Source organism: Comamonas koreensis (assembly GCF_021026195.1).
GTDB classification, from domain to species: Bacteria; Pseudomonadota; Gammaproteobacteria; order Burkholderiales; family Burkholderiaceae_C; genus Comamonas; species Comamonas koreensis.
The window spans coordinates 56,081-111,973 of sequence record NZ_JAJNCT010000021.1; the positions used below are offsets into that span (position 1 = coordinate 56,081).

The window sequence follows — 55,893 nt, forward strand, 5'->3', positions numbered from 1 at the left end:
CGTGCAATTATTTTGATGATGTGCCTATCACCTGCATCACTTTTAGGCGGGTCAGCAGTTGTCCGGTGCCGGCGTGGTAAAGCGCCTCACTGGCACGATCCAGGGTAAACACGAGGGTGGAAACAAAGGGGTAGAGCTACATTTCGATAACTAATCCACATTTGCGAACGAGGCAGCCATGCGCATCCATCTGAGCCGGATCCATTCTCGCGGGGTTCCGCTGCTGGCGGCATCGCTGGTGGCCCTTGCAGGCGCCATGGCGGCGCCTTCCGCCTTTGCCCAGGCCACGCGAACCTGGGTGTCCGGGGTCGGGGACGACGCCAATCCCTGCAGCAGAACGGCGCCCTGCAAGACTTTTGCCGGAGCCATCTCCAAAACTGCCACCGGGGGTCTGATCAACAGCCTCGATCCCGGTGGGTTTGGTGCAGTCACCATTACCAAACCTATCTCCCTGGATGGAGCCGCTTCTGGCACCGCAGGCGTGCTGGCCGCTGGAACGAACGCCATCATCATCAATATCGACCCGGCAGTCCACGCCAATGGCACTGTGGTTCTGAGAAATCTGAATGTCGAAGGCGCGGGCTCGGGCCAGTCCGGGGTTCAGGTCCGCCGCGCGTCCAAGGTGGTCATTGAGCACACCCAGATTCAAGGCTTTCAGACGGGCGTTGAAGTGCAGAGCGGCGCCAATGCGCAGTTGCTGGTGCAACGCGCTGACATCGTGAACAACAGCACCGCAGGCATTTCATTGAGCGATGCCAACAGCAAACTCTATCTCTCCGACTCCTCGTTGTTTGGCAACGCCACCGCGTTCAGCATCAGCGCAGGCAATGTGACGACCTATAACAATAATCGTCTGGAGGGCAATACCAGCCCCAGCACGCCCACCGCAACGCTGTACGAGCGCTGAGCAGCAGGGGATCGTCATGGCATGTCCTCGACACTACCGGCTTGGCAGCGGCACGGCGCTGGTCTTGCTGGCCGGCATCCTCACCCCTGCTGCGCACGCTGCAGAGCTGGTGGTCAATGGCGGCTTTGAGCAAAACGCCGGCGCAGGTTCCATGGGCTTTAGCGGCTGGCAGGCGATGTCACAGCTAGGATCGCAGGGCGGCTTCTATGCCCAGCAGGGCAGCCAAAGTGCGCTGACGCCTGTCGCCGTCGCCGCGCCGCCCCAAGGGGTGTTTGCGGCGATGTCCGATCAGCCCGGCCCTGGCGCGCATGCGCTGTACCAGGACATCGCCATTCCGTCAGGCAAGAGCGCAACGCTGAGCGTGCAGGTCTATCTGCAAAATGCCGCTGCTCCTTCGGCAGCACCCGCGACCCTCGACTTTCTGACGGTGCCCAACCAGCAGGCACGTATCGACATCATGGACCCGGCTGCGCCCTGGAACGATGTGGGAGCAGGTGTCCTGGCCAATGTCTTTCAATGGTCTGGCGGCGCAACCTCTGGCGGTTACCAGAGCATTCAGCGGGATGTGACCGCCTATGCAGGGCGCACGATTCGTCTGCGGCTTGCCGAGGTGGACAATCGCCAGAGCCTGTTCTTCGGGGTAGACGCGGTCAGTGTCATCTCCTCCGATGTCACGCCCCCGGCGAGTGTTGGCGCAGACAGGCAAGGCAATACCGTCACGCTGACTTTCCCTCCCGTCGCATCCACCCCCACCGAGACCGTCACGGGCTACCAAGCGCAGTGCGTGCCAGCGGGCGGAGGTGACACCATCACGGCCACCGGCACGCAGTCACCCATCGCAGTGTCGGGCTTGGTGCCAGGCGTGGCTTACACCTGCACGGTGGCAGCGCAGACCAGCGTGGGCAGCGGGCCAGGCAGCCCACCGGTCACGGTGCCCGGTTCGCCTGCGGCAGCAGCGGCCCCCATACCCGCCTGGAGCCTGCTCAGCACGCTGCTGGCGTCGTTTCTGGTGCTCGGCGGCGTGGGCTTGGGTGCCCGGCGCAGGGCCGTGCGGGTTCTGCGGCGCTGACAAGTCTTTGCATACCGCTTGCCCAACCGGGTGACGATGAACTGTCCATGGGCGCGTTCCGCATCAGGGCGCCATTCTGCAAGGGGCGCCAACGGAGCTGCCTCACAGCGTTAAAAGCCGTTGCAGCATCCACAGGTTCAGCGACACCACCAGGACTGCACCGCTCCACAACAGCATCGACATGGGCCGGCCAAAGGTCAGCGCGCCCAGTGCATTGCGGCGGGTCGTGAACATCAGCAGCGGCACGATCGCAAAGGGCAGCTGCATGCTGAGGACTACCTGGCTGAACACCAGCAGGGCGCTGGCGCCCTCGTTGCCGTACCAGGCGGTGGCGATGACGGCTGGCACGATGGCGATAAGCCGGGTCAGCAGCGCCCGCATCGCGGGCGACAGACGAATTTGCAGAAAGCCTTCCATCACGATCTGGCCCGCCAAGGTGCCCGTTACCGAAGCGCTGAGGCCCGAGGCGAGCAGGGCGGTGCCAAACACTGCGCTGGCGATGCCGACTCCCAGGATAGGCGACAGCAAATGGTAGGCATCCGAGAGCTCGGTGACGGGGGGTGTTCCCGGGCGGTTAAAGGCACCCGCTGCCACGACCAGGATCGCTGCATTGACGAACAGCGCCAAACCCAGCGCCACGGTGGAGTCGATCGTAGCGAAGCGGATCGCCTGGCGTGTGCCCTCCAGGGTCCGACTGTGTTCACGCGTCTGCACGATGGCCGAATGCAGATACAGGTTGTGCGGCATGACCGTCGCGCCAACGATGCCGACGGCCAGGTAGAGCATCTCCGGGTTGGCCACGATCTCCGAGCGCGGAATGAACCCGGACAGCATGGTGGCCAACGGTGGATGCAGCCACAGCAGCTGGGCGCCGAAGCAAATGCCGATCAAGGCCACCAGCGCGATGACGACTGCCTCCAGCGCGCGAAACCCTCTACTTTGCAGCGCAAGAATCAGCATCACATCGACCACCGTGATGCATACGCCCACGATCAGTGGCAGGCCAAACAGCAGGTTCAGGCCGATGGCCATGCCCAGCACCTCGGCCAGGTTGCAGGCCACAATGGCAATCTCGCAAAAGAACCAGAGCATCAGGTTGATGCGCGGCGGAAACTGTTCGCGGCAGGCCTGGGCCAGGTCGCGCCCGCTGGCCAGACCCAGCCGCACTGCAGCTGCCTGGAACAGCATCGCCATCAGGTTGGACGCAAAAATCACCGCCAGCAACGAATAACCAAACTGAGATCCGCCTGCAATCGAGGTGGCCCAGTTGCCGGGGTCCATGTACCCGACCGCCACCAGATAACCTGGCCCGGCAAATGCCAGCATGCGCCTTGCGTTGGCCGAGCGGCTGGTGCCGCCCGGCACCGCAATGCTGCGGTGAACCTGGGGCAGGCTGGGGATGCCTGACTTCACGCTGTCTGGATCCGCTTTGCCTGAGGCCTCTGGCTTTGGCATGCCCCCTTCGTTGTGGAGGGGGCTGCAGGTGGTGAAGGCAGGTGGCGGCATGGTCACTCTTTATCTGGAGGTTGGTGCCAGCTGCAGCGCAGCGGAGGGGGGTGTTGCAGCTGGCCCCGCAGTGATGGCGCCGCCGTTTAACAGTGCCAGCACATCCGAGGTGACAATGGCAAGCCCTGCCAGGACGATCAAGCTCCCTACACAACGGCGCAGCAACGTGGCGGGTTTCAGCCGCCGCGTCTTGCTGGGGGCCGTTGCTTGCGAGGATGGAGACAATATGGACTTCATCGCAACTCCTAGGCAGAGAAACACCGGTCTCAGATCCGTCTTGCGGCATTCCTGCCCCGGAACGGGGCAGGTTGAACTAACGCGTCAAGCGTAGGCCGTGCTCATGACCAGCGCACCATTGACACCTGCCGGAAAGAAGCCGCCCTTGGTGGCAGAGTCCTTGGTCAGGTAGACGATGTTGAGCACGTCGCCGGGTGAGCGGCTGTAGGCAATGCCGTCGGCATCCAGCGGCACGATGTTGGACGTGCTGTCGTCCCCGGTAATGCCCTGGTCGACATCGGAGGAGCCGTCCAGGCTGTCCCGCGCATCCGAGATGGCGCCAGCTGCCGAGCGCAGCGCAGGCGTGGCGAGGCCCTTGGCATAGAGCACCGTGCGCACCAGACCAGCGTGGTAGGCCTCGGCAGACAGAATGCCTGCTGCAGCTTCCAGGTAGGTCTTGTTGGTGATCAGCGGCGATGCGCCCTTGTAGGCCGTCACACCCACGTCCTCGAAGATAAACGCGCCGAGCAGGAAGTTCTCGTCACTGGCATAGGGATCGAAGGCTACGCCCGCACCTACCAGACCGGCTGCGCGTGCCGCCACCGAGAAGGCCCCGTTCGGGTCCGTGCCGCCGATATCGATCTGTGGCTGCGCGACCGCTGCAGAGCCCAGCGCCTTGCGCAAAAAGGCTACATGGGCCACCTCATCCTGGGCAATCTCCTTGGCGTACTGCGCGACCAGCGGATCCTTGAACGCCACGGCCCGCCCGCCGGTGATACCGCCCTGCGTGCCTGTGCCCGACTGCATATTGGCGGGCAGCCCGGTGCCAAACACCGCGTAGTGGTAGAACTGCGACTCCAGATATTCCAGGTTCAGCGCAAAGTTCAGAATCTCGACATCGGTCGGGCCGTTGTTCTGCGCATTGGCATCACCGCCCCCACCCCCGCAAGCCGTCAGGATGGCACCGCCTGCCATACCCGCTGCCACGCCCCCGGTCTTGCGGAAGAATTGACGCCGGTCTTCCAATTTTCTGGCCCGCTGTTGCAATACACCTATCAACACTGATTCGTCAGACATGTGATTTCCTTTCGAGTTGCGCATGAAGCGCCTACCTACACAGGAATGCGCCTTCACGCGGAGGGCACACGGTGCAGCAAGAAGCAGCTCAGCACCCCATCCTTGTCAGTGGAAACGGAGGATGTCGACTCTTGCTACTTGCGGTGTACGCAGCAGGTCGCAAGGTGGATTCAAAAATGTTGAAGTCTTTACAATTCGCCGCTTCTTTCCAGATCGGCGGGAGGAGCGGGGGATGAACAATTTTTTGGATTGCTGGGTCTAGAAGGCTGTGACACAGACGATGGCCTGGGCGGCATCACTGAGCCATGGGCTGCGCCTGCCTGTGCTGGAACTGACCAATGCCGGGCTGAACGACAAGTGCACACTGTTGCAGTTCTGGACGGGGTACCCAAAGAGCCGAGCGTTGACAGCTGTTAGGAGTCCCCAACCCGTCTTTGTACCTTTGTCCGCCTCAATGCTTGCCGAGATCGACCGTCTGGACCAGAAAATCAAGAAAAGCGCGCACGCGCAGCGGCAGATAGCCGCCTTGGCCGACATAGACGGCGTGTACCTCTTCGATATCGCCCGGATTGCAGTCTTCAAGAACCGGTAGCAGGCGGCCTGCAGCCACGTCCTCGCGTACCTGGAAAGCGGCCAGACGCGCCAAACCCAGCCCCGCCAGCGCCAGCTGCCGCAAGGCTTCGCCGTCACTGGCCTGCGCATTGCCATTGATGGGAAGGACGGCATCTTCACCAGCGTGCCGCAGCGGCCAGCCCGGTTGCGCCCGGGCGTAGTTTGCGCCCAGGCGGTTGTGGTGTTCCAGTTCCTGCGGCGTGGTGGGCATGCTATGGCGGGCCAGATAGCTGGGCGCCCCCACAATCAGCATGCGTGTGCCGCCCAACTTTCGCGCCACCAGGTTGGAATCCTTCATCGGCCCGGCACGCACGGCCACATCGGTACGCTGCTCCAGGATGTCGATCACCGCATCGGTCAATACGATATCCAAGGTCACGTCGGGATGGGATGCCAGAAAGGCCGGCGCGAGCGGCAGCAGAAAATGGTGGCCGAAGGGGACGTTGGCATTGACGCGCAGCCGGCCGCGCGGCGCAGTGTGCGTACTGGCGCAATGCTCTGCCTCTTCCAGATCGGCCAGGATACGCACCCCGCGCTCGTAGAAAACGCAGCCTTCGGGCGTGAGCTGGAGCTGCCGGGTCGACCGGTTCACCAGCCTGGTGCCCAGCCGCTGTTCCAGGCGCGCTACCAACTTGCTGACTGCAGAAGGCGTCATGCCAAAGGCGCGCGCAGCGGCGGAGAAGCCCCCCGATTCGATCACGCGCACAAATACCTCCAGTTCGCCGGAGCGATTGACTTCCAGACGCGCCATGCGGGCCTCCTTGATGAGATCAATTCACAAATGATGTTCTTGCGGCCAGTCTATGCTAATCTGGTCTTTGAATTCATCATCCGTTCTTCCAAGGACTTTGAATTCACTCATATGACAAGACTGACTGTGCCGCTCGCAAGCGCAGAAGCCGCCGCGATGCTGGCGTTGACCCTCGCGCTGGGCGCCGTGCCCCTCGTGCCTGCACGGGCAGCGGATGCTGCTCCCGGCAACCGCTGGGTGGCCACCTGGCAGGCCAGCCCGCAGCCCGTGTGGGGCACGGATTTTCTGTTTCCGACCCATCTTCCGGCCGCGTTGCATGCGCAAACCGTGCGCCAGGTGGCGCGCATCAGCCTGGGTGGCGAGCGCTTGCGCATCGTGCTGTCCAACACCTACGGCAAGCAACCGCTCTTCGTGGGCAAGGCGACGGTAGCCCGTTTTCGGGAGACCGGCGCCGCTGGCGCGGTCACCGAGGGCAGCCTGCGGGCCGTCAGTTTTGGTGGCCAGGAGGGCGTGACGATACCGCCGGGGGCCTCCTGGGTCAGCGATCCGGTGGCGCTCCCGGTGCCGGCGCTGTCTCAGGTGGTGGTGAGCCTGTACCTGCCCCAGCCCACGCCGATCAGCACGTTCCACTGGGATGGCCGCCAGACGGGCTGGATCGTGTCTGGCGATCAAACCCAGGCGGTCAGCCTGCAGATCACCGATCCCGACAGGCAAAGCACCACGGCCCGGCCGTTGCTGACGGGGATAGCGGTGGAGGCCGGGCCGGCCTCGCATGCTGTGGCGGTGCTGGGTGATTCCATCACCGATGGCGCCACAGCCAGCCTGGACAAGGACAGCCGCTGGCCGGACTTTCTGGCTGCCAGGCTGGCGCCGCATGGCGTGGCAGTGGTCAATGCTGGTATCTCAGGGGCAAGGTTGTTGTCCGATGGCATGGGCGCCAATGCGCTGGCGCGGCTGGAGCGTGATGTGCTGGCGCAACCGGGGGTGCGAAGCGTCATCGTGCTGCTGGGTATCAACGACATAGCCTGGCCCGGTACCGCATTTGCAAAGCATGCAGAGCCGCCCACCCTGGCATCCCTGACCGCGGGCTACCGCCAATTGATAGCACAAGCGCACAGCCGGGGCATCCGCGTTCTCGGTGCCACCCTGACGCCATTCGAGGGCGCATTGCCCGGCACACCGCTTGCCGATTACTACCAACCCGGCAAGGACGCGCTGCGTGCGCAGGTGAACGACTGGATCCGCCACAGCGGAGCCTTCGACGCCGTCATCGATTTTGACGCGGCGTTGCGCGATCCAGCCAATCCGGCACGCATCGCCGCGCGATTCGACTCGGGAGACCATTTGCACCCCGGCGATGCAGGCCATAGAGCCATGGCCGATGCCGTTGCGCTCGATGCCCTGCTACCGGGCCTGGAGTCAAACGCCGATGGTGCGTTGCCGCAGGCGCGCTAGCCATCGCTATGCGGTGTTGTCCGTTGCGGCTCGCACTTCTGCTGCTGCGCCTGGCCCTGCATGCGCTGCGGGCAGTCAGAGCAACAGCCGCACCAACAGGCCGGTAAAGCCCGCAGCCACAATCACATACACCACATTGACCCGGTAGCGGAGCAAGGCAATGGCCGCTGCCAGCCCGATGGCCATCGATGCCCCATCCAGGCTTCCCGCGAAGCCCTGGGGCCACAGCACATGGTAGGCAAAGAAGACAGCCAGATTCACGATGACACCGACAACGGCTGCAGTGATGCCCACCAATGGCGCGGTGAACTTCAGGTTGCCGTGGGTGGACTCGATGAACGGGCCGCCCATCAATATGAAAAGGAACGAAGGCAGAAAGGTGAAGAACGTGACCACCACGGCCGACACCACGCCCGCCAGCAGCAGCGAATCCGCGCCGAAGACGGCCTTGGTCCAACCCCCGACAAAAGCCACGAAGGACACCACCATGATGAGCGGGCCAGGGGTGGTCTCACCCAAAGCCAACCCGTCCATCATTTGGGGCGCTGTCAACCACTGGAAGTTCTCCACGGCCCCTTGGTAGACGTAAGGCAGCACCGCATAGGCGCCTCCAAAGGTCATCAGCGCTGCCTTGGTGAAGAACCAGCCCATTTGCACCAACACGGAATCCAGCCCAAACAGCGCCGCAAGCAGGGCCATGGCGCCGGCCCACAGTGCCAGGCATACCAGCGCCACGGACCAGAATCTCCGCCAGGAAAACCGGGCATGCGGCGGCGTGGGGGTGTCGTCGTCTATCAGTGCATGTTCCCCCTGCCGCACTGCGGTGCCTTGGCCGTGGCTGGCGCCACCAAAGGCGTCTGGCTGCAGCTTGCCGCCGAGGTAACCGACCGCAGCAGCCACCACCACAATGAGCGGAAACGGAACATTCAGCGCAAAGATGGCCATGAACGCAGCGGCCGCAATGCCCCAATGCCAGCGGTTCTTGAGCGACCGGGACCCCACGCGATAGGCGGCCTGTGCCACCAGCGCCGTGACAGCCGGCTTTATGCCATAGAAGAAACCTGCAATGACAGGCATGTCACCATGGGCCATGTACAGCCACGCCAGCGCAATGATGAGAAAGAGGGACGGCAGAACAAAAAGAACGCCAGCCAACACACCGCCCCAGGTCCGGTGCAGCAACCAGCCCAAATAGGTGGCCAGCTGCTGCGCCTCCGGCCCGGGCAGCAGCATGCAATAGTTGAGGGCGTGCAGAAAGCGCTTTTCGGAGATCCACCGGCGGCGGTCAACCAGCTCCTCATGCATGAGGGCGATTTGACCGGCAGGGCCGCCAAAGCTGATGAACCCCAGCTTCAGCCAAAAGCGTAAAGCTTCAGACAGTGACAGAGACGTAGGTGCAACGGGGTCCGTTGATCTGGGCAAACCGGTGTCCATAAAAAACTCCATAGAGGATACCCAGCACTTGGACGGGACACCGTCTACCCTTGCGGGCCGGGAGGCTGCTATCCCGGTCGCAGAATTCTAGCCTAGCCTGCTCCCGTTTCGAACCCGCGCAGCGCACTCTCCAGGTTCAAGCCCAAATCCTCACTCAGATACCCGCCTTCCTGCACGATCACCGTGGGCAGCCCCAGCTGCGCGATTTTTTCGGTGATGCGGGCGAAGCCGGGGGTGTCGATGGCGAGCGCCTGGTAGGGGTCGTGTTCGTGGGCGTCCAGGCCCAGCGCCAGCACCAAGGAGCCGGGCGCGTACTGGCGGATGGTGGTGAGGGCGGTTTCCAGCGCGCGCAGGTACTGGTCGGTGGTGGTGCCCTTGGGCTGGGGCAGGTTCAGGTTGTAGCCCAGGCCTTCGCCTTCGCCGCGCTCATGCGCATGGCCGGTGAAAAAGGGGGTGCAGAAATGCGGATCGGCATGGATCGATACGGTCAGCACATCGCTGCGGCGCCAAAAGATGCCCTGGGTGCCGTTGCCGTGGTGTACATCGATGTCGAGCACGGCGACGCGGGCATGTTTGCTGCGCAGGTGCTGGGCGGCAATGGCGGCGTTGTTCAGGTAGCAAAAACCGTTGGCGCGGTCCACATAGGCGTGGTGGCCGGGTGGGCGGCACAGCGCGTAGGCGGCTTGTTCGCCTTGCAGCACCAGCTCGGCGGCATGGGTGGCGCAGTGGGCGGAGTTGATCGCCGCGTGCCAGGTGTGTTCGCCAATGCTGCAGGCGCAGTCACCCATGTGGTAGCCGGCCTGGCCGACCAGGTGGTCGGGGTAGGTAAAGGGCTGGCCTGGGAAGGGGAAGACATTGGGCAGCACTTCGAGCGAGGCATCGGGCAGCGCCTGCCAGCGTTGCCAGGCGGTTTGCAGAAAGTGCAGGTACTCGGGGGTGTGGACGGCTGCGCGCGGGCCGGGGCCAAAGTCTTCGACCAGCATCGGCTGGTGGCCGGCCTTTTGCGCGGAGCGCAGCAGGATCTCGGCGCGTTCGGGTTGCTCGTTGCTGCGCTTGAGTTGGCCGCGCACCATGAATTGCTGCGGGTCGTGACTGCGGTGCTCGTGGCTGTAGATGAATTTCATGGTCTTGGCGGTTTTCGTCGGGAGGAAGAAACGGGAGATGCAGTGGCACCGGCCTTGGGCTTGGCCTTGGTGGCGGATACCGGTGCGGATATCGTTGCGGATGTGGGCGCGGCTCCGGTGCCAGCGTCCGGCGCCTGGTCGTCGTGCAGCACCTGGGCATGGGCCTTGTTCTGGGCGTCCACCAGGTGCACGCGCAGTGCTTTTTCTGCGGCATCGGCATCACGCTGCAAGATGGCATCGACCACCGGGAAGTGCGACTGCGCAATAAACACCGGATCGCGGTACTGGCGCTCGATAAAGCCCTGGCAGATGCGGATCTCGGCCTGCATATTGGCAAAGATGCGCTGCAGGTATTCATTGCCCGACAGGCGCGAGATGGCGGTGTGCATGCCCAGGTCCATCGTCACCCGCTCGATATTGCTCAGGGTCGGCGCGCGCTCCAGCATGTCATCGGCATAGGCTTTGAGCGATGCCAGCTGCGCATCGGTGGCCACCTCGCAGGCCAGGCGTGCGGCCATCACTTCCAGCCCCAGGCGCACCTGGAACAGATCCTGGATCTCCTTGGGGCTGAAGGTGCGCACGGTAAAACCTTTGCGCGGGGTGGAGACGATGACGCCCTGGCTCTCCAGCCGCCGGGCCGCTTCGCGCAGCGGCGCGCGGCTCACGCCCATCTGGCGCGACAGCTCGGCCTCGACGATGCGCGAGCCCGGTGGCAGCCGGCCTTCAAAAATGGCCTGCAGCAGCTGGCGCTCCACCAGCTCCACCAGATCGGGCACGCGGATCGATGAAAAGCCGGGGTTGTCTCTCTCCTCGCCCTGCAGGGCGATGTTTTTGCGAAGGGTCTCAGATGTCATGTCGGGGTGCCTGGTGAGCGGTGTGCTTTTGCCGCCGGGGCCATGCAAGGTAGACGCCGGCAGCGCTGATCATCAGCATGCCATAAAGGGCCAGGCTGTCTGGCGGTCGTTGGAACCAGAACGTGCTGATCAGCACCGCCAGCAACAGTTGTACATAATTCATCGGCGCCAGGGTCGAGGCCGAGGCGCGCTGGAAGGCCTGGAGCAGCAGCAACTGCGCGCCACCGCTGACAAAGCCTCCGGCCAGCAGCAAGGCCAGCTGCGGCGCATTGGGCCATGCGGTGATCGGGTGGAAGAGGGCCGGGAGGTTGGTGATGACCAGGCAAAACAGCGCCATATAGGCAAACTGCACCGCCGTCGGCACCACCCCCGAGAGCTTGCGCGTGAGCACCTGGAACAGCGCATAGCAGACCGCCGAGACGGCCATCAGCACGGTGCCGGCCAGTGGCAGGGCATTGCCCGGGCGCACGATGAGCAGCATGCCGGCAAAGCCCAGCAGCAGCGCCACCCATTGCACGCGGCCGACCCGCTCGCCCAGCAGCCAGGGCGAGAGCGCCACCATGATGAGCGGGGCGGTGAAGTAGATGGCGGTGGCCTCGGCCAGCGGCATGGTCGCCAGTGCCGTCATGAAGCAGGTGGCCACAATCGCCAGCATCAGGCTGCGCAGCAGCAGTAATTTGCCGCTGCGCAGGCGCTCCCAGCGCAGCGCCGACCAGTCGCCATGCCGGTGCATCACCCACAAGGCCAGCATGCCGACGGCCGTGTAGCGCGAGAGGTTCATCACCGTGGCCGGGTAGCGGGTCAGCATGTGCTTGGCAAAGGCGTCGTAGCACGCAAAACACAGCAGCGCTGCCAGAAAAAGGCCCAGCCCCTGGCGCAGCCGGCGCGCGGCATCGGCCTCGCGCTGTGCGGGCAACGGTGCCGGGCTGCCGATCTGGCGGCTGGGCTGCGCGGCCTGGTCAGCCATGGAGGCCCTCCAAAAAAGCCTGCAGGCCCGGTCCGATGGCTTCGACCAGGTAGCCGCCTTCCTGCACCACCACCAGGGGCAGGCCGAGCGCACGCAGCTTTTGGCCCACGGCGCGGTAGGCGTCGAAGTCCACCTTCAGCACGCTGATCGGGTCGTCCTTGAAGGTGTCAAAGCCCAGGGCCAGCACCACGGCCTGCGGGCCAAAGGCACGCACAGCCTCCAGGCCGGCGTCCACCGCAGCCAGAAACTCCGCATTGCCGCTGCCATGGGCCAGCGGCAGGTTCAGGTTGTAGCCTTCGCCCGCGCCGGCGCCGCGCTCATGGGCGTAGCCGGTGTAGAACGGAAAGTAGCTGCTGGTCTCTGCATGGGTAGAGACCGTCATGACATCGTCCTGGGCGTAGAAGATGCTCTGCGTGCCATCGCCATGGTGGGCATCGACATCGAGCACGGCCACCCGCCCAAAATGCCCGGCCAGGCGCGCGGTGGCGCAGGCGTTGTTGTTGACATAGCAAAAGCCGCTGGCCCGGTCCCAGTGCGCATGGTGGCCCGAGGGGCGGCACAGCGCATAGGCCATGCGATCGCCGGCAATCACCGCATCGGCAGCGGCCACGGCACTGTGGGCCGAGCGCAGGATGGACTGCCAGCTGTCCGGCCCCAGCGGGCAGGACAGATCGCCCAGGTAGTAACCGGTTTGCGGTATCAGCGCCGGCGATGGGCAGCGCGGGCGGCGCTGGCCGGCAGGCACGCCAGCGTAGGGTGAGAGGTTGGCCATCACCTCGGGGCCGGCATTGGCGCCGCTGGCCAGCATCGCTTGCCAGCGCGGCCAGGCGCTTTGCAGGTAGTCTAGGTAGTGCGGGGCGTGCACGGCCTCCAGCGGCGCGCGGCCCAGGTCGGGCGGGGCGCTGACGGCCAGGCCCGCTTGCTGCAAGGCATCGGCCAGGGTTTCGGCGCGGCTGGGCAGATCGGGCGCGGGCACCAGCTTGCCCAGGCGCATGAACTGGCTGGGGTGGTGCAGCGCTTGGTCAGGGCTGTAGAACGCTTGCATGGCGGCGCTCATGGCAGGGTGGCCTGCAGCTTGTCCAGCGCGCGGTCCAGGCGCGCAAACATCTCGGCCATCTCGGCTTCGGTGATGATCAGCGGCGGGCACAGTGCCACCGCGTCGCCCATGGCGCGCACGATCAGGCCTTCTTCCTGTGCGTACTGGGCCAGGCGGTAGCCCAGCTTCAGCGCCGGGTCAAAAGGCTGGCGCGTGGCCTTGTCGGCTACCAGCTCGATGGCGCCTATCATGCCCACGCCCCGCGCCTCGCCCACATGGGCGCGCTCCAGGTAGCCGCGCAGGCGGCCTTGGAAGATGGGGCTGAGCCGGTGGACATGGGCCAGGATCTGCTCGTCCTCGTAGACCTTGAGCGTCTCCAGCGCCACGGCCGCCGCCACCGGGTGGCCGGAATAGGTATAGCCATGGCCAAAGGTGCCGATCTTGCCGCTGTTGGCGGCCATGGCCTCGTAGACGGTGGGCGATACCATGACGGCCGAGATCGGCACATAGCCCGAAGACAGCGCCTTGGCGCAGGTGAGGATGTCCGGCTGGATGCCAAAGGTCTGCGAGCCGAACATCTGGCCGGTGCGGCCAAAGCCGCAGATGACCTCGTCGGCCACCATCAACACCTCGTACTTGCGCAGCACGGCCTGGATCTTTTCAAAATAGGTCTCGGGCGGCACAATGACGCCGCCAGCGCCCATCACCGGCTCGGCAATGAAGGCGGCCACAGTGTCCGGGCCCTCTTGCAGAATGCGCTGCTCCAGCGCATCGGCCAGGCGGGTCGCAAAGTCGGCCTCGCTCTCGCCCGGGTTGGCATAGCGGTAGTGGTGCGGGCACTCCACATGGCCGATGCGCGCAATCGGCAGGTCAAAATCCTGGTGGTTGGCGGGCAGGCCGGTCAGGCTGGCGGCCGCCACCGTCACGCCGTGGTAGCCGCGCTGGCGCGACAGGATCTTTTTCTTGGCGGGTTTGCCAATGGCGTTGTGGTAGTACCAGATGATCTTGATGGCCGTGTCATTGGCTTCCGAGCCCGAGTTGGCAAAGAAGACCTTGGCCATCGGTGCCGGGGCCAGCTGGATCAGCCGGTCCGCCAGCTGGGCAATCGCTGGGTTGGAGCGGTGGTTGAAGGTGTGGTAGTAGGGCAGCGTCTTGAGCGCATCGATGCCGGCCTGCACCAGGCGCGGGTGGCTGAAGCCCAGCGAGCTGCACCACAGCGCGGACATGCCCTCGATGTACTTGCGGCCTTGTTCGTCGATCACATGGATGCCATCGCCCCGCGTGATCATCAGCGGGCCCACATCCTCATGGGCGGCCAGGTTGGTGTAGGGGTGCAGGTGGGCGCCAATGTCCTGGGCGTCCAGCGCGCTGCGTTTGGGGGTGTTGTCTGCTGCGTTCATGTCCAAATCTCCTGGGGGCTGATGGTGCTTGCTGTTGCTAGGTATGGCGGGGTGTCAGTAACCGCGCCCCAGGTCCACGGCCACCTCGGCGGCCTGGCCTGCACGGATGCGGCTGAAGTTGTGGGCGGTTTGCCGGGCGATCACGCGCGGATCGGTGCGGGTGGCGATATGCGGGGTCACCAGAATGCGCGGGTCCTGCCAGAAGGGGTGGTCCGCTGGCAGCGGCTCGGTGCTGAAGGTATCCAGCGTGGCAGCGCCAATCTGGCCCTCGGCCAGCGCGGTCAGCAAATCGGCCTCGACCAGGTGCGCCCCCCGGCCCACATTGACCAGGTGCGCGCCGCGCGGCAGCTGGCGCATCAAGGCCAGGTCGAGAAAGCCCTGGGTCTCGTCGGTCAGCGGCAGCAGGCAGACGAGGGTGTCGCAGCCGCTCAAAAACTCTGCCTTCTGCGCCTGGCCGTGGAAGGTCTGCAATCCCTCCAGGCCGGCGGGCAGATCCTGCTTGGCGGATCGGCTCCAGCCGCGTACCTGGTAGCCCATGGCGAGCAGCGCTTTGGCACAGCCTTGGCCCAGGGTGCCCAAGCCGGCAATGCCCACCCGGTGCTGGCTGGGGGCGGCGATGGGCTCCTCGCGCCACTGGCGCTGCGCTGCATGGGCCACATAGCGGTCCATATGGCGCTGGCGGTGGATGACGGACCAGCTGACAAACGCCGTCATGCCGTAGCCCATGGTGCTGTCCATAATGCGGCACACAGGCATGCTCGCGGGCAGGGCCTGGGTGTCGATATGGTCAATGCCGGCGGCAATCGATTGCACCAGCTGCAGCCCTTCGGACTGGGTGAGCTGCGCGAGTTGGGCGGCGGGCGGGTGCCAGCATACCGCTACCTCGATATCGCTGTGCTGGCCGGCATCGAGCAGCGCCTGCAGCTCGGTGCCCAGCAGCAGCCGGCTGCCGGGGAACTGGGCCTGGTAGGCGGGCAGCAGAAAGTCCATCGCAATGCTCTTGCTCAAAAAGGCAATGCTGCGGGGTGCGGCCGTGTGGGCATCGGTGCTGGGCATGGCGGTCATGCGCGGCTCCGGTGTTCTGCGGCGGCCTCGTCTCTGCGGTGCTCCAGCGAGGGGATGGCGTCGATCAAGGTCTGGGTATAGGGGTGCTGGGGATTTCCCAGCACCTGGGCGGTGGGCCCGTATTCCACAATGCGGCCCCGCTGCATGACGGCCAGGTGGTCGCACATCTGGCCTGCCACGCGCAGGTCATGGGTGATGAAGACCATGCTGAGCTGAAAGCGCTCGCGCACCTCGGCAAACAGCTTGAGCACCTGGGCCTGCACGGACACATCGAGTGCGGAGACCGGCTCGTCGGCCACCAGCAACGAAGGCTCCATCGCCAGCGCGCGGGCAATGCCAATGCGCTGGCGCTGGCCGCCAGAGAACTCATGCGGGTAGCGCTCTGCCGCCTCTGGGCCCAGGCCGACCAGCTCCAGCAGCTCCATCGTGCGGCGCAGGGCTTCGGCCTTGGGGACACCCTGGGCAATGGGGCCGCTGGCAATGGCCGCGCCAATTTTGTGGCGCGGGTTGAGCGATGCATAAGGGTCCTGGAAGACCATCTGGATCTTGCCCTTGGCCTGCCGGCGCAGTGCGGCGCCGGAGCTCAGGCGCTGGCCGTTGAAGAGGATATCGCCGCTGTCAAACGGTGCCAGGCCCACAATGCAGCGGCCGAGAGATGACTTGCCCGAGCCCGACTCTCCCACTACACCCAGGGTCTGGGCGCGGCCCAGGTCAAAGCTGATGCGCTCGGCGGCCACCACCTCACGGGCGGGCCGCAAAAAGCCGCGGCCCGTGCGGTAGACCTTGCACAGGTCCTTGACCTGCAGCACCGGCTGCGCGGTGCTGGCCTGGGTCTCGCGCACATTGCCATGCGGAATGGCGGCCAGCAGCTTCTTGGTATAGGCGTGCTGGGGGTTGCGCAGCACCTGGCTGGCCGGGCCGGCTTCGACCACGACGCCGGTCTGCATCACCACCACATGGTCGGCAATCTCGGCCACCACGCCAAAGTCATGGGTGATAAAGAGCATGGCCATGCCGCGCTTTTTCTGCAGCGCACGCATCAGCTGCAGGATCTGGGCCTGCGTGGTCACATCCAGCGCGGTGGTGGGCTCGTCGGCGATCAGCAGGCTGGGCTCCAGCAGCATCGCAATGGCGATCATCACGCGCTGGCGCTGGCCGCCCGACAGGCGAAACGGGTAGGCATCGATGAGGCGCTCAGGCTCGGGCAGGCCCACATCGGTCAGCGCGGCGATGATGCGGCGGCGCTTGTCGGCAGCGGGCAGCTGCAGGTGGGCATCCAGCGCCTCGGCCATCTGGTCGCCAATGCGCATCACCGGGTTCAGCGCCGTCATCGGCTCCTGGAAGACCATGGCCATGCGGCTGCCACGCAGCTCGCGCAGCTGGTCTTCGCTCAGGCGCAGCAGGTCTTTGCCATCCAACAGGATCTCGCCAGCCACCGGTTCCACCTTGGGGCGGGGCAGCAGGCCCATGATGGCGTTGGCGATCATCGACTTGCCCGAGCCCGATTCACCGACCACGCAGAGGGTTTGGCCGGGGAGAATCTGCAGGTTGGCCTGGGTGACGGCCAACGCGCGGTCGGCGCCCAGCGGCAGGCGGATGTCCAGGCCGCGCACGGTCAGCACTGGCTCGGGGGCGGCGGGTGCGGCGGGGGTTTGGGCAAGCATATGCAGGGCTTCGTGTGAATAGGCGTTCATTTCGTCTTCCCGTCCTGGCGCGCATTGAGTCCGTCGTTCAGCCCTTCGCCCACCAGGTTGAAGGCCAGCACGGTGAGCAGGATGGCGACGCCGGGGAACACGGCCATCCACCAGGCCTGGCGCAGCACGGTGCGGGCCGAGCCAATCATGTAGCCCCAGCTCATCAGGTTGGGGTCACCCAGGCCCATGAAGCTCAGGCTCGATTCCAGCAGGATGGCGGTGGCCACCATCAGCGAGGCCATCACCACGATGGACGAGGCCGCATTGGGCAGGATCTGCGCCAGGATGATGCGGGGTGTGCTTTGGCCGGCCAGCTGGGCAGCGGCGACAAAATCACGCTGGCGCAAGGTCAAAAATTCGCCGCGCACCAGGCGCGCCACCGGCGGCCAGGAGACCAGCGCAATGGCCACGATGATGGAGTTGACCGAGGGCTCAAAAATGGCCACCAGCACCAGGGCCAGCGCAAAGCTGGGCACGGACTGGAACATTTCGGTAAAGCGCATCAGGCTGGCATCGACCCAGCCACCAAAGTAGCCCGAGATGGCACCAATGCCCACGCCGATCAGCAGCGACACCAGGGTGGAGATCACCGCAATCAGCAGCGAGATGCGGGCGCCTAGCACCAGGCCCGAGAGAATGTCGCGGCCCATGGTGTCGGTACCCATTGCAAAGCCTTCGCGCTCCATCGGCGGCAAAAACGGTTGCTCGACCATGTCCCAGGGGTTGTGCGCGGCCAGCAGCGGGCCAAAGCAGACCAGCAGCGCCACCAGCAGCAAGATGGCCAGGCCCAGCAGGGCGCCACGGTTGCGGCAAAAGCGGCTCCAGAAGGTGGATCGGTGCTTGTTCTTGGCGGGGGGCGTGTCGGCCGCCAGGGCCGGTTCAGAGATGGCAGTCATCGCAAGGCTCCGTTTCAGCCCAGCTCGATCCGGGGATCGACCAGGGTGTAGACAAAATCAGTGATCAGGTTGAACAGCACCGCCACGGCGGCTGCGACCAGGAAGCAGCCCAGCAGCAGGTTGTAGTCGCGCTGCAGCAGGGCATCGAACATCAGGCGGCCAATGCCGGGCCAGGCAAACACGGTCTCGGTCAGCACCGCGCCGCCAATGAGGCCGCCGGCTTGGATGCCCGCCAGGGTGACGATGGGCAGCAGGGCATTGCGCAGAATGTGCTGGCGCTGGATGCGGCCCATGCGCACGCCCTTGGCGCGGGCGGTTTTGACAAAGTCCATCTGCGCGACTTCGAGCATCGAGGCACGGGTCATGCGGGCATAGACCGCCATATAAAAGAGCGCCAGGGTGAGCGAGGGCAGCACCAGATGCTGGGCAATATCCCAGGCGCGGGCCAGGCCGGTGGCATCGCTGCCGACGGTGAAGTAGCCAAAACCGGGCAGCCAGCTCAGCTGCACCGAGAACACCAGCACCGCCATCATCGCCAGCCAGTACAGCGGCGTGGCATAGAACACCAGCGCCACAAAGGTGATGGCGCTGTCCACCCATTTGCCAGCATGGCGGCTGGCCGTGGCGCCCAAGGCCACGCCAAAGATCAGCGACATCACAAAGGCACTGCCGGTGAGCAGCAAGGTGGCGGGCAGGCGCTCGGTAATCAGCTCCAGCACCGGGCGCTGCTGCCGGTAGGAAAAGCCCAGGTCCAGCTGCGTGATGTGGCCCAGGTAGTTGGCCAGCTGGGTGGTGACGGGCTTGTCCAGGCCAAACTGCTCGCGCAGCTGGGCGACGAACTGCGGGTCCGAGGCCCCCGCTTCACCCGCTATCACCGCGACCGGGTCGCCGGGCGCTGCGCGGATCAGCATGAAGTTGACGGTTGCTATGCACATGAGTACCAGCAGACCCTGGAGCACCCGGACGGACATGTAGCGGAGGCGGTTCATAGCGGGGAGACCTTGGAGCGAGACAAAAGCGTAGCCATCCCGCACGCGCCAGTGGGGGCTGGCAGCGTGCAGAGTTCAGCAAGAAGAGATGCGCTGCGGCCAGGGGCCGCAAGCGGTGCTTAGCCTATCGAGGCACGGCTCAGGCTGTCATTCAGCCCCACGCCGGAGCTGATCGGGTTCTTGATCTTGGTACGGTAGAGCGTGGGGAAGTTGATCTCATGCAACCAGGCCACCGGCACCTCCTCGGTCAGGATCTTCTGCACCTCGGCATAAGCCTTGGCGCGGTCGGCATCGGTCAGCGCCTTGGCGCCGGCGTCAAACAGCGCATCCACCTTGGGGTTGACATAGCCTTCGATGTTGTTGAACGGCGAGCCCTTGGCGATCGTGTGGCTGGTGTAGGTACGGGCCACGCCCAGCGCTGGATCGGGGTACTGGTAGACATAGATGATGGCCATGTCGAAATCCCATTCGGCGGTGCGCTGGTTCCAGCCGGCCACATCAGTGCCGGTGGTCTCCACCTTGATGCCGGCCTGGATCAAGTTCTGGCGGATCATCTCGGCCAGGCGCTGCCAGGATTCGCCATAGGGCAGCGGCAGCAGGCGCACGGTCTCGCCCTTGTAGCCGGCCTCCTTGAGCAAGGCCTTGGCCTTGTTCAGATCACGCGGGTACTTGGTGACGTCGTCGGAGGCGAACTTCACATGCTGGTTGAAGGGGCCGGCCGCCGTCTTGGCAAAGCCCTGCCAGGCGACCTTGACCATGGCCTCGCGGTCCATCGCATACATGACGGCCTGGCGGAACTTGGGGTTGTCAAAGGGCGCCTTGCGGTTGTTGAGCACCAGCCAGGAATGGGGCGAGTAGAACTCCCAGCCCTTGGTGGTGACCGCCGCACCGGGCAGCTTGGCCAGGCGCGCCACGTCAAAGAACTCGACCGCGCCCCCTGGCACCACATCGACCTTGCCCGATTCAAACGCCGCAGCGCGCGAGGCTGCATCGGGAATGATGTGGAAGTAGAGGTTCTCCACCATCGGCTCGCCCTTGGTGTGGTAGAGCTCATTGGCCACCAGCTGGATGTAGGAGCCCCGCACCCATTCCTTGTACTTGAAGGGGCCCGTGCCGATGGGCTTGGCATTGGCCGGGTTGGTGGCGAAGTCGGTGTTGTCGTAGATGTGCTTGGGGATCATCGGCATCGAGCCGGTGTCGAACAGGCTGATGAAGGGGCCAAACGGGTACTTGAGCTTGAACTCCACCGTCTGCGCATCGATGGCGCGCACGCTCTCCAGCGGCTCCAGCGATGCGCGCAGGCGGGCATGGGTCTTGCGCAGAAACTTGTCGACCGAGAACACCACGTCATCAGCAGAGAAAGGCTTGCCGTCATGCCACTTGACGCCGGACTTGAGCTTGAAGGTGTAGGTCAGGCCGTCGTCGGAGCGGTTCCAGGCCGTGGCCAGCAGGCCATGGGGCTCCAGCTTTTCGTCGTAGCGCAGCAGGCCTTCGTAGATATAGCCGGAGACCAGCTGGGTGGGGCCGTTTTGCACGATGCCCAACATCAGGCCCGAGGGCTCGGGCTGCACCATCACATTGATCGTTCCCTTGGTCTGCTGCGCCAGGGCCGCCATGGGCACGCCCGCGATGCTGAGGCCGGCTCCCGCCAGGCTGTAGGAGATGAGTTCACGCCGATTGATCATGGTTGCTTCCTGTCTTGGTATCGAGGGGTGCCTGGGCCGGGCGGGCTTGCGGCGGTGGGGCCGCAAAGGCGGCGGCATGCAAGGGTCGGGGGCTTCAGTTGCGGGTCCGTCGCGCTGTTCAGTCGCGGTAGTGGCTGCGGCCCGGCGGCTGCAAAAAGCCCAGCAGGCCCTGCCATTCGCGCTCATGCGGGTCGGCGCGCTTGGGCTGGCCGGGCATCACATCGGTGTCGCCGCTTTCGTACTGGCGCGCGGTCAGCTCGCACACCTCGGGCGGCACGGGGTTGATGGCCTGGCCGCTGGACTGGATGGCCAGCTGCACACGGCAGGCGCGGTCCAGGTTGAGCATCAGGATGAAGGCCTCGGCCACGCTGTTGCCCAGGGTGAGCAGGCCGTGGTTGCGCAGCACCATGGCCTTGGCCGTGCTGCCCAGGTCGGCGACCAGGCGCTCGCGCTCATGCAGATCCAGCGCGATGCCTTCGAAGGTGTGGTAGACAACGCGGTTGTAGAACTGCAGTGCCCATTGGTTGCTGGGCTGCAGGCCGCATTGCAGCGACGACACCGCCACGCCCGCTTCTGTGTGGGAGTGCACGACGCAGGCGGCGTCGTGCCGCGCGGCATGCACGGCGCTGTGGATCACAAAGCCGGCCGGGTTCACCTGGTAGGGCGTGTCTTCCACGATGCGGCCCTCGGCATCGATCTTGACCAGCGAACTGGCCGTGATGTCCTTGAACAGGGTGCCAAAGGGGTTGATGAGGAACTGGTCAGTACGGCCCGGCACCCGCGCCGAAATGTGCGTGTAGATGCTGTCGTCCATCCCGAAATGGGCCATCAGGCGGTAGGCGGCGGCCAGGTCTTCGCGAACCCGCTGTTCGCTCTCGGTATGCGATTTGTCGTAGCCGGATTGGACGTCGGCATCAGCCATTGCAAGCATTGTTGTCCTCGTTGAATTTATGTCGTCTAGCGACAGTCGTCTGTCGACAGGACATAAGTTAACAGACTGAATCGCAGAAGAAAAGGGTGCCGGACTAGGTGATTTCCAGCATGGCCGCTTTGATCTGCCGCAGAAAATTTGCTAGGCACCACAATGGGTTACGTGAATATCCCAATGCCTGGATATGGTGCAAAAATGGGCAAGAAATGCCTTGGCTTGGTGCATGCGCGACTGCCCGGGGCGCGCTTTGCACCATCGCGGTGGCCCTGGTGTTTTCCCTGGTTTGGGGTGGGCGGAGGTGTTGGGATTGACCGTGGCGCAGACCCTGGCTTGAAGCCTGCTCGGCGTCATGCCGGTGGTGCTCGGTTAAGATGGCGCCTGCTCCGGGGTGCACGCCAGTGCTGAGATCTACACCCGAGAACTTGAACCGGGTCATTCCGGCGGAAGAAGAGCCAACTCCCTGCCATGGGGCGCCTTGCGCGCATGGGGGGAGCCTTCGGAGCATGACCTCACCGCTCTCGAAGGAATTCCATGGACAAGGCCGATACGCTGGTCGCAGACCTGCTTGCATTCATCGCAATGGATGGCTGCACCGATGACCAGTTTGACCAGCTCGCGCTGCGTCTTTTTGCCTACCAATACGCATCCAATACGCCGTTCCGCAGCTTTTGCCAGCGCCGTGGTGCCAGCCCGCGCACGGTCAAGACCTGGAGCGATATCCCGGCCGTGCCCATCGATGCCTTCAAGGCGCTGGAGCTGCGCAGCGAGCCGCCGTCGCAGGCCGAGCGCGTCTTCATGACCAGCGGCACCACCGGCCGCGCGGCGCGGGGTCGGCATTTTCATCCCGCCTTGCAGGTGTATGACCTGTCGATGCAGCAGCACTTCGCCACCCGCTTCATGCAGGGTAGGGCGCGCATGCCGATGGGCATCCTGTTCCCTGATGAAGTGGCCATGCCCAACTCCTCGCTGGCGCATTACCTGGCGTTGGCCAAGTCGGCGTTTGGTACCTCGGAGAGCCGCTATTTTCTGGGGCCGGAGGGCCTGGATATGGACGGGCTCTGTGCCGTGCTGGAAGCGGCCGAGCGCACCGGCCAGCCCTATGCACTGCTGGGCGCCAGCTTCAGCCTCGTGCATGTGATGGATGCGCTGCGCGCCCAGGGCCGGCGCTTTCAGCTGCCAGCGGGCAGCCGCATCCTGGACACCGGTGGCTACAAGGGCCAGTCGCGCGATCTGCCCTTGGCCGACTTTTATGCCGGCCTGACCGAGCTTCTGGGCGTGCCGCCCGCGCTGTGCATCAACATGTATGGCATGACCGAGCTGAGCACCCAGTTCTACGACGACGGCAATGCCTGCTTGCCCTCGGTCAAATCCGGGCCGCACTGGATTCGCTCGCGCCTGGTCGAGCCCGTCAGCGGCCGCAGTGTGGCGCCGGGTGAGCGCGGCATTCTGGTGCACTGCGACCTGGCCAACTACAACGCGGTCAGCACCATCCTGACCGAGGATGTGGGCCAGTGGGCCGAGGGCGGCTTTTTGCTGCTGGGCCGGGCCGAAGGGGCTGCCGCCAAGGGCTGCTCCTTGGCAGTCGACGAGTTTGTGCAAGCGGCGCGCGCATGATGCAGGCACAAGCGCCTGAGCGCATGGCCGAGCGCCTACGGGCCGGCTACCTGCCTGGCCTGGATGACAACCAGGTGCGCTGGCAGGTGCTGGTGTTTGAACGTGAAGGCAAGCGGCTGGAGGTCGAGGTGCCGGTGCTCAGCGGCGCGCAGATGCAGGCGCTGACCGCGCGGGTGCGTGCGGCCGCGCAGCGCCAGCTGCAGCCGATGCCGCTGGCCGAGATCGTCGCCGCCATTGACCGCGCCATTGCCCGCCTGCTGGACCCGGCCGACCCCTATCGCCGCCAGATCGATGCCTGCCTGCCGCTGGTCTGCGGCTATGACGCGGCGATGGTGCGCCTGGGGCTCAACGGCCTGTTCAAGACTTTTCGGGCGCCCCAGCTGTGGCGCTTTGCCGGCGAGGATTTTGCCAACCCTGCTGTGCTCGATGGCTTTGTGCCCGCCGTCAAAGGCGGGGCGGTGCGCGCCTATGGCCCGGGCCTGCTGCTGCACAGCTGGGCCGGCAATGTGCCGGCGCTGTCGCTGTGGAGCCTCGTCTGCGGCCTGCTCGTCAAGGCGCCCAGCATCGGCAAGCTGGCCAGCGCCGAGCCGCTGTTTGCCGGCTGGTTTGCGCGTTTGCTGGCGGAAGTGCATCCACCCATGGCCGACTGCCTGGCGGTGGTCTGGTGGCCCGGCGGCGCGCAGACGGGCGACAGCGCCGACGGCGCGCAAGTGCTCTACGCCCAGGCCGATACCGTGATGGCCTATGGCAGCAACCAGACCCTGGCCGCGCTGGGCCAGCAGCTGCCGGTGACGACGCGATTTTTGCCCCATGGCCACAAGCTGGGGTTCGGCATGGTGGCTAAGGCGGCGCTGGATGCCGTCAAAGCGCCGGCCCATGCGCGGCTGGCAGCCTGGGATGTGATGCGCTACGACCAGCAGGGCTGCTACTCGCCCCATGTGTTTTATGTGGAACGGGGCGCTACCGTCACACCCCGCGCCTTTGCCGATTACCTGGCGGCCGAGCTCGCCAATCTGCAGCAGCGCTTTGCGCGCCGGCCGCTGGACCTGGAAGAGGGCGCCGGCCTGGCCCGCTGGCAGCAGTCGCTGGAGTGGCGTGCACCCGCCGATGACGGCGCCGCCCCGCAGCTGATTGGCCCGGCCGATGCGCCCTGGAGCGTGGCCTATAGCGACAGCCTGGAGCCGCTGGCGCCCACTGCGCTGTACCGCAGCATTGTCGTGGTGGGGGTGGACAGCCTGGACGACGTTGTGCCCTTGGTAGCAGCCCAGCGTGACTACCTGCAGACCGCTGGCCTGGCTGTGGGCCCCGAGGATTTGTACCGTTTGGCGGCCCTGCTGGGCGCCGCTGGCGTCACCCGTATCAGCGCCTTGGGCGCCATGGGCGTGCCCGAGGCCGGTTGGCACCACGATGGGCGCTTCAGCCTGCTCGACCTGGTGCGGATGACCGAGATTGACGCCGCTGCCGAGGCCGCCGCCCAGCCGCTGGCGCGCTATGCAGACTGAGGGCGGCGCAATGGCATGGATTGATATCGAGCGCCTGAGTTTTGCCTACCCGGGCCAGGCCCCGGTTGTGGATGGCGTGACTTGGCAGATGGCGCAAGGCGCCTTCCACTGCCTGCTGGGCCGCAGCGGTTGCGGCAAGACCAGCTTGCTCCAGCTCGTCGCAGGCCTGCTGCAGCCGCAGGCGGGCCGCATTGTGCGTGCCGGCGGAGCGCTGGCTGCACCCGGACCGCAACTGGGGGTCATGTTCCAGTCGCCCACCTTGCTGGACTGGCTGACGGTGCTGGACAACGTGCTGCTGCCGCTGTCGTTGCAGCGCAAGCCCACGGCGCAGGACCGTGCAGCGGCAGAGCAGCTGCTGGCCCAGCTGGGCCTGGCAGCGCTGGCCCGGCAGCATCCCGGCCAGCTGTCCGGCGGGCAGCAAAGCCGGGTGGCGCTGGCGCGGGCCTTGATTCGTGAGCCCGCCTTGCTGCTGCTTGACGAGCCCTTTGCCGCCCTCGATGCCATCACCCGCGCCGAGCTGCAGGATGAGCTGCTGCGCAGCTGCCGCGCGCGGGGCACCACGGTGCTCTTTGTCACCCATGACATCAACGAGGCCGTGTACCTGGGCGACCGGGTGGCGCTGATGCATGGCGGGCGCCTGGTCGCCGATATGGCCATTGATCTGCCGATGCCGCGCACCCAGGCCATGCGCCATGGTGCAGCCTTCAACGCCTATGCGGCCCAGGTGCGCGCCGCGATGGACGGGGCCAGCGCATGAACCCCATCCTGAAAGCCCGGTTGTGGGCCGCTGCGCTGCTGGTGCTGCTGCTGGCCGTGTGGGAGGGTGCAGGGCGCCTGGGCGGTATCTCCGCCTTGGTGCTGCCGGTGCCGTCGGCGGTGCTGCAGGCCTTGTGGACGGGGCTCGCGTCCGGCTACTTTTGGCCGCATGTGGCGGCGACCGTGCAAGCGGTGCTGTTGGGCCTGGCGGCGGGCGCATCTTTTGGTTTGCTGGCAGGGATGGCCTTGGCCGAATCGGTCTTGCTGGAGCGCGTGCTCAAGCCCTATGTCGTTGTCAGCCAGGTGGTGCCCAAGCTGGCGCTGGCGCCGCTGTTTGTGCTGTGGTTTGGCTTTGGCATGCTGCCGACGGTGCTGATCACGGCCCTGGTCTGCTTTTTCCCGCTGATGGAAAACACCCTGACGGGCCTGCGCCAGGTCGATGCGCAGCGCCTGCAGCTGTTTCGCATGCTGGGGGCCAGCCGGCTGCAGACGTTAATGCGGCTCAAGCTGCCCACAGGCTTGCCGGCCATTCTGGCGGGCCTGCGTGTGGCCGTGGTGCTGGCGCTGGTGGGGGCCGTCGTGGCAGAGTTCATGGGCGCCAGCCAAGGGCTGGGCGCGGTGGTGATTGCCGCCCAGGGAATGATGGACACCACCTTGATGTTTGCCGCGCTGCTGCTGATTGCGGCGCTGGGCTTGCTGCTGTACCAGGCCTGCCTGCTGCTGGAGCGCAGATTGCTGCGTGGCCATGCCGTCGCTGGCCCACAGCGCTGATGTTTGGATTTTTGCTCGATTGCTTCTGGATGGACCGCTTATGTCTGCACCTTTTCTGACCTCCTCCCTCTCGCGCCGCCGCTGGCTGGGCGCCTCTGCTGGCCTCTTGGGCCTGGGCCTGGGCCTGGCGGGCACGGGCATCTCAGCGGGCGCTGCAACCCCGGTCAGCGGCAAGATCCGCCTGGCCGGCTGGAGCAAGCCGATCAGCGAAATCACCAACATCCTGGCCGAGCCGGACAAGGGCTTTTTCAAGGCCCAAGGGGTGGACCTGACTTACTTGCCCGGCGCGGGTGGCGGCGATGCGATCCGCAATATCCTGAGCGGCCAGGGCGATGTGGCCTTTACCGACCCGGGCTCGTTCTTCATGGCGCTGGACAAGGGTGAGAAGCTGGTCGCCATCTACGATATCTACCCGCAAAACGTGTTCAATGTCGTGTCGCTGCGCTCCAGCGGCATCCGTACGCCGGCGGATCTGAAGGGCAAGACGATTGGCGTCTACAGCCTGGCCAGCGGCACGCGCCAGAACCTGCTGGTGATGCTGCACCAAGCGGGGCTCAAGGAGTCCGATGTGCGCATTGTGGTCACGGGCCTTTTGAACTTTGCGCCGCTGATGCAAGGCCAGGTCGATGCGACGGCCGCCACCGACACCGGCCTGGCCGTGGGTCTGCGCAAGGGCATGGGCGAGGTGCATGTGATGCCCGTGCGCGACTACCTCAATATGTCGAGCGACATGTTTGTGGTGCGCCGGCAGGTGCTGGAGCAGCAGCCGGCATTGCTGCAGGCCTTTTTGCGCGGCTACCGCGACAGCGCGGCCTGGATGATCGCCAACCCCGAAGAGGCCGCCACCCTGGCTACCAAGCGCGCCATCGACGGCACCCAGCGCGGCATCAACCTTGATGTGATCGGCCTGCGCAATGCATCGGCCCAGCCCACCTTGCGGGTGCAGGGCAAGGCCGCGCCGCTGGGCAGCTTTGACTTGGTCGCACTGCAAAAGGGAGCCGACGCCTACCATGCGCTGGGCTTGGTGCAGCAGCCCATCCAGGTGGCCGATGTGGTGGACAGCCGTTGGCTGCCAGGGGCCTGAGATGCAGGAGAGCAGTGCGTTGAATCTGCGTGGCAAGGTGGTGCTGGTAACAGGTGCCAGCCGGGGCATTGGCGCGGCCATCGCCCATGCCTTTGCGCGCGAAGGCGCCACGGTGGCGGTGAACTACCTGGCCAACGAGGCCGCAGCGGCCCAGACCGTGGCCGCCTGCCAGGCCGCCGGCGGCGATGCCTGGGCTGTGCAGGCCGATGTGGGCAACCCGGCTGCGGTGGATGCGATGGCCCTGGCCATTGCACAAGAGGCCGGGCCCGTCGATATCGTCGTGAACAACGCCTTGCGCCCCTATGCCTTTGACCCGGAGCGCCGCCAGCCGCTCGATGCCCTGGCATGGAGCGACTACCAGGCGCAGTTCGATGCTGCCGTGGGCGGCGCCTTCCATGTCTGCCGTGCGGTGCTGCCGCAGATGCGCCAGCGCGCCCGGGGCAGCATCGTCAATATCAGCAGCAATCTGGTCGAGCACCCTGTCGTTGCCTACCACGACTACAGCACAGCCAAGGCCTCGCTGGTGGGCTTTAGCCGCAACCTGGCCAGCGAGTTGGGGCCTTTTGGCATACGCGTCAACTGCGTCGCACCGGGCCTCGTCTACCCCACCCAGGGCAGCGCGCAAACCCGCGAATCCTTCCGCGAATCGCTGATGGCAGCCACCCCGCTGCGCCGCCTGGCCAGCCCCGAGGATGTGGCCGGGCCAGTGCTTTTTTTGGCGTCGGACCTGAGCCGGTTCATGACGGGGCAGGTGTTGCTGGTGGATGGGGGCTTGGTGATGCGCTGAACGTGCAAACGGGTGGCCCCGGTGGAACGCGACTTTCTCTGGCACGCCACGCCATGGCGGCGAGGCACAATGTCGCACCCGTGTTGCTGGATGATGGCCTGCAATCTGCTCCCAGGCTCCGACACCTAAAAAAACCGCTAGACAAGGAAACCGATCACCATGGCCAGCCGCGCCCTGGTATGGATGCGCCGCGATTTGCGCTGCGACGACCATGCCGCTCTCTACCATGCCTTGCGCCGCTTCGAGCAGGTGTATTGCGTCTTCGTTTTTGACACTGACATCCTGGGTCTGCTGCCGACGCGCGAAGACAGGCGGGTGGACTTTATCCATGCCAGTGTGCTGGCGCTGGATGAGGACCTGCGCCAGTTGGCGGCAGACAGTGGCGCGCCTGGTGGTGGATTGCTGGTGCGCCACGGCTCCGCTGCGCAAGAGGTGGTGCAGCTGGCGCAGGCACTGGGCGTGCAGGAGGTGCTGACCAACCGCGATTACGAGCCCGAGGCCATCGCCCGTGACGCGCGCGTGGCTGGCGATCTGCAAGCGGCCGGCATTGCCTTTAGCGATTACAAGGACCAGGTGCTGCTGGACCGCGATGAGGTGCTGACCCAGCAAGGCCATCCCTACAGCGTGTTCACCCCCTACAAGCGCGCTTGGCTGCAAAAGCTCGATGCCTTCCAGTGCAAGGCCTACCCGGTGGCGCGCTATGCCGGGCATCTGGCGGCATTGCCCCAGGGCGAAGCGATACCGTCGCTCGCCGATCTGGGTTTTGCGCCCAGCAATCTGGCATCGCTCAAGATACCTACCGGTAGCCGTGGTGCGCAGCAGTTGCTGCAGGATTTTTTGCCGCGCATGGCGGCTTACCAGGAAGCGCGGGATTTTCCGGCGGTCAAGGGCGTGTCCTACCTGTCGGTGCATCTGCGCTTTGGCACCGTGTCGATCCGCCAGTTGGCCGCGCTGGCCGTGGCGCAGGCGCGTACAGGCTGCGAGGGCGCGCAGACCTGGCTGTCGGAGCTGGCCTGGCGCGACTTCTACGCGATGATTCTTTGGCACCACCCGCAGGTGGTGACCCAGTCGTTCCGCCCCATCTACGACAAGGTGCAGTGGGACGATGCGCCCGAGCTGTGGCAGGCCTGGTGCGAGGCGCGCACCGGCTACCCGCTGGTGGATGCGGCCATGCGCCAGCTGCTGCATACCGGCTATATGCACAACCGTCTGCGCATGGTGGTGGCCAGCTTTTTGACCAAGGACCTGGGCATTGACTGGCGCGCGGGCGAGCGCTTTTTTGCCCAGCACCTCAATGACTATGACCTGTCATCGAACAACGGCGGCTGGCAGTGGGCGGCCTCCACCGGCTGCGATGCCCAGCCCTGGTTCCGCATCTTCAATCCCATCACCCAGTCGGAGCGCTTCGATCCGGACGGCAAGTTCATCCGCCGCTACCTGCCAGAACTCGCCAAGGTGCCTGACCGGCACATCCACTTCCCAGCTGCGATGAAGCCGCTGGAGCAGCAGGCCTGCGGTCTGCAGCTGGGGCGCAACTACCCGCATCCGGTGGTGGACCACGGCCGGGCACGCGAGCGGACCTTGATGCGGTTTCACTTTATGAAGCATCCGGATTGACGGACTGGGTGTTGGCGGTGGGTGTGCAGGTTCAGCCCGGCGCACCAATTGGTCAGCGTCGTGGAATGAGCCCGCCCACAGGCAGGCGCATCGCGATGCGCCTTTCAGGCGGAAGTCCCTGCATAGCCTCTGCGTCCAGAGTGTCCTGGAGGCGTTTGCCGGGCTGAAGCAGCGGCGCAAACCCTCGCTTCGCATAGGCGGGCGCACACCAGGGAACATCGGAGAACGTGGTCAAGGTCAGTGCGCCGAGCCCCCGGTTCACCGCATACCGGTAAGCGCTGTCGATCAGCAAGCTGGCGATGCCTCTGCGCTGCCACTGCGCATGCACCGATAGCTCCCAGATATGCAGTTCCGAGTCGAAGATCTCGGTACTGATGAATGCTGCCAACGCACCGTCTGCGGCCTCAGCCACCCAAACCGCATGGTTGAGGATGCGGCGCGCATGGTCGGACGGCCCGATCACGGGCGCATCGCGAAGCCAGGCCAGGCCGTCGGCCGTGCCAAACAGCTGGGCCGCAGATTTTTCGATAGCCGGCAGTGCTGAGGCATCGGTGAGATGGGCTGGACGGATCAACATTCAGGGACGCAGTAGCACCTTGCCCTTGCGGCCCGGTTGCAGGCTGGCTGCTGCGGCTTGGGCAGCGTCGCCCAGGTCGTAGATAGCCTCGGTGGGCAGCTTCAGCTCACCACCCAGAATGCGCTCTATCAGCTCGCCCAGCAGGCGCCGCTTGTCCTGGGCGGACAGGGCCTCGCTTACCTTGCTGCCCCAAAAGCCTTTGACAGTGGCCTGTTTGAAGATCATGGCCCCGGAGTCAATCTGCATCGGCTCACCGGCCATGGTGCCAAACGACACCAGGGTGCCGCCTTCGCCCAGCAGGGCCAGCAGCGCGGCGCTGGAGGCACCACCAATCGAGTCGACAGCGGCGTAAGCGCCTTGGGGGCCGAGCAAGGCGCTGGCGCTTTGTGTCCAGTCCGCTTGCGCGGTGGACAGCACATTGGCAATGCCCAGGTCGCTGAGCTCTTGCACCCCCGCATCGCGGCGCACCAGGTTGAGCACCTGCACACCGCGCGCGCTGGCCAGCATGGCCAGGGTCTTGCCGACGGCGCCATTGGCCGTGTTCTGCGCAATCCATTGCCCGGCTTGCACGTTCAAAAACTCCAGCAGCATCAAGGCGCTGAGCGGCATGGCGATGAGCTGGGCGGCCACTTCATCGGGGATGGCCTCGGGCATGGGCACCAACTGGCGCGCGGGCGCCAGAAAGTACTCGGCCCAGGTGCCGTGGACGCCGGCCACCGCGACGCGCTGGCCTACGGTGATGCCTTCGACGCCAGCGCCCAGTGCATCGACCAGGCCCACGGCTTCGCTGCCGCCAATGGCAGGCAGCTCGGGCTTGTAGCCATAGCGGCCACGGATGGTCCAGAGGTCATGGTTGTGGATGGGCGCGAGCAAGGTTTTGATGCGAACCTCGCCGGCAGCGGGCTGGGGCATGGGCTGCTCGCCCAGGCCCAGTACGTCGGCGGGCTCGCCGAAGGTGGTGTGAATGGCACTGCGCATGGTGGTTGTCCTTATCGGGCGAGCTGGGACAGCAGGGCCTCGGCCACCGCTTCGCTGCTGGCAGGATTCTGGCCGGTGACGAGGCGGCCATCGACCTCTACATGCACTTGCCAATCAGGGCCCTTTTGGTAGTTGCCGCCCAAACGGCTGAACTCATCTTCAATCAAGAACGGCACCACGGCGGTCAGGCCGACTGCGTTTTCTTCGCTGTTCGTAAAGCCCGTCACGCGGCGGCCGGCCACCAGGGGCTGGCCATCGGCGGCCTTGACCTTGATGAGCGCGCCCGGCGCATGGCAGACCAGACCCAGCGGCTTGCCTGCGCGCTCAAAGGCCTCCAGCAGCGCAATCGACCTGGCGTCGTTGGCAAGGTCCCAGAGCGGGCCATGGCCACCGGGGTAGAAGACGGCATCAAAGTCATCGGCCTTGATCTGTGCCAGTGGGGTGGTCGCTGCCAACGCGGCCTGTGCCTGCGGATCCTTGCGGAAGCGCTCGGTGGCGGCGGTCTGGGCATCGGGCTCGTCGCTCTTGGGATCCAGCGGGGGCTGGCCGCCCAGTGGCGATGCCAAGGTGATCTCGGCACCCGCGTCCTGGAAGACGTAGTACGGCGCGGCAAATTCTTCCAGCCAGAAACCGGTCTTGCGGCCCGTGTCGCCCAGTTGGTCGTGGGAGGTCAGTACAAATAGAACTTTCATGGGGACTCCTTGGAGGATGAAGGGAGGGGTGGGGGTGAGGAGGGAGACGTTTCGCAGGCCAGCAGATGCAGCGTGGCCGCCCGCGCTTGCACCAGAGACGACCGGTCCTGGCTCAGCTTGGCCAGCAGCGCCGCGCCCAGCCACATCTGGTAGAGCACACGCGCCACCACCAGTGCGGGCGGGCCGGCAGGCAACGAGCCATCGCTGCGCGCTGCATCGATGACGGCAGCAATCCTGGCCAGCAGGCGCTGCACACCGTCGTTCAGCACCTGGCGCATGTCTTCAGACAGATCGGCGACCTCGGCGGCCAACTTGACCACCAGACATTCTTCGGCCCAGCCGCAGGCCCCATCGCCGGGCGCTGCAATCCAGGCATCCCAGTAGCGCATCAGCCGCTCATAGCCGGTGCCATCCGCTGCCAGCAGGCCTTCGACCTTGCGGCCATAGCCATCGACATACTGCTGGAGCAGTGCGCAGCCAAAGGCCTCTTTGGACGGGAAGTAGTGGTAGAACGAGCCCTTGGGCACGCCGCAGGTCTTGAGGATTTCCTGCAGGCCCACAGCGGCAAAGCCCTTGCGCAATACCAGCTGGTGCCCGGTATCGAGGATGTGCTGGCGGGTGGCTTCCGCTTTCTTCGTCAAGGTCATGGGCTGGATTCTAGTTGAAAATAGACCAGTCGTCTATTATGCAGTCTTGCCCTTTGCCAATGGGGCCGCCGATTAACAACCAGGGTCCAATGGGTAGAACCTGTTTGCGCTGCAGCTTGCCATAGGCGTGGATAGGGCTGATACAAGGGCTTTGCCACTCTGGGTCATCGCCGCCACGCGCTTCATCGCTTTGTGTGTTGCTTTGCCAATGGGCAGCGCCTGCAAAAGGCTGGAGCTACTTTTTCGCGTTCTGCAGTGCCATCAAACGCCGAAACTTGTCGAAGGTCTTGCTCACATCGGTCGAAGCGGCCGGCACATAGCGCTTGGGCTTAGCGCCGCCTTGGGCAACGAGAGGGCGGGTGGGCATGGTCAGCGTCGGTGGCGAGCAGGGCGCAGGCATGGGGGAGAGGCTCCTTGGATTTTGGACCATGCTCGGGCATCCAAGGTCCAAATCCTGTCAGCCATTGCCGCAAGTGACTGTCCTCAGGTCGTGCGCATAAAACAAGTCGGCACTCCTATGCTATGTTTGTGACAACTGCAGGATGGCGGCATCTGACCGGTAGGAGGGTCGTGTGCCGCAGGCCTGAATTTTCATTGCGATACGCCCGAAGAGGAGTCCGTATGAGAGCCCGTGCAAAGTCTTTGTCGGAATTGCAGGTCACTGTGGTCACACCCGACCAGGTCAAGCTGTTCAAGATGGCCTACCTTGCAGGTATAACTGACGCGGCCGCCATCTTTGGTGCCGACAGTCAATGGGTTGCCAGCGATGACGTCGCGAACCAGATTGAGCGGGCTTTGGACCAAGCGGTGGCTTCGTTTGAAGATGACTTTCTGTCCGTCAGTCCCTGCGATTTGGCGCCTGGGTCTGACACCTGACACAGCCCCGCGCTGACCCAGCAAGTCCTGTATGCGGGGCTTTTTTTACGTCTGTTGGTCGCAAATCCTCTGTCGCCGCCATGAAAAATTCGTCAGTTACCGTAGTCAAGTTCTATTGGTTCACTTTAAAATGAAACGGTCGTCACAAAATTGGATGATCCATGGATTCCATTAAATGGTTGCTGCTGACCTATAAAGTACCGGCTGAGCCCACGGCCAAACGCATGGCGCTGTGGCGGCGCCTCAAGGCGCTTGGGGCGGTGTATCTGCAAAACGGCGTATGCCTGCTGCCCAAGACCGATGACCATGTGCGCCGGCTCAAGGTGCTGGAGAACGATATCTCTGCAATGGACGGGGACTGCGTGCTGCTGGAGACCATTGCGCTCGACCGGCTGCAGGAGGACAAGGTCATCACCCGCTTCAAGGCCGACCGCGACGACCAGTACCGCGAGCTGCTGGGCCGCTGCCAGGATTTCGAGGCCGAGATCGCCAAGGAGATGGCGATCGAGAAGTTCACCTATGCGGAGCTGGACGAAGAAGAGACCGATCTGAAAAAACTGCAGGCCTGGTACGAGAAGATCCGCAAGCTGGATTTCTACGACGCGCCGCTGGCGCAGACGGCGGCCGAGCGGCTGCAGCACTGCGAATCCTTGCTGGAGGCCTACGCCCAACGGGTGTATGAGGCGCATGACGAAAACCGCTGAACCCCAACCACCCACCTCCGACAACGCATTGCAGCGCGGCGCACGCGCGGTGCCGCGCAGCGTCTGGGCGCTGGGCTTTGTGTCGATGCTGATGGATATCTCGTCCGAGATGGTCCATGCGCTCTTGCCCATCTACATGGTGGCCGTGCTGGGCACCTCGGTGCTGGCCGTGGGTGTGATCGAGGGCATTGCCGAGGCAACAGCCTCCATCGTCAAGGTGTTCTCTGGCGCGATCAGCGACCGCTTTGGCAAGCGCAAGCTGCTGGCCGTACTGGGCTATGGCCTGGGCGCGCTGACCAAGCCGGTGTTTCCGCTGGCCGGCGGCCTGGAATGGCTGGTGGGAGCGCGCTTTGTGGACCGGGTCGGCAAGGGCATTCGCGGCGCACCGCGTGATGCGCTGGTGGCCGATGTGACACCGCCGCATTTGCGCGGCACCGCCTACGGCCTGCGCCAGACCCTGGACACCATCGGCGCCTTTACCGGCCCCTTGCTGGCCATCGGGCTGATGTGGTGGACAGCTGACAACTACCAGCTGGTGTTCTGGCTTGCCGTATTGCCGGCTTTTGCGGCGGTGGCGGTGCTGGTGTTTTTTGTGAAAGAGCCCGCAACACCGGTGGCGCAAAGGCCGCGCCAGCTGCCCCTGCGCCAGAGTGAGCTGCGGCGTTTGCCCCGGGCCTACTGGGTGGTCGTTGGGCTGGGCCTGGTGTTTACCTTGGCGCGCTTCAGCGAGGCATTTTTGATCCTGCGTGCGCAGTCGGCCGGCTTGCCGCCGATGTGGGCGCCTGCGGTGTTGGTCGTCATGGGCCTGGCCTATGCGCTGTCGGCCTACCCAGCAGGGGTGCTGTCGGACCGCCGCCCCCGGCAGGATGTGCTGCTCGCCGGCCTGGGCTTGCTGATTGCCGCCGATCTGGTGCTGGCCTTTGTGCCCGGTGTGCTGGGCCTGGGGCTGGGCGTGGCGCTGTGGGGCCTGCACATGGGTTTTAGCCAAGGCCTGTTCAACGCGATGATTGCCGACAGCGCCCCGGCCGAGCTGCGCGGTACTGCCTTTGGCATCTTCCACCTGCTGACCGGCGTGGCCTTGCTGCTGGCCAGTGTGATTGCCGGAGTGCTTTGGGATGCCATCGGCTACCAGGGCACCTTTGTCTGCGGCGCGGGCTTTGCGTTGCTGGCAGCACTGGGGCTGCTGATGCAGCGCCGGCGGGGTTGAGGCACTGCAGCCATCTTGGTCTTGTTGCAGAAGCGGTCCATAGGGACCGCTTTTTTTGGGGGGTGGAGCCCCCGAATGCATAGTTTGTGGTCCGCACCCCTGGCGACAAGCGCAGAAACGGCACACATTTAAATAATTATCAAGACTCATTCTCATTTAAAATACCGCGCGGCACTGCCCGGACTTGCTCCACAGCGAGCCGCTTGCAGTGCCCCGGGCCATGCCACCGTGGCGGCCCGGCTCACAGGATTGTCCAGATGCAAACAGCCGGGAATCACCAACCAGCAGCCGGCCTGCTGGGCTATCGCGCGCGGATCGCGTCGCGGGCCGTGGCCGCCATTGGCGGCGGTTATGCCTTGGCAGCGGCCATGGCCGCAGCGGGGGCCGTGGGCTTTCAAGTGTTCGGCATGGCGCGGGTGGATGCCACGATGGCGGCGACGATGCTGGCCTTTGTGGTCTACGCAATCGCGGCGATGTGGGCCTTTGGCTGCGCAACGGCCCTGCGCGCCTGGCTGGGTATTGCGTTGCCGGCTGGCGTGTTGGCACTGATCGCCTGGGCACTGGCACCGGGAGCAGCGGCATGAGGGTCGATGGCAAAACAGAGGGCCTGCGCCAGTCGATGTCCTGGTTGCATACCTGGAGCGGGCTGCTGCTGGGCTGGCTGCTGTATGCGGTGTTCTTTACCGGCACCTTGAGTTTTTTCCGCAATGAGATCACCGACTGGATGCGGCCCGAGTTGCACCAGTCCGTGCCCGATGCGGGCACAGCCCAGCGCGGGCTGGATGCCATGCAGGCGATTGCGCCCAAGGCCACGACCTGGACCTTGTCCCTGCCCAACGAGCGCCAGACGGCCATCGAAGCCTCCTGGCGCGAGCCCGGCGCCGCCGCTGGCCGAGCGGGCACCCAGCGCACCACCTTGGATGCCGGCACCGGCGAGCAGCTGCAGCCGCGCGAGACCCGGGGCGGCGCCTTTTTGTACCGCTTCCACTTCGAGCTCTATGCGATGCCGCGCATCTGGGGCCGCTGGATCGTGGGCTTTGCGACGATGCTGATGCTGGTGGCCATCATCAGCGGCGTCATCACGCACAAGAAGATCTTCAGCGATTTCTTCACCTTCCGCCCGCGCAAGGGCCAGCGTTCCTGGCTGGATGCGCACAATGCCACGGCCGTGCTGGCGCTGCCTTTTCATCTGGTGATCACCTTCAGCGGCCTGGTACTGCTGATGAACATGCTGATGCCCTGGGGTGTGCAAACGGCCTACAACGGCGACAGCAATGCCTATTTTTCGGAGCTGCGCGGCAACCGCCAGGCGCAAGCCGGTGCGGGCAACGGCAACACTCCGCGCGAAGGCGGCCGCGCCAACCGGCAGGCCGATGCGGCTGCCGACACGCCGGTCGCGATGGCCCCGGTAGGCCCGATGCTGGAAGCTGCGCTGCAGCAGTGGCCAACGCATGGCGTGGGCAGCATCACGGTCAACGCACCGGGCACTGCCCGCGCCACGGTGGAGCTGCGCGAGGGTGGGGGCTCCAGCCTGGTCAACCGGGGTGCAGCATCGACCTTGCTGTTTGATGGCGTGACAGGCGAGCCGCGCCAGGCGCCCGAGGCGGCTGCCATCTCCTGGCCGCGCGCCACCAGCAATGTGCTGTCCAGCCTGCACCTGGGCCGTTTTGCCGACCCGCTGGTGCGCTGGCTGCTGTTTTTGAGTGGCGTGGTGGGCACCATCATGGCGGCAACCGGCATGGTGATCTGGGTCGTCAAGCGCCTGCCCGAGCGGCGCAAGCTGGGCCGCACGCCCCATGGCCACCGCCTGGTCGAGGTGCTCAATGTAGGTGCGATCGCCGGTCTGTCGGTGGCAACGGCCTCGCTCTTCTGGTTCAACCGCTTGCTGCCGGCCGATTTGGCAGGACGCAGTGATTGGGAGATTCGCGGCTTCTTTACGGTGTGGGCGCTGTGCCTGCTGCACCCCATGCTGCGCCCACACCGCCAGGCTTGGCGCGAGCAGATGCTCTTGGCCACCGTGCTGCTGGCCCTGTTGCCGCTGCTCAATGGCTTGAGCGGCGGTGCATGGCTGCCCCAAACCATCGCCCATGCGCAGTGGAGCATTGCAGGTTTTGACCTGATGATGCTGGTGATGGCGGCCTTGCACGGCTGGGTGGTCTGGTGGCTGGTGCGCAGCAAGCAGACGGCGACGCCCTCAGCGCGCAAACCCGCAGCCGCTGCCAAGCCCGCAGCCGCTGATGCCGGTTTGCTGGCGCCGCATGCCGCTGTGGCCAGCACGATGGAGCGGCAACGGTGATCGCCATCGCAAGTCTGCTGTGGGCCTTTGCCGGTTTTGCGGCACTGGCGGCCACGATGGACCGCCATGAAGAACAACTGGGTACCGCCGCGCTCGCCGCCACGCAACGCCATGGCTGGCAAGCGGGCGGCAGCGCCTTGCTGCTGCTATCGCTGCTGGCCTGTTTGCAGCGCTGGAACACCTCGGTCGGCATCGCCGCCTGGCTGGGCCTGCTGACCTTGGCGGCGATGGCCTGGGGCCTGGTGCTGAGCTATGCGCCCGAGCGCGCCCGTCGCCTGGCCTTGGCCGCCGCAGCCTTGGGCACGGTGGCAGCAGCCCTCAGGTACTGAACGCAGAACGCCGCGCCAGGCAGTGACCTGGCGCGGCGTGCATGCTTCAAAGGCTGGAGAATTAGCCCTGGTTGGTCTGCTTGTACGAGCGGTTGGCGCGTTCCCAGGCAGCCTTCACAGCGGGCTCGGCCTCTGGCCAGCCCAGGCGGCTTTGCGCACGCTCTGCTTGCCAGCGGCGCTCCCAGTCGCTGCGGGCATCGTCCCAATCGACAATGCCATCGCGCACCGACTGGTAGCCAGCGCGGTACGCGGGGGCATAGTCGTCGTAGGTATAGCCTTCGGCAAAGTAGGGTTCGCGCTGGTAGGCGTCCGACCAGTAGGCATCTTCAGCAGTGGGATTTACGGCTTCGGCCGCGCCCTTGCCGGCCAGGCCGCCGATGACAGCGCCGACGACGCCACCCACTGCGGTGCCGACCGGGCCTGCGACCGAGCCTGCAGCCGCGCCGGTCAGTGCGCCGCCGGCTGCACCAATGCCGGTGCCAATGGGGTGGGCGCCAGGTTCATCGGTGATCGGATCGGGGTTGAGTTTGGGGTCTTGGGGATGGGTCATGCTGGGCTCCTTGGTTCGGTGGTGGACTTCCGTCCTGGTGTCTCCATGGTGCTGCGCCGAGCGCGTCCAGGCCGTAGGACAAGCGCAGCAGCCCTGGTACGACGGGCCTGCGCTGGCCTGTCAACACGGCCTTGCAGCCACGTGGCCAGGGACCACAAAGGCGCAGGGCGTTTACCTGACAGACGAGACAAGCGCTGCGCTGCATACTGATGACAGCGCAGCCGTTTGCCACTTGGATGCGGGCTGGATCTGCCACCAGCCAGGAATCTTCCTCAACGATGGCCTCGTAAACCTCACGCCATGATTCGACTTCAGTTTTCTCTGGAGCTTGCCTATTCAGTGCATACCCCCAGCGCCGACTTTTTCTTCAATTTCCACCCCGCCCACACACCCCAGCAGACGGTGATGTCTGAAAACCTGACGGTGAACCAGACGGCTGCCATTTGGAGCGTTGAGCAAGACGCCAGCGGCCAGCGCAATATGCGCCTGCAGGCGCAGACGGGTCCGCTCAAGCTCAACTACCAGGCCACGGTGGAGATATCCCATTACAGCGATGACCCGATGCAGATCGCGGAGGTGCCGCTGTACCAATTGCCGCTGGATGCGCTGCGTTATATCTACCCCAGCCGCTACTGCCAGTCCGACCGGCTGGCCGGCTTTGCCTACGACCTGTTCGGCCATCTGCCTCCCGGTTATGCGCGGGCCCAGGCCGTGTGCGACTGGGTGCAGCAGCACGTGAAGTTCCGCTCCAACAGCTCATGCGGCACCACATCGGCGATTGATACCATGGTCGATTGCGTCGGCGTCTGCCGCGACTTTGCACACCTGATGATTGCGCTGTGCCGCGCCATCAACCTGCCTGCGCGCTTTGTGACCGGCACCGACTATGGCGCCGATCCTGCGCTGGGTCCGCCGGATTTTCATGCCTATGTCGAGGTCTACCTGGGCGGACGCTGGTACATGTTTGACCCTTCGGGCACTGCCATCCCCATGGGCATGATGCGGCTGGCCACCGGACGCGATGCCGCCGACGCAGCCTTTGCGACGATCTTCGGTGGTGTCACCAGTGAGGCGCCGCGCATCGAGATGGTGGCTGAGCACAACGGCGCGCAATGGCAGCTGCCGGTGCATACAGACCAGGGCTTGTCAACGTCGGTGGTCTGATCCATGGCTGGGGCGTGGGGCTCTACGGCACCTGCGTCCCGGCGTGCCAGGCTTTCCTGGAGGTAAGTGTGCGCCCATTGACAATCCTTGCTTCAGGTTGTAGAGCCGATGCGATAGCGCGCACTGAAACTGGGGTCGATTTCACGCGCGGCGCCGGGATTCCAGATTTTGACCTGGCTGTGGCTCGCGATAGGGCTGATTTCGTTACGAATTCGTGTCAATTAAACAACTGATAGGAGACTAGGCGACTGAATTTAGGTATCCAAGGGTAAATGAATTGTTAATTCTGTGACAATTCTCGCGCAATCTTAGCCTTTGGAAATCTATGAAGTTATTTGAACAGTTGTTTAAGCGATGGGGTACGGCCAAACGCGCGATGGCGGCTGCCTTGTTGGCGCTCGTTGCTGCGGTCCCAGGCATCTCATGGGGACAAGAGGTGCTCTATCTCACACCGGATAAGGCCGCTCCTGATAACTTCAATATTCTGACCTTCACTGCGGGTGGCTTGACCAACCGCTTTGGCAAGGCTGGCGAAGGCTGGGTGGATGGCCGGGGTTGGCTCTCACAGGCCACGCCTTTGAATCCCTCTATTTTTGACGGCAAGAAGCTCGTGGTGGTGACCACGGTATTTGAGCCGTTGAACGTCAACCAGATTGAGGTGCTGAAAACGGCGATGACCACGCGCCCGGAGACCGCCTTTGTCATCTTCTCCGATGGCTGCTGCGCGGTCGCTGGCAATCTGACGCCGATCGTGAAAATTCTCAACGACGCCACCCAATGGGGTATCAGTCTCCCTGCGACACAGGTGGGCGGCAAGGTCGCTGCCCCTCTCAATACCGCCTCTCCGTACCAGGCCAGCTTCAGCAGCCTGAACCCCTTGCAGGGCGCAGCGTATCTGACCATCAGCAATGTCCCAACCCCCAACGCGCTGTACCTGCCTCAAGGCACTGCCGTTCCGGTGGCTGCAGCGCGTACCTCGGCCTATGGCTTTTTTGTGCCGAAGTCGGCGATGAACGGTGGCAGCTGCACCTTTCTGACTGCAGACGCATCGCCATTTGGCACCGATAGCGACACCACCCAGGCCCGCTCCAACGAGATCATCGCCGCATTCGCCAAGGCGGCACTGGATGAAGACGGTGCCTGTAACGAGGCAGTACCCGATGTGGACCTGTCAGTCACCTTCACCGGCCCGGCTGCGCTGGCCGCCGCGCCCCAAACCTACACTCTGCAAGTGAAGAACCTGGGCAGCACCGCCAGCACGGTGCCGACGACGGCATCGGTGACCCTGCCCGCGGGCTACACCGCCCAGCAGCTGCCAAACGGCTGCGCTGGTCTGCCGGCTCCGCAAAATGGGTTTGCATGCACGGTCCCTGCACTGGATGCATTGACCGGGGAGATCAGCTACAGCGTCGCTTTGGTGCGTGCCGCCGGTGCAGCGCCTGCATCGAGCGCAGCGTTTGTCAACCCTGTGGTGAATGGCGAAACGGTGACGGCGAACAACACTGCCACCTTGCTGTTCACCACCGCTGCCGATGTGCGCATTGACCTGGCTGGCCTGCCCCTTTCCGGCAAGAAGGGCGATGCCTACACCGGCAGCTTCCAATGCACCAACAGCGGTACGGCGGCTATGGCCAATGCCTCTTGCACTGTGACAGGTCTGCCCGCAGGCGTGCAGATCGGCGCATGTACGCTTGACGGTGCCGCCTGGACTTCTCCCGGCACGATTTCAGAAGGTCAGTCTGTTGTCTGCCAAGTGCGCGGTACGGCTGAGCAGGACAGCGTGTTCCCGGTGCAGGGCACTGGTGGCAACAGCACAGCGGCCGTCTCCATCACCATCGACGCGGTAGCGCCAGATCCGGTACCCGAGCCGGCGCCACCACCTGTTCCCGAGCCCATCCCGCAACCGGTTCCCGAACCCATTCCAGAGTCCGTCGCCGCAACGCCCGTGCCATCGCTATCGCAATGGGGCCAATGGCTGTTGAGCGGTCTGATGGTAGCGCTGGGCTTGGCGGCGATGCGCCGTGGGCGTCGTCAGGGCTGATCTGATCTGTGCGCAGTGGCCGTTGTAGTGCGGGCGCAGGGCTGGGCAGCGGCAGCGCAGCCGGGGCTGGGTTAGCTGCCCGCGAAGCCTCCGGGGCTCAGTCACCCACTGCTGCGCTGCAAGCAGCAAGTGAGGTGTGTTGCGGAAACACTGCTTTCTTGATCTGGCGCAGAGTTTTGCGGTTGAGCTTGTGCCGGCGCTGGATCAAAAAAATGCCGCCCCTGGTGGGGCGGCATTGCATTCAAAAGAAAGCCGATCCTGAAAAATCAGGGTGTTCATGCAAGTCAAGAGAGGGAGGGAGGGTGCGCATGAACTCGGCGAAACCGATGCTCAAATTCTAGGGCGGCGATCGGTATTTGCCTGTTAAACGAAACGCGCAATAGTCAGCAATTGACAAAAAAAAGAGCCCGCATGATGCGGGCTCCAAGGTCGTTTTCCTTTTCTTGTACTTCTACCTCCCTCCAGAGGAATCGAGATCATATGTCAAAACTATGATGCTTTGGTTGTCATAAATTCAACAAATGTCAGCTTTCTGAAAGCTTCAGGGTTTTTGGAAGAAACTCCACCGACTTATGCTTAATGCTATCAACCTATCCAAAAATCAAGTATTTCAATATTTCTTATGAGTGCTTGCTTAAATGGCGCCCATTCACGCTCACGCGCCAGAAGCGGCGGGTCAGTGATTGGTGCCAATCGTTACTGAGTGTGGGAATTGCTAGCACACACACTACGCAACTGATTGTTGGTGGTGCAATATTATGTACTAGTTTTGACGGCCTTCATCGGCAGGCTGCCCGGCGCGCGACAGCCCTCCCAGTAGCAGTGCCGCCAGTGAATGGCTATGAAAAAGCCCGGCGCCAGGGAGAGGGCCAGCCCTGCGCGCAAAGGCGGGCGACTGGGACGGGCGCCGACACTGCGTGCGCCTGAAGGCCCCTTTGCGAAACCCGCTGCCCTGGCTTCAACGTGGTCTCGGGCAGTTCGCCGGGTTGCCCATGGCGTCAATAGCGCCAATAGCGCCAATCGCGCGCGATGGAATGCCAATGACCTCTTGACCCTCATCCCGATCCGCGCACATCGCCATTGGCGACGATCCTGCCAAGGTTGCTTAGGCGACGGGCTTGCGGCCCACGGTGCGGATCAGCTCGCCCACGCGCAGCAGGTACTGGTCAAAAGCCTGGTTGGCGGCTGCCTGGTTGCTGGTGGGCTGGGCCACGGTGCGGCCCTCGGCCTCCAGGCGGCCACGGATCTCGGGGTTGAGCAGGGCCGCGCCAATGGCGCTGCGCAACAGGCTGACCCGCTCGGCCGGGCAGCCTTGTTTGACAAAGTAGCCGCCGCTGATGGTGTAGGCAAAGTCAGGCAGCTGCTGGCTTTGGCTGATCAGCGGGATATGGGCCAGCGGCGTGGGCAGCTCTTTGGAAAAGCTGGTGACGACCTTGAGCCGGCCCTGCGCCTGCATCGCATCAAAGCTGGTCTGGTAGGCGAGGATGGCCAGGTCCACCTCGCCACCGGCGACGCCCTGCAGCGCGGGTGCACCACCCTTGTAGGGCACATGCAGCAGGGGCGCACCCACGCGGGTGGACAGCGCCTCGCCCATCAGGTGGTAGATGGAATCAATGCCGACGGTGGCATAGGTGAGCGGCTTGGCGCTGCTTTGCTTGGCCAGCGCAATCACCTTGTCCAACGAATCGGCCTGCAGGCCATTGCGGGCCAGCAGCACGATATGCGCTTCGCTGATCGGCGCGACCAGGCTGAAGTCCTTCGGGCTATAGCGCGCCGAGGGGTTGAGCATGGGCGCCAGAAACACCTCGTTGATGGAGCCATGGAAGAAGGTATAGCCATCGGCCTGCGCGCTCAGCACCTTGTTGGCACCGATCAGGCCGGTGCCGCCGCCATAGTTCTCCACCACGACTTGCTGTTTGAGGCTCTTGCCAATCGATTCGCCAAAGATGCGGGCGGCGGTATCGCTGGCGCCGCCTGCGGGGTAGGGCACGACCAGCGACAGCGGCTTGGTCGGGTAGGCATCGGCTGCCCAGGCCTGTTGCGTGGCCAGCCAGGGGGCGCCTGCCAGCAGGCTGGCGTATTGGAGAAACTGGCGGCGATGGTTTGTGTGCATGGTGCTCTCGCTCGGTGGGTTTATTGCAGATAGCTTTGTGCCAGGCTGGCCCAGAAGGCCGCGCCGATGGGCAGGGCCTTGTCATTGAAGTCATACAGCGGGTTGTGCACCATGCAGCCGCCGTCCTGCCCCAGGCCATTGCCCAGCCGCACATAGGCGCCGGGGCGGTGCTCCAGCATGTAGGCAAAGTCTTCGCTGCCCATCACCGGGCCCCGGGTCACCACGTTGTCGGCGCCCAGCAGTTTGGCGGCCACTTCGCGGGCACGCTCGGTTTGCGCAGCATGGTTGACCAGCACCGGGTACTTGCGCTCGTACAGCAGATCGGCCTGGAGCTGGTAGCTCTGGGCCTGGGCGCTGACAAAGTCGCGCAGCCGGGTTTCGATCTGGTTGCGCACCTCGGGGTTGAGCGCGCGGATGCCGATCTTGATCGTCGCGCTCTCCGGCACTATGTTGTAGGTGGCGCCGGCCTGGATGGAGCCGACGGTGATGACGGCCGACTTGAGCGCATCGACCTCGCGGCTGACCAGCGACTGCAGGCCCAGCACGATGCTGGCGGCGGCCTGCATCACATCAATGCCGTGGTGGGGCATGGCGCCATGGGCGGAGCGGCCGGTCAAGGTCACGGTGGCGCGGTCGAACGAGGCCATCGCGGGCCCGGTGATCATGCCGATCTGGCCCACCGGCAGGCCCGGCGTGTTGTGCAGCGCATAGATTTCGTCGCAGGGAAACTGTTCGAACAGGCCGTCATCGACCATGCGCAAGGCGCCGCCTTCGTTCTCTTCCGCTGGCTGAAAAACCAGGTTCAGGGTGCCGTTGTAGTCCACCGATTCGGCCAGGTAGCGCGCCGCGCACAGCAGGATGGCGGTGTGGCCATCGTGGCCGCAGGCATGCATCTTGCCGCTCAGCGTACTGGCGTAGGGCAGGCCGGTTTTCTCCTGGATTGGCAGCGCATCCATATCGGCACGAATGCCGATGCTGCGGCTGCCCTGGCCTTTTTTGAGGCGGCCCACCACGCCCGTGCTGCCCAGGCCCCGGTGCACTTCATAGCCCCAGGACTGCAGGCGCTCGGCCACCAGGTCGCTGGTGCGCAGCTCCTCAAAGGCCAGCTCCGGGAAAGCATGGATCTGGTGGCGGATGCCGACAAACTCAGGCGCAAGGGCCTGTACGGCAGATAGCAAGGCAGGGTTGAGAGGTGCGTTCATGGTGGGGCCGTCACAAAAAAGTCAAACCATTATCGAAAGCGCCATCCGTCGCGTCCATGACAACGCAAGCAATCAAACGTTGCAAGAATCGCAACAATGGGCGGAGGCGAGCAATGTTGAACCTGGGTATGGACGATGTGCTGGACCGCAAGCGGGCGCTGTGCCTGCTGCAGATCATGGAAACCGGCTCGGTGCGCGGCGCCGCTGATGTGCTGGCGGTGGACCCGTCGATGGTGAGCCGCACGGTGGCCCGGCTGGAGCAGGACACCGGCCTGGTGCTGCTGGAGCGGCGTGGCCGGGGCGTGGTGGTGACCGATGCCGGCCGCATGCTGGCGCTGTTTGCCCGCCGCCAGCAGGACCTGCACGACACCTTTGTCGCCGAGGTCAACAGCCTCAAGAACGCGCAATCAGGCCACCTGGACCTGGTGCTGGGCGAGGGCACCCTGGACATGGTGATGGGCCCGGTGCTGCAGGGTTTCATCAAAGCCCATGGCGATGTGCGCTACCACATCAAGGTGGCGGGCACCGAAGAGGCCGTGCAGTGCATTCTGGAGGACCGGGCGCATATCGGCATCGTGTTCCAGCCACCCAACGATGCGCGCCTGCGCTCCCACCATGCGCGGCTGGCGCCCGTGCGGGTGCATGTGCGCAAGGGCCATCCGCTGGCCAGCCACAGCGGGCCCTTGAGCCTGGCCGATCTGGCGCCTTACCCGGGTGCGGCGCTGGAGAAATCCTTTGGCGTGCGCAAGCACATCCAGGCCGCCGAGCTGGAGGAAAACATCCGCCTGCAGCCCATGCTGACCACCAACTCCTTCAAGGTGCTGTGGGATTTTGCGGTGATGGGCCTGGGCTACATCATGACGCCGCGCTCCATCCCGCTGCAGGGCGTGGCGCTGGATACTCTGGTGTCGCTGCCGCTGGCCAGCCCAGTGCTCAACCACAGCCAGCTGCATATGGTCACCCGCAGCGGCCGGCCGCTGTCGCCGGTGGCGTCGCAACTGCTGCGGCAGATGGTGGCGGCGTTTTCTGCGAGCTGATGCGCGATGCGCCAACCGGACAGTGCATACTGCGCGGCTGGAGAGACCACGATGGCATCACACCTGGACAGCTTTGACCTGCAACTGCTCGCCCACCTGCAGCGCGATGCGCGCCTGCCCCAGGCCGAACTAGGCGCGCGGGTGAACCTCTCGACCGCTGCCGTCAACCGCCGGCTCAAACGCCTGGGCGAGGAGGGCGTCATCAAGCGCTACACGGTAGAGATCGAGCCCGCCGCCGTCGGTTACCCGCTCACCGTCATCGTCGGCGTGGAGGCCGAGAGCGAGCGGGTGGACCTGCTCGATGCCACCAAACGCGTCTTCATGGACTGCCCCGAAGTGCAGCAGTGCTACTACGTGACGGGCGAGTGGGACTTCATCCTGATCCTGGCCGTCAGCGACATGGCGCACTACAACGCGCTGACCCGGCACCTGTTTTTCAGCAGCAACAACGTCAAACGCTTCAAGACCTTTGTGGCGATGGAGCGCGAGAAAACCGGCATGGCGCTGCCGATCGGGCTGCCGGATTAATGGAGTTGCAGTGGCGGATCTGCGGGCTTGCAATAAGCACGCAGTGGTCTAAAGAAAAACGGTAAATCGTTCCGTATTGGGGCGTGATACAGGGACAAAAATCCAGGGTGCCACCTCTACGATGGCCGGGTAGCGGTTGAGGATGCAGGCCAGCCATGCAGGCCTCCCTCAACCTCCTTGCCCTTTGTCCCTGGAGACCCCCTCAATGTTGATCGCCAACCCCCGCGCCCAGCGCAGTGCCTACCCCGCCGACCTGCAAGCCATCATGAGCGTGGAGCGCGCGCAAGAGAGCCGCCGCTGGCTCAGCAGCTGGCAGGGCATTGCGCGCCAGGCCACGCCGCTGCGTGATTTGCCTGGCTTGGCGCAGCAGCTGGGCATTGCCAGCTTCAGCCTCAAGGATGAATCGCTGCGCTCCAGCCTGGGCAGCTTCAAGGCGTTGGGCGCGCCGGTGGCGCTGGTGCGGCAGATTCTGCGCCTGCACCCCGGCTTGGATCCGGCCGCCATCCTGAGTGGGCGCTATGCCGAGCAACTGAAGGGCTATACCGTCATCAGCGCCACCGATGGCAACCATGGCCGCAGCCTGGCCGCTGCCGCGCGCGATGCCGGTTGCGGCTGCCAGATCGTGCTGCATGCCCAGGTGAGCGCCGAGCGCGAGCAGGCGATTGCCGCCTTTGGTGCGGAGGTTGTGCGCATTGCCGGCAACTACGATGCCTCGGTCGAAGAGGCCGCCCGCCTGGCGCAGGTTCATGGCTGGCAGGTCATCTCGGACACCTCGTATGAAGGTTATGAAGACATTCCGCGCGATGTCATGCAGGGCTATAGCACCATCGCGGCCGAAGTCATCGAGCAGACCGGCACGCAACCGGGCGGCGCCAGTGCCTTCAGCCATGTGTTTTTGCAAGGCGGTGTGGGCGGCATGGCTGCTGGCCTGGCCAGCTACCTGTGGGAAGTGCATGGCGCGCAGCGCCCGCGCCTGGTGGTGGTGGAGCCGGCCCAGGCCGATTGCCTGCTGCAAAGCGCCATCCAGGGGCGCCCAGCCCAGGCGACGGGCTCGGTCGATTCGGTGATGGCCGGCCTGGCCTGTGGCGAGACCTCGCCGCTGGCCTGGAAGTTTTTGGACCCCAGCGTGGACCACTTTATGACCGTGGAGGACGACGCAGCCATTGCCGCGATGCGGACCCTGGCCCAGGGCGTAGGCGGCGATATCCCCGTGGTGGCGGGCGAATCCGGTGTGGCGGGCCTGGCCGCTTTGCAGGTCTTGCGCGGCGATGCGGCCGGCTGGGCGGCGCTGGGGCTGGATGCGCAGTCGCGGGTGCTCATCATCAACACCGAAGGTGCCACGGCGCCCCAGGTCTATGCCGAGCTGGTGGGCGAACCGGCTGCCGCGGTCGAGGCACGCCAGGCCGCCTGGTTGGCGCGCTGAGCCATGCGTGCCTTTGAAACCCCGGGCCGCCCGGTATCGGTGGCCAGCCAGGGCATGGTCGCCACCTCCAACCCGCAAGCTGCGCTGGCCGGGCTGGATGTGCTGCGCGCCGGTGGCAATGCCGTCGATGCAGCCGTCGCAGCGGCGGCCATGCTGGCAGTGGTGGAGCCCACGCAGACCGGTATTGGCGGCGACTGCTTTGCGCTGCTCAAACAACGCGGCTTGCCCCCCGTCGCCTTGAACGGTGCCGGCTGGGCGCCGCGTGCGCTGACGGCAGAGCGCCTGCGGGCCGAGGGCCTGCAGCAGATCGCCGCAGACAATGTGCATGCCGTCACCGTGCCCGGCGCCCTGCGTGCCTGGGAGCGGCTGGTGGCCGACCATGGCCGCTTGGCTTTTGGCGACCTGTTGCGCCCCGCCATCGCCGCTGCCGAGCAGGGCTACCGGGTGACCGAGCGGCTGGCGCGGGACTGGGCGCTGAGTGCAGCCAAGGTCTCGGCCTCCGCGCAAGCAAGCGCCATCTTTATGCCGGGTGGGCTGCCACCGCAGCTGGGCGACCTGCGCAGCAATCTGCCGCTAGCCGCCGCGCTGCGCGCCATTGCCGATCAGGGTGCCGATGTGTTTTACCAAGGCTGGATTGCGGAAGACATCGTCGCCAGCCTGCAGCGCGCCGGCAGTGCGATGGTGCTGGACGACCTGGCCGACTACCAGCCGGAGTATGTCGAGCCGCTGTCTACCACCTACCGGGGCTACCGCCTTTGGGAGTGCCCGCCCAGCGGCCAAGGCATTGTCGCGCTGCAGATGGCTGCGATGTTGGACCGGTTGAATTTGTCAGCCTGGGGCCCCTTGAGTGCCGAGCGTTTCCATCTGCAAGCAGAGGTTGCGCGCGTCGCCTATGCGCAGCGCGATGCCCAGCTTTGCGATCCGCGCTTTCATCGCTGCGATGCAGAGGACTGGCTGTCCCCACAGCGGGTGGCGCAATGGCTGGCGCAGATCGATCTGGACCGCCGCCAGCACGGCCTGCAGCCCACGCCCGCGCCCGAGCACAAAGACACCGTCTATATCTCGGTCGTCGATGCCGATGGCATGGCGGTGTCCTTGATCAATTCGCTGTTCGACGACTTTGGCAGTGGCCGGGTCAGCGACCAAAGCGGCGTGCTGCTGCACAACCGGGGCTGCGGCTTTAGCCTGGAGGCCGGCCACCCCAACCAACTCGCCGGCAGAAAGCGGCCCATGCACACCATCATCCCAGCGCTGCTGACCCAAGGAGGCGAGGCCGTCATGGCCTTTGGCGTCACCGGCGGGCATTTTCAGCCGGCCGGGCAGTTGCAGGTGCTCAGCAATATCGTGGACTACGGCATGTCCATCCAGCAGGCGATTGACCACCCGCGCCTGTTGGCACGAGGGGATCAGTTCGAGATGGAGCGGACCGTCCCTGAGGCTCTGTGGGCCGGCTTGCGTGCCAAGGGCCACCTGCCTGTCGCTGCGGCGCACCCGCTGGGCACCTGCCATGCGATCTGGATCGACCAGGCACGCGGCGTATTGCTGGGCGGCTCGGATGGCCGGCGTGATGGCTTGGCGCTGGGGTACTAAAACCGGCTACCAACTATCCTGGGCCGGCGTGCCCTGGTGGTAGCGCAGCTGCCAAACGCCATCTGTCAGCAACCAGATCGACGAGCGCAAGGTGTGCTTGCTGCGAGTGCCTTGCGCATCACACTGGGCGCTGCGGTAGGTCAGCAGCGCCACGCCGGGTGCCAGCGCGCTGGCGGCATAGCCGTCCGCCACGATCTCGGCAGCGGTCGATTCGGCGCGCAGCGCCTCCACCACCACATCTCGCGTATAGCGCTGGCCGGATCGGCCCGTCTCCTCAAAGGCCGGGTGCAGCAATTGCGACACGCGCTCGGGCTGGTGGCGGATATCAGGAAGGTGGAGCTGGGCTTCCAGTTGGGAAAGCTGCTGGGTCAGGGTGGGGTCCATGATGGGGGTGTGCTGGGTGAAGGCTCAGATCTTAGTAGGCGCGCAACGCAAAGCCGCCTAGCCAAACGTAAACGCATAGCCCCGTGCACCCGCATCCAGAAACTCGATCTCCACCGTGCGCTGCTTCACCGGGCCCTGCTGGCGCACCAGCTGGTAGAGCCGCGTGGCATCGACCTGGCCGTAGCCCTGGGCATCGACATCGCTGCCGTGGTGGATGCCAGGGGACTGGCCGTCGATGGTCAGGCGAAAGCGCAGCGGGCTGGCACCGGCGGCGCCCAGCACCAGGTTCGCATCGCGGGCCTCAAAGCGCAGGGCCAGGCGGCCGCCGGCGCTATTGGCTTGTACCCACTCGGGCTTCAAGGTCCAGTTGCCCTGCAAGGTCCAGGTGTTGAGGCGCAGCGCCGCTGGCTGGTAGTCCGTCGGCTTGTCGGGGGCGGGGCGACCTGCCAGGCGCAGGCTGCCGCCCTTGTCGTAGCCCAGGTAGAGCTCGGGGCTGCGCAGGCTGGCGGTGTCGGCGGCCATGCCCAAGCCCTGGGTGTCGGGGACGGTGTTTGCAGTAGACGCAGCTGCCGTTGCCGCCGAGGGCACCTGGGCTTCGCGCAGCAGCTCGTTCAGCGCGCGCTCGGTCGCCGCATAGCCGCCTTCGCCAAACTGGTGGTGGCGCACCCGCCCTTGCGCGTCGACCAGGTAGAGGGCCGGCCAGTACTGGTTGTTGAAGGCGCGCCAGATGCGAAACCCGTTGTCCTGCACGACGGGGTAGCTGATCTTGAGCTGCTGCAGGGCCTTCTCGACATTGCTGCGGTCCTTCTCGAAGGCAAATTCAGGCGCATGCACCCCCACCACCACCAGGCCGCGATCGGCATACTTTTGCGCCCAGGCATTGACATAGGGCAGGGTGCGCAGGCAATTGACGCAGGAGTAGGTCCAAAAATTGACCAGCACCACCTTGCCGCGCAGTGCGGGGATGGACTGAGGCGCAGCATTCAGCCATTGCGTGCCGCCGTCCAGGCTGGGGCGGGTCGATTCCACCGGCAGGGGGCTGGTGTAAGGGGCGCCTGGGTTATTGCCCGCCAACTCGGCAGCTTGGGCGGAGGGCATCGCCGCTTCCAGCAGGCTGCTTTCCAGCCCATTGCTGCCCAAACCGCTCAATGCGCCCGATTGTGCAAGCAGGCGGCTGTCCAGCCCGGTGGCCACGGCCAGCACGGCAGCCAGCATCGCGGCGCCTGCAACACGCCGGCCGCGCTCGCCCGGCAGCCAATGGGCCCGCAGCCGCGCCAGTGTGCCGGCGCTGATGCGCATGGCCGCCCACAGGGCCAAGCCGGCACCGGCCGCATAGCACAGCAGCAGCAGGCTGGTGGTGGTGCCGGGCCCTGCCAATGCGGCACCCGACAGCAGCAGGCCCAGTACCGGGCCGGCGCAGGGCGACCAGATCAGACCGGTGGCCGCGCCCAGCAGCGCGGAATGCAGCCAGCGCTGCTGAGGTTGTTGGGTCGCCAGCTTTTCTCCGATCTGCACCAGCGGCCGGCTCCACCAGGCGGCCAGGCGGGGGAACAGCAGGGACGCAGCAAACACGCCCAATCCCAGCAGCGCCAGGCTCCGGCCCCACTGGCTCAGCTGCACCGCCCAGGTGCCGGCAGCGGCGGCCAGCGATGCGGCTGCGGCAAAGGCCAGCGCCATGCCGATCAAGAGTGGCAGGCTGCCGTGGCGGCTGGGTTGGCCCTGGCGTGCAAAGACAAAGGGCAGAACGGGCAGGATGCAGGGGCTCAGCACGCTGAGCACCCCGGCGGCAAAGGCAACAAGGTACAAGGCCATGGCAGCTCCTTTAGTGGCTGGTTAAGGGCGGGCTTATATGCGGGTGACGTCGATGACGGCCTGGGCAAAGGCGGCGGGCGCCTCTTGGGGCAGGTTGTGGCCAATGCCGCCTTCCAGGTTGCGGTGCTGGTAGGGGCCGCTGAACTTGGCGGCATAGGCAGCAGGCGCGGGGTGCGGCGCGCCATTGGCATCGCCCTCCATCGTGATGCTGGGCACGGCAATGCGGGGCGCGCTGGCCAGCCGGGCCTCCAGCGCATCAAAGCGCGATTCGCCTTGTGCCAGTGCTATGCGCCAGCGATAGTTGTGCACCACGATGGCGACATGGTCGGGGTTGTCAAATGCCTGGGCGCTGCGCTGGTAGGTGGCATCGTCAAACTGCCATTGGGGCGAGGCCTGCTGCCAGATAAAGCGGTTGAAGGCGGCGGGGTTGGCGGCATAGCCGTCGCGGCCCCGGTCGGTGGCCAGGTAGGACTGGTACCACCAGGCATATTCGGCCGCAGGCGCCTGGGGCTTGGCATTGGCCTGGGGGTTGCCGATCAGGTAGCCGCTCACGGACACCAGGCCGCTGACCCGCTCGGGCCAGATCGCCGCCATGATGCAGGCGGTGCGCGCGCCCCAGTCAAAGGCGCCCAGCACGGCTTGGCGCACGCCCAGCGCATCCATCAGCGCAATGATGTCCTGCGCAACCGCGCCTTGCTGGCCGTTGCGTGCTGTGCTGGCCGACAGAAAACGCGTGCCGCCGTAACCGCGCAAGTAGGGCACGATGACGCGGTAGCCCGCTGCCGCCAGGCGCGGCGCCACATCGACAAAGGCATGGATGTCATAAGGCCAGCCGTGCAGCAGGATGGCGACGGGGCCGTTGGCGGGGCCCGCTTCGGCGTATTCCACCCGCAGGTCGCCGGCATCGATCTGCTTGAGCGGGCCAAAGCTGGTGGCGCCTGCCGGGCTGGCGGCGCGCGCGCTGCTGGCCAGCAAGCTGCCCATGGGTGCCAGGGCCAGGCCCAGGGCGGCATGGCCCAAGAAGCTGCGGCGGGAGGAGGTGGTGATCGGGTTCATGGAGGGCCTTTGCTGGGTGAAGGTGGTTGGGGTGCTCAGTGCCGAAACTTGTTTGTCTTGGCTGTTAGCTAGTAGACCGCTGCCATGTATGTGGCATGTGTCATGCGTGCCCCCAAATGCATGGCCGTGTAGCACGTGGCGTGGGCAGATACACAGCTATACAAAGCCGTGATGGCCGACCCCGAAAACGCCACCGCCACCTGAAAGGTGGCGGTGTGGGGTGTGATGGGGGCTGCTTGGCGGTCTTAAGCGCGGGGCCCGCGCTTGCGCAGCGGCGTACTGCTGCTGGCCAAGGGGCAGGGCCTGCCTGCGGGCGAGGCGATCTCAGCGGCGGCGCAGCCCAGCAAGAACATGCAGGCATACAGCCATTTGCGAACACTAAACATCCTGGGCCTCTACCTGGCTGGCAAACACATAGCCTTCGCTGCGCACCGTCTTGATATAGCGCGGCTCGCGGGCATCGTCGTTCAGGCATTTGCGCAGGCGGCTGATCATCAGGTCGATCGAGCGCTCAAACAGCTCGGCCTCGCGCCCCTGGGTGATGGACAGGATCTGGTCGCGGCTGAGCACCTTTTGCGGGTGGTCCACCAGCACGCGCAGCAGCCGGTATTCGGCGCCGCTCAGCGACACCATCACGCCATCGTGGTCCAGCAGCACGCGCTCGACGGTATCGAGCCGCCAGTCGCCAAAGGCCAGAAAGCGCGCCTCCTCGCTGCTGCGCATATTGGGCGGCAGCATGCGGGTGCGCCGCAGTACCGATTTGATGCGTGCCAGCAGCTCGCGCGCGGCAAAGGGCTTGGGCATGTAGTCATCGGCGCCCATCTCCAGCCCCAGCACCCGGTCGGTCTCATCGCCGCGTGCCGTCAGCATGATGATGGGCGTGGTCTTGAACTTGCCGGCGCGCAGGTCGCGGCACAGGGTCAGCCCGTCTTCTCCGGGCAGCATCAGATCCAGGATGACCAGGTCGAACGGGCCGGCGGTCTCCAGCAGCTGCCGCATATGCCGGCCCGTGGGTGCGGTGGTCACACGCAGGCCATTTTTTTGCAGGTAGGCGCTGACCAGGTCGCGGATATCCCGGTCGTCATCCACCAAAAGGATGTGGTCGCTGGCAGGGGAGGTGCTTGTCATGGCAGAAGGTTGGGGTGGTGTCAGTGGGTGGCAGTGGGTTTCAGCGGGTGGCCGGCAACTGCAGGCTGGCGCGCAGGCCGCCTTCGGGGCGGTTGTGCAGGCTCAAGGTGCCGCCCAGCGACAGGCTCAGCTGGTGGGCAATGGCCAGGCCCAGGCCGGAGCCGCCGGTGTCGCGGTTGCGGGAGGCCTCGACCCGGTAGAAGGGCTGCAGCACGGCTGCAAGCTGCTCCTCGGGGATGCCAGGACCGGCATCGCAGACATCGATGCACAGATGGCCGGCTTGCAGGCGCAGATGCACATCGGCGCGCTGGCCGTATTTCAAGGCGTTGTCGATCAGGTTGCCCAGAATGCGGCGCAGCGCATTGGGGCGGGTGCGGATGGGCTGGCCTGCAGCGCCGTCCATCGTCACCGGGCTGCCGGTGTCGGCATAGTCATTGACGATGCTGCGCAGCAGCGCATCCATGTCCAGGCGCCGCACTTTTTCGTCGGAGCCCTGCAGGGTCTTGGCATAGTTCAGGCCTTCCTGCACCAGGCTGCGCATGGCCTCCAGGTCCTGGCGAAACTTGTCGGCATCGGGCATGTCGTCCATCAGGTCCACCCGCAGACGCATGCGGGTGATAGGGGTCTGCAGATCGTGCGAGATAGCGGCGAGGATTTGCATGCGCTCGTTCAGGTAGCCGGCCATGCGCCGCTGCATGGCGTTGAAGGCGCGTGCGGCGCGCACCACCTCGGCGGGGCCGGCCTCGGCCACCACGGTGGGCTGCAGGTCGGGGCCCAGCTGGTCGGCCGCGGTGGCCAGCCTCTCCAAAGGCCGGGTGACCAGGCGCACCGCCAGCCAGGCAAGGCCTGCCAGCACCAGCAACTGGCCCAGCAGCAGCCAGGTGACCCAGCCCGATACCGGCATCGGCACGCGGCGCGCCACGATGTACAGCGGTGCGCCGTCGCTCAGCCGCAGCTGGATGCGCACGGCATCGGGCCGGTCGCCCAGCTGGCCCATCGCCAGCACCGGAAAGGGCTGCAAGGCATCGGCCACCACCTGCGCAAAGCGGGCCAGCGCCGGGTCGGTGGGCGCGGCGTTGCTGACCGCACCCTCCAAAGAAAAACTGTAGTTGGGCCGTTCGAGCTTGGGGAACCAATCCTGGCGCTCGTTGGCCGGCAGCCGGTCGATCAGCGCGACCGAGCTGGCGATATCGCGCTCGACCCCGCTGATCATCAGCCGCATCAGCGCCTGCTCACGTTCATGGCGAATGGCCATATAGGTGAGCAGCTGCGCCACCCCCATGCCCAGCACCACCAGCAAGGCGACGCGCGCCAGCAGGGTGGAAGGGACAAGCCGTTGAAGAATGCTGCGCATGGAGGTCAAGCCGGATGGGGAGCGAAAGGGCGATCAGGCCACGGAAAGATCGACCTGGATATTGCCGCGTGTCGCCTTGGAGTACGGGCAGATCTGGTGCGCCGCCTGCACCACGGCCAGCGCCTGGTCATGCGCCACGCCCTGCACACTGACGTTGAGCCGCGCCGCCAATGCAAAGCCCTCGGCGTTTTGCACCAGGTCCACCTCGGCATCGACCGCCAGGTCAGCCGGCAGCTTGACGCCCAGCGGCTGCGCCGCGCGTGCCATCGCGCCCATAAAGCAGGCCGACCAGCCCGCCGCAAACAGCTGCTCGGGGTTGGTGCCCGTGCCTGCCGTGCCAAACTGGGTCAGGCGAATATCCAGATGCCCGTCATCGCTGCGCGATGCGCCGGAGCGGCCGCCAGTG

51 protein-coding genes (1 of these 51 running past the window's edge) are annotated in these 55,893 nt (G+C 65.1%); 22 read left to right on the plus strand and 29 right to left on the minus strand.

Going from position 1 to position 55,893, the window contains the following annotated elements:
- Positions 1–178 precede the first annotated feature (178 nt).
- Together LPW39_RS16320 and LPW39_RS16325 are read left to right on the plus strand one after the other, a co-directional pair.
- Entirely contained in the window at positions 179–907 is a 729-nt protein-coding gene (locus LPW39_RS16320; protein WP_230777501.1) for a right-handed parallel beta-helix repeat-containing protein, read from the plus strand.
- Positions 908–923: 16 nt separating this feature from the next.
- Positions 924–1,976 (plus strand): fibronectin type III domain-containing protein, encoded by a 1,053-nt coding sequence (locus LPW39_RS16325; RefSeq protein ID WP_230777504.1) that lies wholly within the window; start codon positions 924–926, stop codon positions 1,974–1,976.
- A gap of 102 nt (positions 1,977–2,078) precedes the next feature.
- Here LPW39_RS16325 and LPW39_RS16330 read toward each other — a convergent pair whose 3' ends face one another.
- The 3 genes from LPW39_RS16330 to LPW39_RS16340 form a co-directional block, all read right to left on the minus strand.
- On the minus strand, positions 2,079–3,431 hold the full coding sequence (locus tag LPW39_RS16330) for an Nramp family divalent metal transporter (protein WP_269075864.1): 1,353 nt from the start codon (positions 3,429–3,431) through the stop codon (positions 2,079–2,081).
- 372 nt (positions 3,432–3,803) lie between these two features.
- Positions 3,804–4,775 carry a ferritin-like domain-containing protein gene (locus tag LPW39_RS16335; RefSeq protein WP_230777522.1) on the minus strand — a complete coding sequence of 324 codons (972 nt, stop codon included), beginning with the start codon at positions 4,773–4,775 and terminating at the stop codon, positions 3,804–3,806.
- Between the two features lie 451 nt (positions 4,776–5,226).
- The gene (locus tag LPW39_RS16340) at positions 5,227–6,138 is read right to left on the minus strand and encodes a LysR family transcriptional regulator (protein ID WP_230777530.1); all 912 of its coding nucleotides are present in this window, start codon (positions 6,136–6,138) and stop codon (positions 5,227–5,229) included.
- Positions 6,139–6,249: 111 nt separating this feature from the next.
- On the opposite strand from LPW39_RS16340, the gene LPW39_RS16345 reads away from it, so the two are divergent.
- Complete coding sequence (locus LPW39_RS16345; protein WP_230777533.1) at positions 6,250–7,593, plus strand: SGNH/GDSL hydrolase family protein; 1,344 nt, start codon at positions 6,250–6,252, stop codon at positions 7,591–7,593.
- A 75-nt stretch (positions 7,594–7,668) separates the two neighbouring features.
- On the opposite strand, the gene chrA is transcribed toward LPW39_RS16345, so the two are convergent.
- The 12 genes from chrA to LPW39_RS16405 all read right to left on the minus strand — a co-directional run bounded on the left by chrA (position 7,669) and on the right by LPW39_RS16405 (position 21,668).
- Positions 7,669–9,027 carry a chromate efflux transporter gene (chrA, locus tag LPW39_RS16350; protein ID WP_230777541.1) on the minus strand — a complete coding sequence of 453 codons (1,359 nt, stop codon included), beginning with the start codon at positions 9,025–9,027 and terminating at the stop codon, positions 7,669–7,671.
- A 92-nt stretch (positions 9,028–9,119) separates the two neighbouring features.
- Complete coding sequence (locus LPW39_RS16355) at positions 9,120–10,151, minus strand: histone deacetylase family protein (RefSeq protein WP_230777544.1); 1,032 nt, start codon at positions 10,149–10,151, stop codon at positions 9,120–9,122.
- Positions 10,148–11,005, minus strand: coding sequence for a GntR family transcriptional regulator (locus LPW39_RS16360; protein WP_230777546.1), 858 nt, complete (start codon positions 11,003–11,005; stop codon positions 10,148–10,150). Before LPW39_RS16360 ends, LPW39_RS16355 begins: the two co-directional genes overlap by 4 nt.
- Positions 10,995–11,972 carry a DMT family transporter gene (locus tag LPW39_RS16365; RefSeq protein WP_230777548.1) on the minus strand — a complete coding sequence of 326 codons (978 nt, stop codon included), beginning with the start codon at positions 11,970–11,972 and terminating at the stop codon, positions 10,995–10,997. The genes LPW39_RS16360 and LPW39_RS16365 overlap by 11 nt, the downstream gene beginning before the upstream one ends.
- Positions 11,965–13,017: a histone deacetylase family protein gene (locus tag LPW39_RS16370; RefSeq protein ID WP_230778316.1), complete on the minus strand. Its 1,053-nt coding sequence runs from the start codon at positions 13,015–13,017 to the stop codon at positions 11,965–11,967. The genes LPW39_RS16365 and LPW39_RS16370 overlap by 8 nt, the downstream gene beginning before the upstream one ends.
- An 8-nt stretch (positions 13,018–13,025) precedes the next feature.
- Positions 13,026–14,408, minus strand: coding sequence for an aspartate aminotransferase family protein (locus LPW39_RS16375; protein ID WP_230777550.1), 1,383 nt, complete (start codon positions 14,406–14,408; stop codon positions 13,026–13,028).
- Positions 14,409–14,462: 54 nt separating this feature from the next.
- On the minus strand, positions 14,463–15,473 hold the full coding sequence (locus LPW39_RS16380; protein WP_230777552.1) for a 2-hydroxyacid dehydrogenase: 1,011 nt from the start codon (positions 15,471–15,473) through the stop codon (positions 14,463–14,465).
- Positions 15,470–17,137: a dipeptide ABC transporter ATP-binding protein gene (locus LPW39_RS16385; protein WP_230777554.1), complete on the minus strand. Its 1,668-nt coding sequence runs from the start codon at positions 17,135–17,137 to the stop codon at positions 15,470–15,472. The genes LPW39_RS16380 and LPW39_RS16385 overlap by 4 nt, the downstream gene beginning before the upstream one ends.
- 26 nt (positions 17,138–17,163) lie before the next feature.
- Positions 17,164–18,063 (minus strand): ABC transporter permease, encoded by a 900-nt coding sequence (locus tag LPW39_RS16390; protein ID WP_230777556.1) that lies wholly within the window; start codon positions 18,061–18,063, stop codon positions 17,164–17,166.
- A 14-nt stretch (positions 18,064–18,077) separates the two neighbouring features.
- Complete coding sequence (locus LPW39_RS16395; RefSeq protein ID WP_230777558.1) at positions 18,078–19,052, minus strand: ABC transporter permease; 975 nt, start codon at positions 19,050–19,052, stop codon at positions 18,078–18,080.
- Positions 19,053–19,171: 119 nt separating this feature from the next.
- Positions 19,172–20,734 carry an ABC transporter substrate-binding protein gene (locus tag LPW39_RS16400; RefSeq protein WP_407928868.1) on the minus strand — a complete coding sequence of 521 codons (1,563 nt, stop codon included), beginning with the start codon at positions 20,732–20,734 and terminating at the stop codon, positions 19,172–19,174.
- A 121-nt stretch (positions 20,735–20,855) separates the two neighbouring features.
- Complete coding sequence (locus LPW39_RS16405; RefSeq protein ID WP_230777563.1) at positions 20,856–21,668, minus strand: class II aldolase/adducin family protein; 813 nt, start codon at positions 21,666–21,668, stop codon at positions 20,856–20,858.
- A 531-nt stretch (positions 21,669–22,199) separates the two neighbouring features.
- Here LPW39_RS16405 and LPW39_RS16410 point away from each other — a divergent pair.
- The 7 genes from LPW39_RS16410 to LPW39_RS16440 all read left to right on the plus strand — a co-directional run bounded on the left by LPW39_RS16410 (position 22,200) and on the right by LPW39_RS16440 (position 29,799).
- A complete protein-coding gene (locus LPW39_RS16410) occupies positions 22,200–23,282 on the plus strand; it encodes a LuxE/PaaK family acyltransferase (protein WP_230777578.1) in 1,083 nt (360 codons plus the stop codon).
- On the plus strand, positions 23,279–24,784 hold the full coding sequence (locus LPW39_RS16415; RefSeq protein WP_230777582.1) for an acyl-CoA reductase: 1,506 nt from the start codon (positions 23,279–23,281) through the stop codon (positions 24,782–24,784). The genes LPW39_RS16410 and LPW39_RS16415 overlap by 4 nt, the downstream gene beginning before the upstream one ends.
- A gap of 10 nt (positions 24,785–24,794) precedes the next feature.
- Positions 24,795–25,541: an ABC transporter ATP-binding protein gene (locus LPW39_RS16420; RefSeq protein ID WP_230777596.1), complete on the plus strand. Its 747-nt coding sequence runs from the start codon at positions 24,795–24,797 to the stop codon at positions 25,539–25,541.
- A complete protein-coding gene (locus tag LPW39_RS16425) occupies positions 25,538–26,311 on the plus strand; it encodes an ABC transporter permease (protein ID WP_230777599.1) in 774 nt (257 codons plus the stop codon). Before LPW39_RS16420 ends, LPW39_RS16425 begins: the two co-directional genes overlap by 4 nt.
- Positions 26,312–26,351: 40 nt before the next feature.
- Positions 26,352–27,395, plus strand: coding sequence for an ABC transporter substrate-binding protein (locus LPW39_RS16430; protein ID WP_230777602.1), 1,044 nt, complete (start codon positions 26,352–26,354; stop codon positions 27,393–27,395).
- A gap of 1 nt (position 27,396) precedes the next feature.
- Entirely contained in the window at positions 27,397–28,182 is a 786-nt protein-coding gene (locus LPW39_RS16435; RefSeq protein ID WP_230777612.1) for an SDR family oxidoreductase, read from the plus strand.
- Positions 28,183–28,341: 159 nt separating this feature from the next.
- Positions 28,342–29,799, plus strand: a complete 1,458-nt coding sequence (locus LPW39_RS16440) for a cryptochrome/photolyase family protein (protein WP_230777614.1) — start codon at positions 28,342–28,344, stop codon at positions 29,797–29,799.
- A gap of 52 nt (positions 29,800–29,851) precedes the next feature.
- Here LPW39_RS16440 and LPW39_RS16445 read toward each other — a convergent pair whose 3' ends face one another.
- The 5 genes from LPW39_RS16445 to LPW39_RS16465 all read right to left on the minus strand — a co-directional run bounded on the left by LPW39_RS16445 (position 29,852) and on the right by LPW39_RS16465 (position 33,093).
- Complete coding sequence (locus LPW39_RS16445; RefSeq protein ID WP_230777624.1) at positions 29,852–30,376, minus strand: GNAT family N-acetyltransferase; 525 nt, start codon at positions 30,374–30,376, stop codon at positions 29,852–29,854.
- A complete protein-coding gene (locus tag LPW39_RS16450; RefSeq protein WP_230777626.1) occupies positions 30,377–31,354 on the minus strand; it encodes a zinc-binding dehydrogenase in 978 nt (325 codons plus the stop codon).
- An 11-nt stretch (positions 31,355–31,365) separates the two neighbouring features.
- Positions 31,366–32,046 (minus strand): type 1 glutamine amidotransferase domain-containing protein, encoded by a 681-nt coding sequence (locus LPW39_RS16455; RefSeq protein WP_230777629.1) that lies wholly within the window; start codon positions 32,044–32,046, stop codon positions 31,366–31,368.
- On the minus strand, positions 32,043–32,693 hold the full coding sequence (locus LPW39_RS16460) for a TetR/AcrR family transcriptional regulator (protein WP_230777632.1): 651 nt from the start codon (positions 32,691–32,693) through the stop codon (positions 32,043–32,045). The genes LPW39_RS16455 and LPW39_RS16460 overlap by 4 nt, the downstream gene beginning before the upstream one ends.
- 235 nt (positions 32,694–32,928) lie before the next feature.
- On the minus strand, positions 32,929–33,093 hold the full coding sequence (locus tag LPW39_RS16465; RefSeq protein ID WP_230777635.1) for a hypothetical protein: 165 nt from the start codon (positions 33,091–33,093) through the stop codon (positions 32,929–32,931).
- Between the two features lie 221 nt (positions 33,094–33,314).
- Between LPW39_RS16465 and LPW39_RS16470 the strand changes: the two genes are divergently transcribed.
- The 6 genes from LPW39_RS16470 (at position 33,315) to LPW39_RS16495 (ending at position 38,105) form a co-directional block, all read left to right on the plus strand.
- Complete coding sequence (locus tag LPW39_RS16470; RefSeq protein WP_230777638.1) at positions 33,315–33,569, plus strand: hypothetical protein; 255 nt, start codon at positions 33,315–33,317, stop codon at positions 33,567–33,569.
- A gap of 161 nt (positions 33,570–33,730) precedes the next feature.
- Positions 33,731–34,273, plus strand: a complete 543-nt coding sequence (locus LPW39_RS16475; protein WP_230777641.1) for a Chromate resistance protein ChrB — start codon at positions 33,731–33,733, stop codon at positions 34,271–34,273.
- Positions 34,257–35,480, plus strand: coding sequence for an MFS transporter (locus LPW39_RS16480; protein ID WP_230777644.1), 1,224 nt, complete (start codon positions 34,257–34,259; stop codon positions 35,478–35,480). Before LPW39_RS16475 ends, LPW39_RS16480 begins: the two co-directional genes overlap by 17 nt.
- A gap of 257 nt (positions 35,481–35,737) precedes the next feature.
- Positions 35,738–36,064 (plus strand): DUF3649 domain-containing protein, encoded by a 327-nt coding sequence (locus LPW39_RS16485; RefSeq protein ID WP_230777647.1) that lies wholly within the window; start codon positions 35,738–35,740, stop codon positions 36,062–36,064.
- Positions 36,061–37,776, plus strand: coding sequence for a PepSY-associated TM helix domain-containing protein (locus LPW39_RS16490; RefSeq protein WP_230777649.1), 1,716 nt, complete (start codon positions 36,061–36,063; stop codon positions 37,774–37,776). Before LPW39_RS16485 ends, LPW39_RS16490 begins: the two co-directional genes overlap by 4 nt.
- Positions 37,773–38,105, plus strand: a complete 333-nt coding sequence (locus LPW39_RS16495) for a DUF3325 domain-containing protein (protein WP_230777651.1) — start codon at positions 37,773–37,775, stop codon at positions 38,103–38,105. Before LPW39_RS16490 ends, LPW39_RS16495 begins: the two co-directional genes overlap by 4 nt.
- 61 nt (positions 38,106–38,166) lie before the next feature.
- On the opposite strand, the gene LPW39_RS16500 is transcribed toward LPW39_RS16495, so the two are convergent.
- Positions 38,167–38,655, minus strand: a complete 489-nt coding sequence (locus tag LPW39_RS16500; protein ID WP_230777654.1) for a hypothetical protein — start codon at positions 38,653–38,655, stop codon at positions 38,167–38,169.
- Between the two features lie 300 nt (positions 38,656–38,955).
- On the opposite strand from LPW39_RS16500, the gene LPW39_RS16505 reads away from it, so the two are divergent.
- Both LPW39_RS16505 and LPW39_RS23525 read left to right on the plus strand, forming a co-directional pair.
- Positions 38,956–39,819: a transglutaminase-like domain-containing protein gene (locus tag LPW39_RS16505; protein WP_230777657.1), complete on the plus strand. Its 864-nt coding sequence runs from the start codon at positions 38,956–38,958 to the stop codon at positions 39,817–39,819.
- 436 nt (positions 39,820–40,255) lie between these two features.
- Positions 40,256–41,860, plus strand: coding sequence for an IPTL-CTERM sorting domain-containing protein (locus LPW39_RS23525; protein ID WP_230777673.1), 1,605 nt, complete (start codon positions 40,256–40,258; stop codon positions 41,858–41,860).
- Between the two features lie 1,105 nt (positions 41,861–42,965).
- Here the strand turns inward: LPW39_RS23525 and LPW39_RS16515 are convergent.
- A complete protein-coding gene (locus LPW39_RS16515) occupies positions 42,966–43,973 on the minus strand; it encodes a Bug family tripartite tricarboxylate transporter substrate binding protein (protein ID WP_230777676.1) in 1,008 nt (335 codons plus the stop codon).
- 20 nt (positions 43,974–43,993) lie between these two features.
- Positions 43,994–45,175, minus strand: coding sequence for a M20 aminoacylase family protein (locus LPW39_RS16520; RefSeq protein WP_230777678.1), 1,182 nt, complete (start codon positions 45,173–45,175; stop codon positions 43,994–43,996).
- A gap of 128 nt (positions 45,176–45,303) precedes the next feature.
- Here LPW39_RS16520 and LPW39_RS16525 point away from each other — a divergent pair, with 128 nt between their 5' ends.
- From LPW39_RS16525 to ggt, 4 genes are all read left to right on the plus strand, one after another.
- The gene (locus LPW39_RS16525) at positions 45,304–46,212 is read left to right on the plus strand and encodes a LysR family transcriptional regulator (RefSeq protein WP_230778318.1); all 909 of its coding nucleotides are present in this window, start codon (positions 45,304–45,306) and stop codon (positions 46,210–46,212) included.
- 51 nt (positions 46,213–46,263) lie between these two features.
- Entirely contained in the window at positions 46,264–46,740 is a 477-nt protein-coding gene (locus LPW39_RS16530) for an Lrp/AsnC family transcriptional regulator (RefSeq protein WP_230777681.1), read from the plus strand.
- Between the two features lie 205 nt (positions 46,741–46,945).
- Positions 46,946–48,163, plus strand: coding sequence for a diaminopropionate ammonia-lyase (locus LPW39_RS16535; RefSeq protein WP_230777684.1), 1,218 nt, complete (start codon positions 46,946–46,948; stop codon positions 48,161–48,163).
- Positions 48,164–48,166: 3 nt separating this feature from the next.
- Positions 48,167–49,753: a gamma-glutamyltransferase gene (gene ggt / locus LPW39_RS16540; protein ID WP_230777687.1), complete on the plus strand. Its 1,587-nt coding sequence runs from the start codon at positions 48,167–48,169 to the stop codon at positions 49,751–49,753.
- 6 nt (positions 49,754–49,759) lie between these two features.
- Here the strand turns inward: ggt and LPW39_RS16545 are convergent, their stop codons facing one another.
- From LPW39_RS16545 to LPW39_RS16570, 6 genes are all read right to left on the minus strand, one after another.
- On the minus strand, positions 49,760–50,137 hold the full coding sequence (locus LPW39_RS16545; protein WP_230777696.1) for a nuclear transport factor 2 family protein: 378 nt from the start codon (positions 50,135–50,137) through the stop codon (positions 49,760–49,762).
- Between the two features lie 57 nt (positions 50,138–50,194).
- Positions 50,195–51,949 carry a cytochrome c biogenesis protein DipZ gene (locus LPW39_RS16550; RefSeq protein WP_230777705.1) on the minus strand — a complete coding sequence of 585 codons (1,755 nt, stop codon included), beginning with the start codon at positions 51,947–51,949 and terminating at the stop codon, positions 50,195–50,197.
- A 33-nt stretch (positions 51,950–51,982) separates the two neighbouring features.
- On the minus strand, positions 51,983–53,005 hold the full coding sequence (locus LPW39_RS16555) for an alpha/beta fold hydrolase (RefSeq protein ID WP_230777708.1): 1,023 nt from the start codon (positions 53,003–53,005) through the stop codon (positions 51,983–51,985).
- A gap of 378 nt (positions 53,006–53,383) precedes the next feature.
- On the minus strand, positions 53,384–54,133 hold the full coding sequence (locus LPW39_RS16560; RefSeq protein ID WP_230777723.1) for a response regulator: 750 nt from the start codon (positions 54,131–54,133) through the stop codon (positions 53,384–53,386).
- 40 nt (positions 54,134–54,173) lie between these two features.
- A complete protein-coding gene (locus LPW39_RS16565) occupies positions 54,174–55,487 on the minus strand; it encodes an ATP-binding protein (RefSeq protein ID WP_230777734.1) in 1,314 nt (437 codons plus the stop codon).
- Positions 55,488–55,520: 33 nt separating this feature from the next.
- Positions 55,521–55,893 carry the 3' portion of an Ohr family peroxiredoxin gene (locus LPW39_RS16570; RefSeq protein WP_230777744.1) on the minus strand. It continues 47 nt past the right edge of the window, so 373 of the gene's 420 nt are visible here — the last part of the coding sequence; its start codon lies off the right edge, out of view; its stop codon occupies positions 55,521–55,523.

Coding starts and splice junctions, on each gene's coding strand:
- LPW39_RS16390 (WP_230777556.1), bottom strand. CDS start 18,063: ATGACTGCCATCTCTGAACCGGCCCTGGCGGCCGACACGCCCCCCGCC.
- LPW39_RS16375 (WP_230777550.1), bottom strand. CDS start 14,408: ATGAACGCAGCAGACAACACCCCCAAACGCAGCGCGCTGGACGCCCAG.
- LPW39_RS16520 (WP_230777678.1), bottom strand. CDS start 45,175: ATGAACGCACCTCTCAACCCTGCCTTGCTATCTGCCGTACAGGCCCTT.
- LPW39_RS16395 (WP_230777558.1), bottom strand. CDS start 19,052: ATGAACCGCCTCCGCTACATGTCCGTCCGGGTGCTCCAGGGTCTGCTG.
- LPW39_RS16455 (WP_230777629.1), bottom strand. CDS start 32,046: ATGAAAGTTCTATTTGTACTGACCTCCCACGACCAACTGGGCGACACG.
- LPW39_RS16465 (WP_230777635.1), bottom strand. CDS start 33,093: ATGCCTGCGCCCTGCTCGCCACCGACGCTGACCATGCCCACCCGCCCT.
- LPW39_RS16325 (WP_230777504.1), top strand. CDS start 924: ATGGCATGTCCTCGACACTACCGGCTTGGCAGCGGCACGGCGCTGGTC.
- LPW39_RS16490 (WP_230777649.1), top strand. CDS start 36,061: ATGAGGGTCGATGGCAAAACAGAGGGCCTGCGCCAGTCGATGTCCTGG.
- LPW39_RS16430 (WP_230777602.1), top strand. CDS start 26,352: ATGTCTGCACCTTTTCTGACCTCCTCCCTCTCGCGCCGCCGCTGGCTG.
- LPW39_RS16500 (WP_230777654.1), bottom strand. CDS start 38,655: ATGACCCATCCCCAAGACCCCAAACTCAACCCCGATCCGATCACCGAT.
- LPW39_RS16550 (WP_230777705.1), bottom strand. CDS start 51,949: ATGGCCTTGTACCTTGTTGCCTTTGCCGCCGGGGTGCTCAGCGTGCTG.
- LPW39_RS16440 (WP_230777614.1), top strand. CDS start 28,342: ATGGCCAGCCGCGCCCTGGTATGGATGCGCCGCGATTTGCGCTGCGAC.
- LPW39_RS16405 (WP_230777563.1), bottom strand. CDS start 21,668: ATGCTTGCAATGGCTGATGCCGACGTCCAATCCGGCTACGACAAATCG.
- LPW39_RS16345 (WP_230777533.1), top strand. CDS start 6,250: ATGACAAGACTGACTGTGCCGCTCGCAAGCGCAGAAGCCGCCGCGATG.
- LPW39_RS16565 (WP_230777734.1), bottom strand. CDS start 55,487: ATGCGCAGCATTCTTCAACGGCTTGTCCCTTCCACCCTGCTGGCGCGC.
- LPW39_RS16530 (WP_230777681.1), top strand. CDS start 46,264: ATGGCATCACACCTGGACAGCTTTGACCTGCAACTGCTCGCCCACCTG.
- LPW39_RS16560 (WP_230777723.1), bottom strand. CDS start 54,133: ATGACAAGCACCTCCCCTGCCAGCGACCACATCCTTTTGGTGGATGAC.
- LPW39_RS16525 (WP_230778318.1), top strand. CDS start 45,304: ATGGACGATGTGCTGGACCGCAAGCGGGCGCTGTGCCTGCTGCAGATC.
- LPW39_RS16480 (WP_230777644.1), top strand. CDS start 34,257: ATGACGAAAACCGCTGAACCCCAACCACCCACCTCCGACAACGCATTG.
- LPW39_RS16460 (WP_230777632.1), bottom strand. CDS start 32,693: ATGACCTTGACGAAGAAAGCGGAAGCCACCCGCCAGCACATCCTCGAT.
- LPW39_RS16450 (WP_230777626.1), bottom strand. CDS start 31,354: ATGCGCAGTGCCATTCACACCACCTTCGGCGAGCCCGCCGACGTACTG.
- LPW39_RS16475 (WP_230777641.1), top strand. CDS start 33,731: ATGGATTCCATTAAATGGTTGCTGCTGACCTATAAAGTACCGGCTGAG.
- LPW39_RS16320 (WP_230777501.1), top strand. CDS start 179: ATGCGCATCCATCTGAGCCGGATCCATTCTCGCGGGGTTCCGCTGCTG.
- LPW39_RS16335 (WP_230777522.1), bottom strand. CDS start 4,775: ATGTCTGACGAATCAGTGTTGATAGGTGTATTGCAACAGCGGGCCAGA.
- LPW39_RS16365 (WP_230777548.1), bottom strand. CDS start 11,972: ATGGCTGACCAGGCCGCGCAGCCCAGCCGCCAGATCGGCAGCCCGGCA.
- LPW39_RS16380 (WP_230777552.1), bottom strand. CDS start 15,473: ATGACCGCCATGCCCAGCACCGATGCCCACACGGCCGCACCCCGCAGC.
- LPW39_RS16505 (WP_230777657.1), top strand. CDS start 38,956: ATGATTCGACTTCAGTTTTCTCTGGAGCTTGCCTATTCAGTGCATACC.
- LPW39_RS16385 (WP_230777554.1), bottom strand. CDS start 17,137: ATGCTTGCCCAAACCCCCGCCGCACCCGCCGCCCCCGAGCCAGTGCTG.
- LPW39_RS16410 (WP_230777578.1), top strand. CDS start 22,200: ATGGACAAGGCCGATACGCTGGTCGCAGACCTGCTTGCATTCATCGCA.
- LPW39_RS16340 (WP_230777530.1), bottom strand. CDS start 6,138: ATGGCGCGTCTGGAAGTCAATCGCTCCGGCGAACTGGAGGTATTTGTG.
- LPW39_RS16445 (WP_230777624.1), bottom strand. CDS start 30,376: ATGTTGATCCGTCCAGCCCATCTCACCGATGCCTCAGCACTGCCGGCT.
- LPW39_RS16415 (WP_230777582.1), top strand. CDS start 23,279: ATGATGCAGGCACAAGCGCCTGAGCGCATGGCCGAGCGCCTACGGGCC.
- LPW39_RS16420 (WP_230777596.1), top strand. CDS start 24,795: ATGGCATGGATTGATATCGAGCGCCTGAGTTTTGCCTACCCGGGCCAG.
- LPW39_RS16360 (WP_230777546.1), bottom strand. CDS start 11,005: ATGACATCTGAGACCCTTCGCAAAAACATCGCCCTGCAGGGCGAGGAG.
- LPW39_RS16425 (WP_230777599.1), top strand. CDS start 25,538: ATGAACCCCATCCTGAAAGCCCGGTTGTGGGCCGCTGCGCTGCTGGTG.
- LPW39_RS16470 (WP_230777638.1), top strand. CDS start 33,315: ATGAGAGCCCGTGCAAAGTCTTTGTCGGAATTGCAGGTCACTGTGGTC.
- LPW39_RS16330 (WP_269075864.1), bottom strand. CDS start 3,431: ATGCCAAAGCCAGAGGCCTCAGGCAAAGCGGATCCAGACAGCGTGAAG.
- LPW39_RS16370 (WP_230778316.1), bottom strand. CDS start 13,017: ATGCAAGCGTTCTACAGCCCTGACCAAGCGCTGCACCACCCCAGCCAG.
- LPW39_RS16535 (WP_230777684.1), top strand. CDS start 46,946: ATGTTGATCGCCAACCCCCGCGCCCAGCGCAGTGCCTACCCCGCCGAC.
- chrA (WP_230777541.1), bottom strand. CDS start 9,027: ATGGACACCGGTTTGCCCAGATCAACGGACCCCGTTGCACCTACGTCT.
- LPW39_RS16435 (WP_230777612.1), top strand. CDS start 27,397: ATGCAGGAGAGCAGTGCGTTGAATCTGCGTGGCAAGGTGGTGCTGGTA.
- LPW39_RS16485 (WP_230777647.1), top strand. CDS start 35,738: ATGCAAACAGCCGGGAATCACCAACCAGCAGCCGGCCTGCTGGGCTAT.
- LPW39_RS16355 (WP_230777544.1), bottom strand. CDS start 10,151: ATGAAATTCATCTACAGCCACGAGCACCGCAGTCACGACCCGCAGCAA.
- LPW39_RS16515 (WP_230777676.1), bottom strand. CDS start 43,973: ATGCACACAAACCATCGCCGCCAGTTTCTCCAATACGCCAGCCTGCTG.
- LPW39_RS16555 (WP_230777708.1), bottom strand. CDS start 53,005: ATGAACCCGATCACCACCTCCTCCCGCCGCAGCTTCTTGGGCCATGCC.
- ggt (WP_230777687.1), top strand. CDS start 48,167: ATGCGTGCCTTTGAAACCCCGGGCCGCCCGGTATCGGTGGCCAGCCAG.
- LPW39_RS16545 (WP_230777696.1), bottom strand. CDS start 50,137: ATGGACCCCACCCTGACCCAGCAGCTTTCCCAACTGGAAGCCCAGCTC.